This is a genomic window from Sporosarcina sp. GTC18466 (assembly GCF_055389225.1).
In genome coordinates this window covers 3015559-3073229 of sequence record NZ_AP044037.1, presented here as the reverse complement: position 1 = coordinate 3073229, position 57671 = coordinate 3015559, and the positions used below count along the sequence as shown (strand labels likewise).

Here is a 57671-nt window from a genome sequence, read left to right as displayed (position 1 = left end):
TCACGCCGATCCCTTTCTCCTCGAACCATTTCTTCGCTTTCCGGCATGAGCCGCATTTCGGATAGCCATATAGTGTAATCATCACTGATGCACCCCGTTTTTCTTTTCAGTATAGCAGAAAATCGTCCAGGCAAGAAGTCCTGCCTGGACGTGATGATCAGACTACGTATTTTTCCGCTTCGATCAACTTGACGGACGCTTCGCGTTTTTTCGCGATGATATTGTACGGGTTCGAGCGTGTCAGCTTACGAAGCGCGGACAGCATCATGCGCTGGTTATCGCCTTCAACGGACGCAAGAAGGGTTTCCTTCGCATCCTTCTCGATCGCTTCGAATGCTTCCTGGCAGAAGATTTCTGTGTAGAGGATCTTCTGCTTTTCTTTCTCTTCGCCGTTCTTCGCGACCGCTTTTTCCGTACGGAGCAATGCGGATTCCATTGCGAAGATGTTGTTTGCGATGTTCGCAATGTTCACGAGGACTTCCTGCTCTTGCTCGAGCTTCGTTCCGAAACGCTGCGCCGCCATGCCAGCAGCGAGAAGGCCGATCTTCTTCGCGTTTTTCACGAGCATCTTCTCTTGCGCAAGCGCCTTATCTTCGACTTCCTCCGGCATCATCATGAGCAATTCCTCTTGCAGGCCTTGCGCCTGCTCAAGAAGCGGCAATTCGCCTTTCAGCGCCTTCTTCATGAATGTGCCTGGCACGATCATGCGGTTGATTTCGTTTGTGCCTTCGAAGATCCGGTTGATACGGGAATCACGGTAGATGCGCTCCACTTCATATTCCTGCATGAAGCCGTATCCGCCGTGCAATTGGACCGCTTCATCCACGATATAATCCAGGACTTCCGAGCCGACGACTTTGTTGATGGAGCATTCGATCGCATATTCCGCGATGGACGCCGCAACCGCTTTTCCGTCTTTCTGCTCTTCCGGCGTCATCTGGCTATTGCGCTCTTCGAAATAGCCGACTGTGCGGTAAATCAAGCTTTCTGTCGCATACAATTTCGAAGCCATCGTCGCGATTTTTTCCTTTGTCAAATTAAAGGATGAGATCGGCGTGTTGAACTGCTTCCGCTGGTTCGTATAGCTGATTGCCAGTTCAAGTGCACGCTTCGAGCCGCCGATCGTGCCGACGCCCAGCTTATAGCGTCCGATGTTCAGGATGTTGAAAGCGATGATATGGCCGCGGCCGATTTCGCCCAGCAGGTTCTCGACCGGAACTTCCGCGTCTTCGAGGATCAATGTCCGAGTCGAAGACGATTTGATGCCCATCTTCTTCTCTTCCGCTCCGACCGAAACGCCCGGGAAGTCGCGCTCCACGATGAATGCGGAGAACTTGTCGCCGTCGATTTTTGCATATACCACGAATACATCAGCAAATCCTGCGTTCGTGATCCACTGCTTCTCCCCGTTCAAAATATAGTGAGTGCCAGCTTCATTCAATTTTGCCGTCGTCTTCGCGCCAAGCGCATCCGAACCGGAACCCGGCTCAGTGAGCGCATACGCGGAGATCTTGTCGCCCGATACGGAGTTCGGCAAGTACTTTTTCTTCTGCTCTTCATTGCCGAACAGGACGATTGGAAGCGTTCCGATGCCGACGTGCGCGCCGTGCGTGATCGAGAAGCCGCCAGCGACGGACATCTTCTCAGCAATCAATGCGGACGAGATCTTATCAAGGCCGAGGCCGTCGTATTCCTCCGGCACATCTGCTCCGAGAAGGCCGAGGTCGCCTGCCGATTTCAAAAGGCGGACCGAGTTTTCGAATTCATGGTTCTCCAGTTTGTCGATGACCGGGAGCACTTCGTTTTTCACGTAGTCCTCTGTCGTTTTCGCGATCATTTTCTGCTCGTCTGTGAAATCCTCCGGCGTGAATACGCGCTCCGGCTCGATATCTTCGATCAGAAAGGCGCCGCCGCGGATCAAATCATTCGTTTTCGTTTCTGTCATTTCATGTTCCTCCTTTTATCTCAAAAGAATTACAGTAATTCGAATACGCCTGCTGCGCCCATGCCGCCGCCGATGCACATAGTAACGACGCCGAACTGCTTGTTCTGTCTGCGCAGCTCGTTCATGAGGCGGAGTGTCAATACGGAACCTGTCGCGCCGAGCGGGTGGCCGAGCGCAATCGCGCCGCCGTTGACATTCACTTTATCCATGTCAAGGCCGAGGTGGCGGATGACCTGGATCGACTGGGAGGCGAATGCTTCGTTGAGCTCCCACAGATCGATATCGTCAATCGACAGACCTGCCAGTTTCAGCGCTTTCGGCACCGCTTCGATCGGCCCGATCCCCATCACTTCAGGGGGCACGCCGCCGACCGCGAACGACCGGAATTTCATGAGCGGCTTCAGCCCTTGCGCTTCCGCCTTCTCCCTGTCCATCAGCAGGACGGATGCCGCGCCGTCCGATGTCTGCGAGGCGTTCCCTGCCGTCACGCTTCCTTTCACATTGAACGCCGGGCGCAGTTTCGCGAGCACTTCCATGGAGGTGCCTTTCCGGACGCCTTCATCCATTTCGAATAAAAACGACTTCTCCTGCAGCTTGCCGCTGTCATCGACATAGCGCTTCGTCACTTCGACAGGCACGATTTCGTCGACAAATTTCCCTTCCGCGATCGCTTTTGCCGCCCGTTCGTGTGACTGCACGGCGAATGCATCCTGGTCTTCCCGGCTGACGCCGTACTTCTCTGCGACCTGCTCCGCGGTATGCCCCATTCCCATATAGTACTGGGGTGCCGTTTCCGCGAGTTTGTAGTTCGGCCGGATCGTATTGCCCATCATCGGCACCATACTCATCGACTCGACGCCGCCCGCAAGGATCGCGTCCGAGTGGCCTAACATGATCCGCTCCGCTCCGTATGCGATCGACTGCAAGCCCGATGAACAGAAACGGTTCACCGTGATCGCCGGCGTCGTATCCGGAAGTCCCGCAAGCGCGCCGATATTGCGCGCCACGTTCATCCCCTGCTCCGCTTCGGGCATTGCACAGCCCATGATCAAATCGTCGATCGGACCGTCATACCCGTCCGCCCGGCGTAATGTCTCTTGTATTGTCAAAGCTGCCATGTCATCAGGACGGACCGTACTCAGCGAGCCTTTGCCCGCTTTCCCGACCGGTGTCCTGCTGCCTGCAACTATCACTGCTTCATGCATTCGACTTCCTCCTTTTTGCTGAACGTCCCTCTTACGGACCCGTTTTCCTGCCAATCAATTCCGAAGCGGCTTCCCTTTGATGAGCATATGCTGCATCCGCTGCTGCGATTTCGGATTCGCCACCAGGCTGAGGAACGCTTCCCTCTCGAGATCCAGCATGTAATCCTCATCGACGAGCGTTCCGTACGGCACCTTGCCGCCGGACAGGACATACGCCAGTTTCTTCGCGATCAGGAGATCATGTTCGCTCGCATAGCCCGACAAATGCAAAGCTTCCGCGCCGAGCAGCATCGTCGCATAGCCCGAGTCGCCCGTGACCGGGATCTTCTCCTTCTTCGGCGGCGTGTAGCCCCCTTCGTAAAGCGCAAGAGCCGCCTGCTTCGCATCATACAGCTGGTGATCTGCATTCACGCTGATCCCGTCCGCGAAATCAAGGAAATTGTTCTCACGCGCCTCTTCCGCAGAAGTGGACACTTTCGCCATCGCAATCGTTTCAAACACTTTATTCGCTATATATTGGTAATCCACATGGACATCATTCGGAAGCCCTTTCAAATGCTTCGAATACAGGTTGACGTTGCCGCCGCCGCCCGGAATGAGGCCGACACCGACTTCGACGAGTCCCATATACGTCTCCATCGTCGCCTGGATATGCGCAGCCGGAAGACACACTTCCGCCCCGCCGCCAAGCGTCATCTGGAACGGTGCCGCGACGACCGGTTTGCGGCTGTATTTGATGCGCATCATCGCCTTCTGGAACTGGCGTACGGTGAAATCAAGTTCAAAGATATTATCGTCCTGCGCCTCCATCAGGATCATCCCGAGGTTCGCGCCGACGCAGAAATTCTTGCCCTGGTTGCCGATGACAAGCCCTTTGTAATTCTTCTCCACTTCGTCGATCGCAAAGTTGATCATCTGGATGATGTCCAGGCCGATCGCATTCGACTGGGAGTGGAATTCAAGAAGCGCGATGCCGTCCCCGAGGTCGATCAGGCTGGCGCCGGAATTCTTTTTGATGACGCCGTGTTTTTTCTTATATCGTTTCAGGTCGATGACTTTTTCATTGACCGGCACTGCCGTGTAGCCGTCTCCGTCATAGAAATAAAGGTCGCCGTCTTCCTCTTTATAGAACGTCTCATGGCCTTTCTCAAGGAACGATGTGACGAATTCCGGAATCTCCATCCCTTCCTCTTTCATGCGGTCGACGGATTTCTGCACGCCGATTGCGTCCCATACTTCGAACGGCCCTTGCCTCCAGCCGAAGCCCCACTTCATCGCATTGTCGATCGCGACGATATCGTCTGCAATCTCGCCCTCGAGCTGAGCGGAGTAGAGCAAAGTAGGCGCCAGGATATGCCAGAGGATCTCCCCTGTCCGGTCTTTCGCGTAGACGAGCGACTTGACCTTGTTCGCCAGCCCCTTCTGCTGCTTCGCCATCTCGATTGAAGGCGTTTTCAATTTCTTCTGCGGACCGTACTCAAACGTTTCCGGGTCGAGCTCCAGGATGTCCTTGCCTTGCTTCAAGTAGAAGCCCTGCTTCGCTTTCGCGCCGATCCAGCCGTTGTCGATCATCTTTTTCATGAACGGCGGCAATTCGAACACTTTCTGTTCTTCGCCTTCCGTCTGGTCGTAGACGTTCTTTGCAACATGCATGAACGTATCAAGGCCGACAACATCGAGCGTCCGGAACGTCGCCGACTTCGGACGGCCGATAAGCGTGCCTGTTACGGAGTCCACTTCACCGATTGAAAAGCCGCGCTTCTCCATTTCCCGGAGCGTCACGAGCAATCCATATGTACCGATCCGGTTTGCAATGAAGTTTGGTGTGTCTTTCGCAAGCACGACGCCTTTCCCGAGCCGGTCCTCAGCGAATGCCACCATATAGTCCAGCACTTCTGGATCTGTCGCTGTTGTCGGTATGATCTCGAGCAGCTTCAGATAGCGCGGCGGATTGAAGAAATGCGTGCCGAGGAAATGCTTCCTGAAATCATCGGACCGCCCTTCCGCCATCGCTTCGATGCTGATGCCGGATGTGTTAGAGCTGATGATCGTGCCCGGTGTGCGGACCGCGTCGATCTTTTCATAGAGCCCTTTCTTCACGTCGAGATTCTCGACGACGACTTCGATGATCCAGTCCACATCTTTCAATTTCTCCAGGTCATCTTCGAAATTCCCCGCTTCGATCAGTGACAGACTCTTCTTTGTCGTAAGCGGCGCCGGTTTCTGCTTCTCGAGTTTCTTCAGCGCGCTAAGGGCAAACTTATTCCGGATGTCCGGAACTTCAAGCGTCAGGCCTTTCGCCTCTTCCTCTTCCGTCAGTTTGTTCGGAACGATGTCGAGCAGCAGCACAGGAATGCCGATGTTCGCAAGATGTGCCGCGATGCCGGAACCCATGACGCCCGAACCAAGTACAGCTGCTTTTTTAATTTGATAAGCCACGTGCGGAGCCTCCCTTTATCTTGAATGAATACTCATTCATTTTGTGAGCAAAAAAAATGGCTCAACCTCTATGTCTTTCATTTTAGAACAAAAGATTCGTTTTCGCAATATTTAAATCGTATTTTCATAGAAAAGACTGCAATAGCAGGCTTCAGAGCATTTTAGTACCTCCCTTGCATGAATGGATGTACACTGATTTACAGGATAACAGAAAGGATGATCAGACGTGAAACCGATCACAACACCTGAACAGTTCAATGACATTATTTCAAAAGATGAGAAGGCGATGATCAAGTTCGAGGCGGACTGGTGCCCGGACTGCAAGCGGATGGACATGTTTATCGACCCGATAGTCGAAGAATACGATATGTATACATGGTATGAAGTTGACCGCGACGTCTTGCCGGAAATCGCCGAAAAATATGATGTTATGGGCATTCCGAGCCTGCTCATTTTCCAGAACGGCGAAAAGAAAGCGCATCTTCACAGCGCAAATGCGAAGTCTCCTGACCAAGTGACCGACTTCCTTGAAAGCGTCGGCAAGTAAGCAGCCAGGACGCAAATAGCACCAGCAAGCACAAATTCACATGGCGATGTTCCGTTTACGGAGAGGGAACATCGCTATTTTTCTATGGTTTTTCATCTTTTTGCCGTATACTTAAGGAAATAGAAAACATCCTGAGGTGCAAACATAATGGAACAGACTACAGAACTGGAAAGATTAAAAGCACGGGTGGCGGAATGCGAAAAAATCATCAAGGAAATGTCGGTGCCGATCATTTCCTCCATCGTCGAGAACACGATCCTTGTCCCGATTGTCGGCTACGCAGGGGCTGAGCGCTTTGAGCTCATTCGCTCAAAAGTCCTTGAACATATCGACAAGAATCGCACAATCGACAGTGCAATCTTTGACTATACCGGCGTCGACCTGACGGAGGCGGATGAACAGGATCTCAAAGTGCTTGCCATGGAAGTGGCTCAGCTGAACAATACGCTCCGCCTCATGGACGTACGCCCGATCTCCGTCGGATTCCACCCGAACCATGTGCGGGAGATCGTTTCTTCCGGCATTCAAATGGAATTCGAATCATATATCAATTTCAAGATGGCCCTCCAAGTGCTGCTGAAAGAAAAGAATCACTCCCTGAACTGACAAGAGGATCTTGCAAAAGGGGTTGAGACGGATGAAAGAGATCCAGTTCTCCGGCAAATCGCAATATGACACGGATATCGACGAACGCTACCGGCCGTCCGCCTGCGGCCCAGTCACCGCTTTCACCCTGCTTAGGCATCACGGCCTGCATGGAGACCTTACGATCAATGACATATACAAGCGGCTCGGCGGCACCCCGATCGGCCTGTTCACGTGGCGATACATCCGCAACATGCGTAAGCTTCTCGGGCCGGGGTGGCTCGTTGCACGCTGCACGGTCAATGATGTGAAACAGGAGATCGATGCCGGCAGGCCGGCCGCCGCCAAGTTCGACAAATGGTTCACCCTTCGCTGGCGGGGCTCGTATGCATTCGACTACCACTGGGTGCCCGTCGTCGGCTACGAAGAAACTGACGGCGACATCTTGCTGCTGATCCATGACAACGGGGGACGCGGACGAGGCAGCCGGCTTCGAGCTGTCTCCTACAAGCAGAACCGTCATATCCTCACTTTTGTCAAACTGAAAGCCGTCCCCTCTTCTTGAGGCGGACGGCTTTTTTGATGGGCGTAACCCCTTTAGGGCCCGCGCCAGTTTAATCGCCTGCCTGGTTGGGTCGATTAAAAATGGATCGCCTTTTGATTTACGTAGTCACCAAGGCGAAATCTGAAACAGCGAATCCATCTGCCGGACGATCATTTTATAGCCGCCTGACGCAAGCCGGCCGCGCAGCGCTTCATCGAAATCAGGCACGGCCAGTTCGCTGAGCGGGTCTTTCAATTCGAGTTCGCAATGGATTTCCGCCAGTTGCCGGGAGAGCAGGAGCATGTCACGGTCCGCCATGATTTTCTTCCGATTGCCGGGAGTCAGCTCGTCCAGCGACGCGAGGACCGCTTCCGCAGAGCCGTATTGCTGGATCAGCTTCATCGCCGTCTTCGGTCCGATCCCTTTGACGCCCGGATAGCCGTCGCTCGGGTCCCCCGTGAACGCCTTCAGGTCGATGAACTGGTGCGGCGTGATGCCGTATTCTTCGGTGAACCGCTCTTCATCATAGATGTCGTACACGTTGTAGCCTTTTTTCATAAGCGCGATCCGGACGCCCGGCCCGAGCAGCTGCAGCAGGTCCTTGTCCCCCGAAACGACGGTCACATCCGCCTCCTCTTGCCACGAGCAGATGAGCGAGCCGATCAGGTCATCGGCTTCCATCCCTTTGATGCCGTAGTTCTTCCAGCCGATCTCCTCGGACAGCTCTCTTGCCATATCGAACTGCGGGACGAGTTCCGGGGCCGGGACAGGCCGGTTCGCCTTGTACCCGTCGTACAGATCATTGCGGAACGTCAGCATCCCCATATCCCAGCAGACAGCCATATGGGTCGGTTTGAAGATCGTAACCGCCGTCATCGCATGACGCACGAAGCCTTGCACGCCGTTTGTCGGAATCCCCTCATCGTTTCGAAAGTACTGCCCGGTCGCCGCGGTAGCGAAAAACGAACGGAACAGGAGCGCCATTCCATCTATCAATAAAATATGAGGTCTCTCTTCTTGGGCCATCTCTATCTTCTCCTTTGCCATCATAAACTAGTTACTCCCGATCGATTCACGGGTAAAGATACCTCAAAAGGAGGAGTCTATATGGAACTGCATATCGGTTCATTATATTGGCCTACGACTCTGGCAGTCGAGCGGGATGCCGCACCGCCTAAAGCGAGCCAGGATGAGTTTGATATAGTCATCGTAGGAGCGGGCATGTCGGGTGTCCTGACCGCCTATCTGCTCGCGTCGAAAGGATACCGCATCGCCATTGTCGATAAGCGGCAAGCCGCCAGCGGCAGTACGGAGGCCAATACGGGGCTGCTCCAGTATTCCAATGATATCATGCTTCATGAGTTAATAGAACAGATCGGAGCGGCGGACGCCGTCGACTTCTACACCGCCTGCTTGGACGCGATGGGCCGCCTGAAGGAGATCGCCCGGCTGCTTCCGGGGCATGCCGATTTCGTCAGCAGGCCGAGTATCTATTACGCAAGCACGGAAGACGACAAAGGAAGGCTCGAAAAGGAATATGAGGCACTTTCGAAATACGGCTTCCCCGCAGAGTTCTGGAATCATGACAAGCTTCTCGAGAAGACGGGAATCGACAAGCCGGCCGCCATCGTGACGCATGGGGACGCGGAAGTGAATCCTTATAAGTTCGCGAATGGCGTCCTTTCGCTGGCGCAGGAGCTAGGGGCGGTCCTCTATGAACATACCGAAGTGCTCGGCATGGAGGAGACAAAGGGCGGCATCGCCATGGAAACGTCTGCCGGAAAGCTTCGCGCAAAGCATGCGATCTTTACGACGGGCTACGAAGCGCCCCCTGAAGGCAGCCGGAACGCGGCAATCCTGAACCGGTCGTATGTCGCTGTCACAAAGCCTCTTGAAACAGATGCGCCATGGCATGAGAATGCGCTCATCTGGGAGACGGCTACGCCATATCTTTACATCCGCACGACTGCTGAAAACCGGGTCATCATCGGCGGGCTCGACGAACAGACGGATGACATGCCGAGTGAAGGGAAAGTGCGGGAATACGGCCAGAAACTTGTGGACGAGGCGAATGGGCTCATCCCGGGGCTCGCCGCCGAGCTCGACTATGCCTATTGCGCCGTTTTCGGGGAATCGAGTGACAACCTGCCATTCATCGGCCGGCACCCGAAGCTCAAAAACGCCTATTATCTGCTCGGCTACGGCGGGAACGGGACGGTCTACAGCATGATCGGCGCTTCCCTTTTGCCTGATCTGCTGGAGGGCACAGCGCCGGACGTAACCGCGCAGATTGTAACGCCAAACCGCAAAGCGCCCGAAAAAGGAGGACGGTCCGTCATCAGCTGACAGACCGCCCTTTTTCATTTCAATAAACGCTGCGCGAGGCTTTCGATCTCCGCCCCGTACACCCTGTCTTCCGCAATCGGGCTGATCTCCGTTTCAAGCCATTCATACCGCTCTCTCGTCTTTGGCGCCATCTGCTGCACGCCGCGATGCGAGCAGCCTGTCATGGCGCATAGCGCTTCGATCGCCAGCACGTTCGCCGTATTGCGGATGATCTGCCCCGCATGCCGCGAACCGATCGTCCCCATCGACACATGATCTTCCTGGTTGCCGGACGAAGGAATCGAGTCGACCGATGCCGGATGGGCAAGTGTCTTATTCTCCGATACGAGGCTCGCCGCTGAATACTGAAGGATCATCGCTCCCGACTGCAGGCCGGGCTGCGGACTCAAAAACGGCGGCAGCCCTTCGTTCAGATGCGGGTTCACGAGGCGCTCGATGCGCCGCTCCGATATATTGGCGAGCTCCGCCATCCCGATCTTCAGGAAATCCATGGCAAACGCAATCGGCTGCCCGTGGAAATTCCCTCCCGATACGACAAGCTCTCCGTCCTCGAAGACGAGCGGATTGTCCGTCGCCGCGTTCATCTCGATCTCCAGCTTCTCCTTCACATAGGACAGCACCTGCCAGCTCGCGCCGTGGACTTGCGGGATGCAGCGGATCGAATAGGCGTCCTGCACGCGCTTCTCCCCCTGCACGGTCGTCAAGCCGCTTCCATCCAGCCAATCCAGAATCCGCGCCGCGACATCGACCTGCTCTTTATAGCCGCGCGCTTCATGGATCGCCGGATGGAATGCGTCTGTAATGCCGCGGAGCGCCTCCATCGTCATCGCCGCAATCCACTCGCTCGCATACGCCAGCCTCTCCGCCTCAAGGTAATTGACGACGCCCTGCGCGGTCATCGCCTGCGTGCCGTTGATCAGCGCGAGGCCTTCCTTCGCCTCGAGCACGATCGGCTCCAGCCCATGCTGCTTCCAGACGTCCGCGGCCGGCACATGCACCCGCCCGTCCCACGCGTATCCTTCCCCGAGCAGGACGAGCGCTAGATGCGAAAGCGGCGCGAGATCTCCGGACGCGCCGAGCGATCCCTGCTGCGGGATGACAGGATGGATGCGGTGGTTGACCATGTACGCAAACCGCTCGAGCACCTCTGCGCGGATGCCCGAATAGCCTTTCAGCAATGCATTCAGCCGCAGCACGACCATCGCGCGTGACACCGTTTCCGCAAACGGCTCCCCGACTCCGCATGCATGCGACCGGATCAAATGCAGCTGCAACGCTTTCGTGTCCTTCTCGTCAATCGTCACATCACTGAACTTGCCGAATCCTGTATTGATCCCGTAAACCGTCTTGCCGCTTTCCACAATCCGGTCGACCGCGTCACGGCTCGCGCAGACCCTGACAAGCGCATCTGCATCCAGCTCCACTCGTTCCCCTTCAAATAAAATCTTCTCCATCTGACGCAGCGTCAGCGAATGTCCACTTAGCACTACCATTCTCATCGCCCTCTCTCGTTGTTCGTTCCCTTCTTTCATCGTACACGATTGCTGCGGCAGTTTCGCCTGTTTTCCGAAAATTTGTTCTATGTTAGCACGCTATCTTTTCATCGCGCTGAATAGGCAAAATCGGCACAAACGTCCAACCGCCGGCCGGCAAGGCGCATACACTAGGTTGAATGACCCGAAAGGACTGAGATGATGAACCCGAATACGTTTGGAAATGAACAATGGTATCCGCGCTTGCCGGATGGATACAACCATCAAGAAGACCATATGTACAATCAAGGCATGGGAGGATGGATGCCGGGGGCGAATATGTCGAACCCATACGGCGGCTACATGCAAGGTGACATGTACGGTATGCCGCAGTACGGCTATCCAGAGGGACAGAATTGGAATATGGGCTACCAGGATCCGTACGGCGCATCCGGTTTCTCCGGAATGCAAGGCAGCATGGGATTCTTTCCAGGTTTCCCGGGAATGCCGGGGATGCCGGGCTTCCCGGGATCCGGGCCATCCTGGAACCAAGGGAACTGGCGGCCGGGCGGGGGCTGGCCTTCTTCGCCAGGCGGCTCAAGACCGCCGGGCGGACGTCCGCCAGGTGATCCGCCGGGCGGAGGGCAAGGCGGGCAGCAGGCGCCGACTTCCGCACCCCCTTCCTATACGCCGTCCTATCCCGATATGCAGATGCTCCGCGTCGACCCCGGCGGCATCCGGCGCTGCCTGTACCGCTTCACGTACATCTGGCTCTCCCGCCGGAACGGCTTCTGGTTCTACCCGGTATTTGTCGGCCGGACATCGATCGCCGGTTACCGCTGGCGTTCTTCCACGAGGCGCTGGGAATACTTCGGCATTGATCTGGACCGGATCGACGCTTTCACTTGCAGCTGATTTAAAAAAAGGAATCCCGCCCGCGTGGGATTCCTTTTTCCTCGTTACTAATAAATAGCAAAAAAGCCGCCCGACAAGTCATTCGTGCTGACTTTCGGGCGGCTTGCTGTCTGTTGATCCTTACAATCGCTTATCCGCCAAATCCGCTTTGTGGCCGGATGCTTTCTTGCCTGATGTCAATCCGGACAGCCGATCCGGCAGCGCAATGAGCGCCGGCAAGAAGACCGGAAGCAGGATGAAGCAGAGCACGATCAGTCCTGTGATGACCGCGGTCGCAAGCTCTGTCAGCAAGATGATCCCTGCCGGCATAAGCGTGGCGAACGTGCCTCCGAGGATGATGACCGCCGAGATGATGACGCCGCCGATATGCTTCGAGGCGGTGACAATCGCTTCCCGCGGATCAAGATCCGGGTATTCCTTGAAGCGCATCATCAGGAAGATGCTGTAGTCCACTCCAAGCGACACGATGATGATGAACGAGAAGAATGGGACAAAGGATGATAACCCGGCATAGCCGAGCCATCCGATGAAAATGCTGTTCACGACGAACATCGCCGCATAATACGCGCCTACAAGGGACGCCGTGATGAAGATCGGTGTCCAGAACGAGCGGATGACGAGGAACAATACGAGCAAGACGCCCGCGATGACGATCAACGTCGTCTTATTCAAGTCCCTGGACAAGATATCATTCATGTCCTTCGTCGTTGCGCTGGATCCGGTTGTCCCGTAATCGGAACCGTCCAGTACGGTGCTCTTCAAGCCTGCGCCGATCGCCTGGTTGATCTGGCCGACTGTCTTAAGGGCAGCCGCAGAATACGGATCGTCATTCAAGATGACCGTCATCTTCGTGATGGTGCGGTCATCCGACATGAACGCATCGAGAGCTCCCGTGAATTCATCATTCGACAGGGCTTCCTCCGGAATGAAGAAGCTTTCGTTCTGATTCAGCTGCGACAAGTATCCGTTCGTCTGGCCGATGCCATCTGAGATCTCATCGAGGCCGCTGTTCACTTCGGACAATTGGCTTCCGAATGCGCTGAAGCCGCCCAGCCCTTCCGCAAGTTGCATCTGGCCCGCTTTCATCTGGCCCAGGCCGTCGTTCACAACAGCCATGTTGGTCACGATCGTACCGATGCCGGACGATGCTTCTTTGAGGCCGCCTTGCAGCTGATCAAGACCGCCCGCCATTTGTTTCAGGCCGCCGCTGATTTCCGCGAGGCTTTGGTTGGCGGTGCCGAATCCTTTTGTCACTGTATTGTATTGCTCATTCAGCGCAGCCATGCCTTCCGGCGTGATTTCGCTCAAAGAGGAAGAAATCCCCGCTAGCGTCTGGCTGAGCTTCACATAGTTCTCATCTGCTTTCAATTCTTCATAGCTGCTGCCCAGCTCTTCCACCATCGGCTGCATCATGGCAAGCGTCTGTTTCACGCCTAGGAGAGCCTGGGTAGCGCCTTGATAGTGCGTGCCCATCTCCTGATAGCCCGCCTGCATCTTCTGGTAGTTCTCCGCCAGCTGCGTGACGCCGCCGCTCATTTTCGTGAGATTCGTTTCAATCGCAGCAATGCCGCCTGCAATCGTCTCGGCATTGGCGGAACCGCCGCTCAGCCCTGCCTGGATCTGCTTCAGGCCGCCGGATAGTGCCGTCATGCCGTTCTGAAGCTCCGCCGTGCCGCTTACCATATCGCCCACTTTTGAGAAGTCAGCCGAGCCGAGTTTCTCCTGCGCTTCTTTCATTCCGTCCGAGATGGCGTTGACGCCTGTCTGCGCTCCTGACAATCCGTCGGTTACCGTGCCCATCTGGCCTGAGACATAGAAATCTTCGATGCGCTCTCCTAAAGGCTGCGTGACTGAGGAGACTTGTTTGACTCCTTTCAGCGCCTTGAGCCTTTCGGTAATACTGTCGATCACCGCGAGAGAATCATTGTTATCAAGCGCCTTGTCATGCTCGATGACGACTGTCGCCGGCATCGACTGCCCTTTGCCGAAATGCTCTCCCACAAGATTGATGGCTTCAGATGAAGGATAACTGTCGCCCAGTTCCCCGACTGTATCAAAGTTCAGTTTCTCTTCATGGAAGATGACCATCGGACCGACGACAAGCAGGACGATCAACGTGATGATGATCGGATGCTTGATCCCTAGAGACGAAGCTTTGCCCCAGAATTTATTTTCCTTATGGCCGCCCGCGTTTTTCGATGGCCAGAACAGCTTCTTGCCAAGCACTTTCATGATAAATGGCGTCAATGTCAAAATCTCCAGCAATAGGATCGTCACACCGATGACGACGACGACGCCCGACTGGTAGATCGGGGATTCGGAGAAGACGAGCGCGAGAAACGCGATGAATACGGTCAAGATGCTGTACGCAATCGTTTTCCCCGCTGTTTTGTACGTGTTGATAATCGATTCATCCGTTGAGAAGCCTTTTGCCAGCTCTTCCTTGAACCGGTTGAACAGCAGGATATTGTAATCCGTGCCGAGACCGAAGAGGATCAGGACGAGAAGCATCTGCGTCAGGCTCGTCACCGGGAATCCTGCCTTGTCGATCAGCTGCGCGGCAATCCCCATCGAAACGAGATAGGAGAACGCAACAGCGAGCAATGAGATGAACGGCGTCACTACTGATTTGAATGCAATGATCAGGACGACGAGGATGAAGATGACAGTGAGCGCGGCGCTTTTTTCCACGCCCGCCTGCGTCGCCTTTAGATAGTCGTTGTTGATGAAATCCTCACCGCTCAGGAAATACTCGACCGGCACGCCGTCGAGCTTCTTCTCAAACAGCGGCTTAATATCATCGATCTCCCTGTCTTTCTTATCCAGCTTATAGCTGACCATAAGCGTCGTGCCGTCTTCAGAGATCAAGTTGTCTTTCGCATCCGGCATATTGAATGGATCGATCATGCTCGTGATGCCAAGCTCTGCGCTGCTGTCATCGAGCGACTGCACCGCTTTGCCGATCTCTTTCATGTCACTGTCTGAAATCTTGTCTTTATCGTAAAAGACAATGAGGTTGTCGGTGCCGACTGTCGTGTCCATCTTCTTTAGAATCTCACCTGCTAGGACGGACGGACTGTCTGCACTCGTCCCTTCTTGCCCTTGTTCACGCAGGATCGCATTTACGTCCGGCTGGATAACCGTCAGCACGACCGTCGCAATGAGCCAAAGTGCAAAAATGGCCCAGCGCCCTTTTATAATAGCTTTCATTCCATTTCCTCCCGCGTTTCTGTCTATTTCTTTTTACTGTTTTCGGAGAAGTACACGATATCCGGATACCCGTAATCATCCATGCCGTCAGCTTCGATCTGCTGCTGAACGGCTGAGACCAATAGACTCATTCCGTGCTCCGCAATCTTCTGTTCTTCAGGCGTCAATCGCTCCAGCACCGCCATCAGCGACTGATTTTTCAACTGTGAGATGCTCTCGTCGATCTCCTCAGCCAGCCTTGACGACAAGGTAATATCGACGAGGCGCTTATCTTTCGCATTCGGCGACTTCTTCAAGATGCCTTTTGACACCAGCCGCTCCACAATATCCGAGACCGTACTTTGCGTCATCTTCAGATTTTGTGACAGCAATTTGACACTTACTGTCTGAAGGGCAAACACTTCGCCAATCACCCGGATCTGCGGGATTGTCACGCCATGTTCCTCCGCCTGCCGCTGCAGGCTTTTCATCGTATACCGATGCAAATAGTCGATTGACTCGCCTAACATCACAGCTCTATCCACTCTTCTTTTCACATCCTCTAAAATTCATCGCATGCGATACATCTGATGCGATATATATCGTAATCCCCTGCACGGCGTTTGTCAATGGCGAAACTCGCACAACGTTCATATGATATGCGCCCGCTCACATAGAGTAGATTAGGACAACCGAAAAGCGATTTAGCAGAGAAGGGACGGCGCAATTAATTCATGGAAAAAGCATTACTGCTCATTATCTTACTGCGGATCTTCTCAGGCAGCGTGGACATCACCGCCGCCTTATTCATGTACAAGTTCAATGACCTCGAGAAAGCCTTCTACATCAACACGATGCTGGCGCTCGTCGGTCCATGCGTGCTGATCATCACGACAGCGATTGCCTTGCTGGGACTCGCCGAGAAGATCTCCCTGCCCCGGATGATCTGCCTGTTTGCAGGGATCACACTGCTGTTGATCAGCCTTAAAATGGAGTGAGAGAGCACAAATCAAAAAGAAGCACGCCTCCCCTTACTGGAGAGAGCGTGCTTCTTTTGTCATTCATTCGGCTGGTCGGCCGAATCCTTCGTGTATGAGTACTGCGAAGGGTCGACCGGCGTATAGCCTTTCGGCGTATGGAAGCGGAGCAAGTCGCCATTGACGACTTTATCAGAAAGCCCCAGCTTATAATTCACTTCTTTTTTCATCGATTCCGCGAGTTCCAGCTTGGATTCATCTAGTGGCTCGCCGGTTTGATTGTCATAGTACGTATCATTGATCGAATCGATTGCCGGGCTGATGAAATCGCCATTCCGGAACGGGACGACTTCGCTATGCTCGTCCGAGAACAGGTCAGACCCGAACTGGACAAAGTCCTTCGTATCGATGCCAAGAAGGTGGAGAAGCGTCGGCAGCAGGTCGGTCTGGCCGCCATACGTATGGTGGACGCCGCCTTTCATGCCCGGAACGTGTATGAACAAGGGCACGCGCTGCAAGTTCGCACTTTCATACGGCGTGATCTCCTTGCCCATGATCTGTGACATCGCCTTCTTATGATTTTCGGAAATGCCGTAATGGTCGCCATACAGCACGATCATCGAATTGTCATACAGACCCATCTCCTTCAGCCGCTTGAAGACGGTCTCGATTGCTTCGTCAGTATATCGCGCCGTCTGGAAGTAATCATCGACGCTGACATCGCCTGTGTCGGCTTTCCCGATGGACGCGAGGTCTTCGTTCAGGTCATACGGATAGTGGTTCGCCACGGTGATGAACTTCGTGTAGAACGGCTGCGGCAAAGACTGCAGCATGCTCTCCGACTGCTCATAGAATGGCTTGTCCAGCAGACCGTATTCGGCCATATCGATCGGCGCGCTCGTATCATAATAGCTCGCATCGAAGAAATGATCAAAGCCGAATCCCTTGTAGATCGTGTTGCGGTTCCAGAAGCTGCCGTTATTGCCGTGGAACACGGCAGATGTATAGCCGTGATCCGCCAGAATGCTCGGAGCGGCCTGGTACGTATTCTGCGCTTTCGTAATGAACGCCGAACCTTGCGGCAGACCGAAGAGCGAGTTTTCCAGCATGAATTCCGCGTCCGACGTCTTGCCCTGGCCTGTCTGGTGGAAGAAGTTATCGAAATACGCCGTGTTCTTATCTTTCGTCAATGAATTCAAGAACGGCGTCACCTCTTCCCCGTTCAGCTTGTAATCGATCAGGAAGTTCTGGAACGACTCGAGATGCAGATAGATGACGTTCATGCCTTTGGCAGCGCCAAAATAGGCAGGATTCGGATCCGCGTACGTCGATTGCGTATAGTTGATCACTTCCGTAATGTCGCTGCTGTCCGCAAGTGCCCGCTGCGAGGAAGCGGCCATCGTTTCCACCGAATCGTAGATCGAGTAATTGTACATGCCGAGATATTTGACGATGTAGTTCCGGTCAAATCCGCGCGTCAAAAGCTGCGGACGGCTCGCTTCCGCAAGACCGAGGTTGACGATCGAGAGAATCAGTGCGCCAGCGATGATCGCAGACACTTTCTTCCTTCCCGTCCGGGTCGCTTGTTTCTCCACCTTGCTGGAAAAACGGAGGTACAGGAGAACGGCGACATCCATAAAGAACAGGACATCAAGCGGCTCGAGCAATGACTTGACACTGCCGCCGAGATCACCGAAGTTCTGCGTCTGGAACAGCGTCGGCAACGTGATGAAATCACTGAAGAACCGGTAGTAGACGATGTTTGCGTAGAGCAGGAACGACATGAGCGAGTAAATGACGACAAGCGCCGTGTATCTTCTTTTGCCTTTGAACAAAAATGAAATTCCTAGGAACAGCAAGGCTGAACCGAGCGGATTGAGCACTAGCAAGAACTGCTGAAGCAGTCCCTCTGCCCCGAGTTCAAATTGCGTCGTTTGTGCGATATATGTTTTCATCCATAACATCAAAACAGCGATTGCATAGATTCCTAAAAAGTTGTGCAACAAGAAGTCTTTCATATTCGATGGTTTTCTCATGTAAACACCAACCTTTTATCTGAAATTATTGTACAAATGTATATTTATTTCTACAGCTAAAACATAGTACTCCTCTATGGCGATTTCGTCAAGTCAAAAACTTCCATAGTGCAATGGAGCATTCTGCCATGTGGCGCCGCCTCTTTCGCCAGTACAGGACGAATCATGGAAGGTCGGGGTTCCGCGGGGGAACTAGTTATATGGAGAAAAAACGGGGAAAGGATACTGTAGGCGAAGAAACGTTTCGGATGGGTGAAGTTCTATTCCTATACTGTCCCTCATACCCTCGTCTAGCAGGAACAAAGAAAGGGTGGTCCATTATTCGAAAAGCACTTCTCGTGATGCTGATGTTGCTCATCAGTGTTGCAGTTGCCTCGCCGGCAACCGTGAGCGCTGCGTCATCCGAAATGTACGTCCATGCGAAATCAGATATCATTTTGCGGCAAGAACCGCGGCAAAACGCCGTTCGCCTGGGGACGATTCCAAACCATTCCAAGATTACGGTGTTATCGACGAAAGACGGCTGGGCATACGTACAAGCCGGGAAAAACAAGGGATATGTCTATGCGTCCGCGCTGTCCAAGAAGAATCCAAAAGCGGCAGCCAAAGTGGTCACCGGCGGCCTTGCGCCGAAAGACGGCTTGGTCCTGACATACGAACCTTCTTTCCTGGAACCGAAAAGAGAAACATTCATCGTGGAAAAAGATGAGGAATACACATACCTGTACAATAAAAAGAGCGAGCTCTACCCGCATTTTTCGAACTTCACCTATATCGAGGACGGCAAGCAGCTGCTGATGGGCGTTTCCAATTCCGACTTCATCTTCGTCAATGTGCCGTATCCTTTGAAACAGGGAACGCATACGATCGACTCGTCGCTGATGTTCGAGGAACAGAAAGTGCTTGTCGAAAGCACAACGAAACGTGTAACTGTGAAAGCGGGCACGTTTGACAATGCGGTCATTCTGAAATACCCGAATGGCGCACGCGAATACTTTGTCAAAGGGATCGGCATTGTAAAAAGTACAAATTCAAAGGGGAAAGTGATCACGGAGCTGGTGAAGGTGGAGGGGGCGAAGCAGTAAGGATTACGAGTAAGTTGAGCCTGCCCATTAGGAAGAAGAGTCCCGCTATGGAACGGGACTCTTCTTCATTTTCGATTTTCTTAGCCTGGTACTGGAGAGATTCCTACTACTAACTAGCCGTTTTCATTCCGCGTTCCAGCTGACGGGTCAGCCGGTAATAGCCCCTGCAAAATTCCGCGCCATTTCCTCTTGATCAAGATCAATAACGAACTATCCTTCGCGTGCTCATGCCTTCGAACCCCTCAGCTCTTCAATCCGTTCCTCAGTGAGTGAAAATGGAGGTGCCAGGAATGTCATGAATGCACCGATCAAATAGGAAAACACGCTCAGGCCATCGTTCGGATGGGCAGGCGTGAACCGCAACACCGCCATGATGATGATCCCGGCGATGACAATGATGGCAAGCGCCTTGGGAATCGTGGCGAGCTGCCTTTTCTTCTTCGGATTCACGAACACGGCAGCGATCCGCTCCCGCCATAGATGACTGCACAGGAATAACAGGACGGTGCCAGCCAGAACTATCCAAAACGCAGCTGTGCCATGCGCCAACCTGATCAAAGGCATTACTGCGAAAAACGACAGGCCCGTCAGCATCCAATACAGTTGAAGTGAATTGTACCGCTTAGGTTCCTGTTTGCTGTAACGCTTCCATAGAAAGAGAAGACGCAGGAAGACCAAAACTGCAGCTGCTGCATAGAGGGGCAGCCAGAAGAGAAAATGCCCTTCCGGCACAGCGCTGGCGGCCACTGCTAAGAAAAGATGCAAAATCAGTATAAACACCATGAGATTATTCGCTTGCTCCGGTTTGATATGTTGTTGCGAAGTCATCGGTTTCCCTCCTCCTTTGCAGACAAGTACTACTATATGTATTCGTTGCACCGGGCGTTTTTTCCTTCTACAAACGAAAGAAAAGCTTCCCTTTTATGGAAGACTGCCGCTTGCCGCCATGTTTCACTCTCTTCGCCTGGTGGAAATCTTAGAGTAGACAAAGGAGGTCATCCACGTGGATATCTATACGATCGGCCACTATTCACATACCGAAGAGGAATTCATCGAACTGCTCCGCATGGCCGGCGTCGAGCAGCTTGTCGACGTGCGCGCATTCCCGGGCAGCCGGAAATTCCCCTGGTTTGCTAAAGAGGCGATGGAAAAGTGGCTGCCGGAAGCGGGCATCGCGTATAGCCATCTTCCGAAACTCGGAGGCAGGCGGCCGGCGTCAAGCCTCGTTTCCCCCGCGCTCAACGACGGCTGGCAGAATAACTCGTTCCACAACTATGCCGATTACACCTTGTCGCATTGCTTTCAGGAAGGCATCGAAGAATTGACGGCGCTTGCTGAGGACAAGCGCACTGCGTACTGTTGCTCCGAGCGCCATCCCGCCCGCTGCCACCGCCTGCTCATCAGCAACTGGCTCGCCGTTCGCGAATGGGACGTCACCCATATCATCCCCGTGAAAGACGGCGGCGAACTCGTGCCGCACGAACTCGGCAAATGGGGCGCCATGCCGATCATCGAGGAGGACGGGACGGTCGTGTACCCGGAGCTGTGAAAAAGGTCATGGCAGCGGCTTTTCCGGCCGCCCCGGGCAATACGGGCAGTCCGGGTCGCTGCATGCCGATTCCTTCCAGGCGTTGCAGGCGGGACAAAAATACGCGTCGAAATTTTCGTAGTACACCAAACTTGCCTTGCAGACAGAGCAAGATTGCTCGTTATCGAGATGGCCGTATATTTCATGGCCATTTATCATCACCTTGTCGCCTTCAATTTTGAGATCCATTGATGCACGCCCTTTTCATTCTGTTTCCACTACAATGAATTGTAACACAAATGAAGGAGGCAAGCCTTAGCATATTCCGTCACAATTGCCCAAGGATGAAATCACGCACCCACAGCATATGCGCGTCCTTCGGATATCTCTTGGACAAGTCTCCCGCCAGCCGCACCGGGTCGCCGAAAAAATATCGCTCGTACTGGGTCTGCCTCGTTCCGAACGGGCTCATCGTCAGATCCCATGCCAGGCGGAACAGGCGCACCCGGTCCTCCGCGGATCTCGCAGTCCCTTGCAGGTACAAATCAAGGTCCCCCCGGATGCTCGAATGAAATGCTTTTTCCGTCGGCAGCACAATCATCCCGCTCGCGCCGATCAGCTGGATGATTTCGGCAAACCGGGGATAGATCTTCGGAAAGAGATTCCCCGCTGCTAGCAATGGATACAGCTCCGGGCGCATCACCCCCCACTCGTCCACCTCGGCATGATTCTCCGATTTCTCTAGCAACGCCTTCATCGTTTCGAGCCCGATGATGAGTTCGGTCATTTTCTCCTCGATATGCGGATAGGCACCAATCGAAAGCGTGTCGATCAGCAGCCCCGCAATCCCCAGCACGAACTCCGTCTTGACGATCTGCCGCGTCACCACCTGATGTTTCGCAAAATGCTGGAACGATGTGCGGGACGGGAACTGCTCGGCCACCTCCGCATTGTTGTAATAAAACACCCGCTCCCACGGCACCAGTACATTGTCAAAGACGATGACCGAATCCATCTCCTCAAACCGCGAGCTTAACGGATGATCAAAAGACGAGCCGCCGATGAAAGAATCCCGGCAGATGAATCTGAGCCCTTTCGTATTGGAAGGGATCGAAAACGCGAACGCCTGGTCTTCATTGAAAAGGAATTTCCCCACGCTGAATACAAGCACCTCATCCGTCAGGCCACCTTGCGTCGCGAGCAGGCGCGCGCCTTTGACGACAATGCCCTCGTCCTTGACCGCTACGACTTTTGCGGCGATCGGCTCATCGCTTGTTTCCCAGTATGTCTGGGCGCGGTTGACCTGCGGCGTGACAAATGTATGGGTGAACGACAGATCCTTCTCCCTCGCCTCTTCAAAAAACGCAGTCAGATGATCCGGAAAGCAGTTCGGCTTCCCTTTCAAAAAGCCGGCCGATGACGCGAAACTCATCAGCACCGTATTCAAGTAATCCGGACTTCTCCCCATCACCCCGCCAGAATATCTCGCCCACCGTTCGGTCATTTTCCTTCTCCTGATCAGGTCATCCTTTGTTTTCGGCTCAAAAAAGGAAAGGCCGACCGCATCCCCGGACAACGGTGACGCAAATGTCATTTCGTCTTTCAGCTTCGGGTCAAGCTGCATGTCGTACAGCGCCGCTTTGGACCCGAGAACACCTTGAAACGCCGGATGCCTGGAGAGCGGGCCTTGCACCTTTTCCCCGTCATACCAGATTTCATTGCCCAGCCGGTCAATCCGATCAATGAACCCTTTTCCGTCAGTTACCCCCACATGCATCTCCCGTCTATCCGTAGTCAGTCTTTCAATTTATGCCAATGCGGCGCGACGATATGCCTGCCCCCTGTTCGCTAAAAGAATTTATCCGCAAGTGAAATCTTTATCGACCTGCGCCCGTTATACTGAGTGAAAGAGCAAAACGACTTCGATCTGTTGCCTTCCAGCGGATTTCATAGTACATTCCAAGTAATTGACCGGGCGTCCGGGATATTGTTCTCAGACCATTTAGAAATTCATGCGTTGCAGTTGCTCAAAAACAGGGAAAAGCAAATTGAGGACATGGACGACTTGGAAAAGTGGCTGTTGTTTTTTAAAGGAGATCAAAAAGCAAAGGAGAAGATTGCCATGGAAAGTTCTGCTTTCAAAGAAGCCTTTGATGAAATCCGCAGGCTCAGCATGGACCCGGACACTGTCGATCTCGCTATTAGCCGGGAAATTGCATTACGGGATCATATCACCCGGCTAGAAGAAGCTGAGATGCGGGGTAAAGACCAGACGAAAAGGGAATTTGTCTTGAAGATGTACGATGAATCGCTTCCTTTGGAATTAATCTGCAAGCTGTCTGACCTGCCTATAGAAGAAGTGAAGACTATCATTACCACCGCAAGATGAACGGACATGTTACACCAAATCTATAATCAGGCGATCTGCCTAGAAAAAGCATTAGAAACTTAAAAAGGGCAATCCTAGGAGTTATGAGCTCCTAGGCCTGCCCTTCATGCTTACTCAGTCCTGCCCACAAGCGGCACTTCAATCGGCTGAAGCGTGATTTCCTCAATCAGCTCCATCTCTCTTGCCATTCCGTCTTTTGACAGTGCCTTCCCTTGCTTATACGCGGAAGCGACGGGCGTGATAAAGATCGAAGTGGCTTCCGGATCAAAGGCCGGCGCCGTAATTCTCCACGACATCCCAAGCGATTGGTCTCCGTATCCGCCATTCTGCAGCACGTCATATTCATGGCCGAGATTATCTTTCACACTAAAGTTCATGCTAATCGTCTCAAGGTCGTCCCATTTCTCCCTGAGTTCAGCAGCCACCGTATTGGAAAGATAGATGGTATTTGACACAGGGGTTGTCGTCATCTTGCTGACATCGACCGTCATCCCCTGATCCGTGACCGTCAAATCAGCCAATTCGACTGTCTTCGCTTCGAGCGCTTCCAGGTCAAAGGCGAATGTCCAGTCACCCTCGATCGGATTGGCCAGGTCTTCCACCACTTTCAGTTCACTTCCCTCCCACTTTACGTGGATGGCGCCTTCCGGCTTGCTTCCCGTCATCAGATACACCATCTCCACACCGGCATACTTGTGGTCGCTCACCTTCTCTATCATATAGTGGCCGGGCATATAATTTCGGTCTCCATATTCGTCAATCGTCAGGAAGGCATCCAGTATAGGATTTTCGCCAAGATCCCGCTCACTTTCCATCGTGAAGTAGATCGCCACACTCTCCCCATCATACACGGCATCCGTCACGGTCACCTTGACGTCCTGGTCCTCTGACGTCATGCCGATCGCGGTAGAGGATTCACCAAAGTCTTCCACCACCTGGCCTCCCTCCTGGAAAAGCGCAAATACAGTACCGACAATCGGCAATTGCGCCGCGAGAGCCGGAAAGGAAGCGCCAAACGTGACAACGGACAGGCTGAGGACCGCTGCTGCCACGAATGAATTACGCAGCATATGATGGGTTCTCCGTTTCTTCAGCCGCAGCCCTTTCACCGCGTCTTTTTCCGCTTCCGTGACAGGCACCCTGTCAACCCCCGGGTCCATCTTCATCTCGCTGAATCGTTTATAGATCTCTTTCATGCAAAACTGCCTCCTATCTGCGTCTGTTGGATTTTCTTCTTTCCGCGGTACAGCCGGTTATCGACGGCCGCTTTTGTCAGCCCCAGCTCGCCTGCAATCTCCTCGTTCTTCATATCGAGGAAGTACTTCATGATGAAAATATCCCGGTCAAGTTCCGTCAACGTGCTGAGCAGCAGCAGCGCTTCCCGCGTCGACTCCTGGCTCAACGCCGCCATTTCCGCCGACTGTTCCGGTTCCAGATGCACGTCCGTAATAGCAGAAGGCTCATGCAGCCGCATCTGCTTCCGCTGCTTGTCGACCGCCTTGAATTTTGCAATCGTGCAGATCCATCTGCGGAAATCCTCCAGGTCTCCGTCAAATTGTGAAGCGTTGTCCCACGCGCCTAGAAACGTATCGTTGATGCACTCCTGGATGAGCGCCGGATCATGGTAGGAACCGAGCGTGCGATACACCACTGCTTTGACGCTGCCGATGTATTCATCCACCGCATACTCGAACGCCGCCTCATTCCCTTTCTTGAACCGTTTGATGAAATTCCTGTTTGTGATTTTCATGGCCCGCTCCTTTTTATTCTGTAAAAGCTTTTACACCTATGTAATCGTTCGTGGTGGTGGAATGTTCTCATTGTTTTCTTAAAATCTTTAATTAGAATACAAACGAAAAAAGCAATGCGAGAAGGCGTCACATTGCTTTCGTATTCACTAGTAATGCAGACTGCCAGCATCTCCAATCAACAATCCGTATCCTCACCTGCACGCCACATATCAATGGTCGTCTGGATGAACTGCTCCAATCCGGTCTCTTCCATCTTGATCGTCTTTTTCACGCGATTACAGCCCTTGCCATAGGTATAGCCTGTTAACAGGGTTTCCGCGTTCTCGACTTTATCGATTGTTCCTACATACAGGCTCACGTAATGTTTCTGTGCATTCAGCGCAAAGACATAGTGGTCGTCCTTCCCGTAATTCAGCATCTTGTAGCGAATCACCTCTTCCAGTTCGGGTGCATACACCAAGATCATTTGCCGAATCGCAAGCAGCTTCTCTTTCCGCCAATCCTCTTCCAGCATCTCGATATAGTCCTCATAGTTTTTCGCGTCATATTGCATGGTATATTGTCACTCCGATCTTATAGAAGCATTTTCAGTTCCTACAAACGTGTTGAAAAGGAAGAAATGAATTTTGTCAGCTTAAAAATAATGGGATTTAGGAGTTCTAATTACGACCGTGTCAGCCTTCGAAATGCTCAATTGGTGTTGTTTGAAATTTAAGTTCCCCTCTACTTTACTATTCTAACCATCAAAATAGCAGTAAGCTATTCATGATTTCGGCTCTCGTTGGGGCTTGTATCACTTGTTACGAGGTCGGCTGCTTTCCAAGAATAATATTCCAGTACAAAATGAGTGTAACTATATAAAAGACCGGGAAAAGAATCATATTTCTAGCGAACAGGGGGACATTCATATGAAGAATCATGTGATTGGCGTATATGATACGGAACAACAAGCAGTGACGGTTGTAAATGAATTACAAAAGAAAGGCTATAAAATAGAGGACATTTCGGTTATTGGAAAACATATAAAAAACATATCGGACATCACGAAGGAAGTCAAACCTTCCACGATAGATGGCGCAGTGGCTGGCGCTGCGACCGGCGGAGCCATCGGTCTGGCGGGCATAATTGCAGGCTTGTCCACTGTCTTACTACCTGGCTTTGGCGCTGTGCTCGCTGCCGGCCCGATCCTCGCCATGGTCGGAGGCGCCGTGATTGGGGCCAGCACCCATGCCGGCGGGTTAAAGCATGCGCTAATGGAAAGCGGTGTACCTGATGAGGAAGCAGAACGGTATGCGACTGAGGTGGAGGATGGGAGAATTCTTGTGCTTGCCCATTATAACGAGTGAAAGGGATTTACAAGATACTGTGCAAGAAACACTTTTCATAAAACCTTACTCTAAGATATAATAAAGCCGTACAAACAAAAGGAATGCCGTCCAATCGTGGAGGGCATTCCTTGTCTTCTTGTCATCTATATAGCCTCTTACATCTCCATTGCATACCCAAAATAATAGAAGCTGTCGTTGGTCTCCATAACCTGCACCAGGTATCTCGCTTCTTCATCATCTTCAAATCGGACCGTCGCGATATATTCACCCGGCTCGTCAATCGTAATATACGTGAAATTGTATTCGGTTTTTGTAATCGGCACATGATCAGAGAGTTTCAATCCATCCTTTTTGGCAAGCGCTATACTTTTCACTGGTTTGTATTTTGTATTCAATGCTGTACGCCGCCGCGTCTTTTCGGATCACTTCCAGAATCGCTTGGGATGCACGGAGCAGCCCGGCGACCGCTTTTAGTTCCCTACTTGCGAATCCCATTTTCTTCACTCCTATCCCCATAAAAAAAGGTGAATCCATACATGTTACCTGTACGATTCACCGTTTTTCTGTTTACTTACTTACGCTGCTGGATTGACTTCCAGTTCAACTTTGATTTTGATATCTTTTCCGACAAGCACGCCGCCGGTTTCAAGTGCCGCGTTCCAGGTCAAGCCGAATTCTTCGCGATTGATTTTCGCTTCCGCTTCAAATCCATAGACGTCCACGCCCCAGGGGTTTTTGCCTTTGCCGCCATACTCCACGTCAAACGTGACCGGCTTTGTGATTCCTTTGATCGTCATATCGCCAGCCACTTTGTAGTCATCCCCGTCCTTCGTGATTGACGTTGACTGGAACGTGATCGAAGGGTATGTGTCCACATCGAAGAAGTCTGCTGATTTCAAATGCGTATCGCGATCTTCGCTGCTTGAGTCAATGCTTGCCACGTCAATCGTAAAGCCGATGGAAGCTGTTGTGAGATCGCTCAAATCAGCAGCCTCCACATCCGCCGTATACGACTTGAATTGCCCTCTCACTTTCGACACCATCATATGTTTCACTTCAAATCCTACTGCTGAGTGCGATTGGTCGACTGTCCATTTACTCACTTTGCATTCCTCCTGTTTTTATCTTGAATTCGAGATATATACGTAATTTTTTTGCCCTATCAAGCAATAGGGCAATCGGAGAATCAATATATCTTGAATTCAAGATATATTGAATTCGAGATAAATGTACCATATCTTTGTTTGGCGTGTCAATGCGTTTATCTGTTTACGTGCAGAGAGATTGCAAGGGCGTCGACTTTCCAGTGTTTCGATTGGCGTTAATTCGCAGGATAAAACCAAAAAAATTATCAAAATACATTTACAAGACAATCATTTCATGCGTATACTGAAAATATGGCAAAACAGTGAACGAAACGGAGGAATCGCGATGCAAACTCAATTCCTGCAATTTATGAAACGACTAGCAACAGTCGAACTTGTTCTGGGCTTCATCATCTTTTCGTTAGGCGTAGTTGAAAGCGGTTTCACGATATCCAGCATGACAACGATGGTCGGATTCGGCTTTATCTGCGGCGGGATGGTGACGTTCGGTATCGGTCTATTCGGCAGCTTGCTGCTCTTCGATCCGAAAACCGAATGTCTGGGTTCAAAATAGAAGACCGTCGTGACTCTCCTCTCGTAAAAACACTCAGACTTGAAAATTGTCATTGCATGAATTTTAGACGCCTGTGCAAAATTGCACAGGCTCTTTTTCTACCTCCACACCTCCCCCCCATAATACGGAAACTTCACCGCCTCCCGCTTCAGTTCACGAAGCGACTGGGAGATGCCCGTCTCTGCGCAGTAGAGCGATGCGTCCATCTTTTCACTGATGTCAATGATGCGCTGGGCGAGCCGGCCGTACAATTTATGGTGCTTCGCCCGCACAGCATCTTCACCCTCCGCCAGGTAGATCGCATGCCTCCCTTCTCCCAGCGGCACCGTGAACAGCTTGATTGTGCACATATGCAGAACGTTACCATCCCGCATCTTCTTGATTTCCATGAAATCCAGGTCCTCCGGAATCCGGCTTACAGGCTCGTCCAGTTGCACGATCCCTTGCTGCACTGCGTAGTACACCCAATGCGCGACGAGCGATTCGTCGTAATAAATGGCGTCATGAAGCAGTTCTTTTACGGTTTGTTCCACTTGCGAGCACCTCCCCGGTATATTTGTTATACGCCGTGACGACTGTACCGACAGGACCGTTCCTGTTTTTCGAGATGATGAGCTCAAGCGACCAGTCTTCCTCATCCTTCGTGTAGTACGCATCGCGGTACAGGAAAATGATGACGTCGGCGTCTTCCTCGATCGAGCCGGATTCCCGCAAGTCGGACATGAGCGGACGCTTATCGTTCCGTTGCTCGACAGCGCGGCTCAGCTGCGCAAGCGTGATGACCGGGCAATTGAATTCGCGCGCCATCGCTTTCAGGTCCTTCGTGATTTGCGACACTTGCAGATGCTTATTCATGCTCATGTCCTCAAAGTGGATGAGCGTCAAATAGTCGATGAAGACGACCGGCTTCATGCCGGGGTATTCATGGACCATCTTCCGCACTTTCATCCGCATGTCCGCAACAGTCTGTTTGCTGCGGTCGAAAAATTGCATATTCGTTTCCGACAGCTTCCCGACTGTTCGCGGCCAAGCCGTCTTCTGGGTGTCATCCAGCAGTGAATACGGATCGCGCATCCGCGTCCTTGAAAATCTCCCGGTCGAAGCAAGCAGCCGGTCCCGCAAACTGGCGGCCGACATTTCCAGCGAAAAGATGATCGGCAGGCGATCTTTCCAGCCGGCATGCTTCGCAATATGGAGCATGATGTCCGACTTCCCCATGCTAGGCCGCCCCGCAATGATGGTCAGTTCCCCGTCCTGGAACCCGTCTGTCATGGCGTCCAACCCACTGATGCCTGTCATGGCGCCTTCCGTGATATCCTTTTGGATGAACGGATCCTCATAGACGCCGGCGAGAAGGTCCGTCAAGGAAGAATGGTCGCTTGCTCGGTTATCCACAAGTGCATCCAACTCTCCCATGATCCGGTCGATCGGCCAATTTTCCTGCGCCGCGACGTGCAGCACATTCTGCTTCTCCCTCTCCCGCCATCCTTCCAGCATGACACCGACATGGTCATCGAATTTGTCAATCTGCGCGTACCTCGTCAAGTCGTGAATATAATTCGCGCCACCGAGATCTTTTGGATTGCACATCGTCAGCAGCGTGACGAAATCGACCGACTGCCCTTTCGCATATAGCTCCTTCATCGATTGGAAAATCATCTTGTGGACCGCGTTCAAGAAATGCGAAACAGCCAGCTGCGAATCGGCAATCAAATAATTCTCTTTCAACATCGAACCGAGCACCGCTTTTTCTGCAATCACCACGCTTCCCCCTTTGTCAGATCCAGCACGAACTCCGTCACTTCCCTCTTCCGCAGGAAAGGATTTTTTCTTTCTTTCTTTTCTTTCTTACTTTCTTTAATAGGTGTTAGCTCACTGTTAGGACTCTGTTGGCGCCCTGTTAGCCGATCTGTTAGCCCGCTGCCGGATTGCTGATAGAACTCCCAGTTGGTAAGGGTGATGAGCCGGCTCCGCGATGTGGACTCATCTGTTAGAAATCCGAGTTTCTCAAAACGCTTCAACGCCGTCCGGACGTTCTGAACCGATATAGATTCCCCGCTTTCCTTCGCCAGGCTCGGAAGCGACGTCAGAATCTGCCCCGGCTGCAGCGTATACTTCTCCCCCTTCCACTCCCACTCCCGCTCCTCGTAACTTGCCATCATCAATAACGTCACGAGGATCACCTGCTGCTCCGGCCTCGAATTCTTCCAAATCGGCTTGTCCAACAGCGTCCGGTGCAGCTTCAACCATCCTTTGTCCATGTTCATTCCAAATCCCCCCGTATGGTTAGTCCTTTCATATCTTATATAGAGTTCTGTGAGGGAAAAGGATACATGGTCGGAAAATTTATTTTTGGGAAATGAAAAAAGCACAATCTCCGAGGCGGAAAATTGTGCGTAATTCAGGGATAGAGTTGGCTTATCCGATCGTTTACATTACTTGAAAACAGGAATTGGCGATAGGTGCCTGTGCATGAAACATCCATGTCAATTCAACCAATTCTAATAAATATACAAAGAAAAAACCAACTAAGACATTCCGAAGTTATATATAGACAATTGTAGTAAATTAACTAAACTCAACCACGCACAGGCACCTGTTTTAATGCGGAACCTATACCGCTGTTCTATACCCCTTCCAGGGGCACATAAATGAGCACCCACTACTGTTTTTTGGTGGGTGCTTTTAATATTAATTTAATTATGCTTCTAAAGATTCTCTTGTGAATTTAGGAGCGTATTCCGCTGCTAATTTAATACATTCCTCCATAGAAACACTGGAAGCTATATTCTTCCACGCGATATCGAAAGCTGTTCCATGATCTACAGATGTACGTAAGAATGGAAGACCATTAGTTATTGAAATAGTGCGATGGAAGTCAGTCATCTTCGCAGCGATATGTCCTTGGTCATGATACAAGGAAAGAACAGCGTCATACTTGCCATTCAATGCCTGGAAGAAAACTGAGTCTGCTGGAACTGGACCATATACATCAATGCCAGATGCTCTGGCTGCTTCTATTCCTGGAGTAATTTCATCTATTTCCTCTCTGCCAAACAAGCCACCTTCCCCACTATGCGGGTTCAAACCTGCTACTGCTAATTTCCGCTCTTCCACTCCTAAACGCTGGAGAGCTTTATCACAGCGAATCAGGTAATCATGTACACGCTCTTTTGTCATCTGGGATATCGCTTCTTTAACAGAAACATGGCGGGTTAAGAAGAAAATACGCATTCCTCGAACTTGGAACATAGTCAGTGGATCCGGTGCATTTCCCAAGTCCTCGAGTATTTCTGTGTGACCGATATAAGGTACTTCCGCTGCTTTCAATGATTCCTTGTTGATTGGAGTAGTTGCAATAGCTGCTACTTCACTGTTCATCGCAAGATTCACTGCACGTTCAATATACTCGAATGCCGCCTGCCCACACTGTGCTTGAACTTCCCCGGCCTTCCAATAATCGGTATCAATATTTTCCATATCAAGTATATCAATTGTCCCGAACTCAAAGGTTCCTTCTGCAGGAGACTTGACAGTATTTACGCCTAGTTTTACTCCTGTCACTTCAATCGCTTTACGAATGATCGATGCGTCCCCTATCACTAATGGTTTACACATATCATAAAGCTCATTTTTGGCTAGTGATTTCACTGTTATTTCCGGTCCAATGCCGGCTGCATCTCCCATAGGGATTGCAATAATGGTACGTTCTACAGTCATTTGTATTCCACTTCCTTCAGGTTTATTTTCATTAAATATTTGACACATGTATAGATAGACTTCTTGTCCCCAACCATACCGCCTTTGGTTACTACCGGTATCCCATCCATTATCCCGCCGATAAAACGACCATAGGCAGCCAGCGGTATCACTTCATCTTCGAGACCGATTGCTTCAGCTTCAGTCACTGCACAAATAGCCGCTGTGACATCACCACCACTGCAAAACATTCCCTCGATCGGAACATCACTCTGTTTCACAATGCATTTTGAAATATGGGCTAGCCCTTCTGTAATACGTTTAGCTATTTGGTCCTCTGTTGTTCCTTCCTGTCTTGCAATACTGCTAAGATTCAATGTACTGGAGCTCGGTGTATGTGTTGTGACAATAATAATGTCCTGCTTTGTGATTTGATCCAATGCTTCTTTCGATGCACGTTCAATTTCCTGATTCCTGGAACCAGACAAGGAAGCAAGCGCTCCCGCATCAACATATATCGGGCACGAATCGGTCTTATCAATAAGGTAGCGAATCTGCTGGCCGCTTAATGAGGTCACACTGCCAACTGTGACAATCCACTTCCCCTCATGGTAATGCTGTTGGGCGATCACACGTCCATAAGCTGCAGACAAGGGACCCGGGTCTACCGGGATAAGAACTCTTCCTTTAACAGAAGCCATTGCGTCAGCAATGTTGTCGATTTCTTCGTTGGTTACTGCATCTACTACAATGTTTCGATATCCTGCATTGAAGTATCCCAAAAGTTCTTTTTCAATGGCTGCTTTCCCCTTTAAAACAATACCCAATCCAATATGTGCAACGCTATATCGGCTTTGTTTAGTCAGTAATGTCGGTATATGGGATTCAGTAATTGGATTCATTGGATCTTTCGCTATGTCTGTCTCTTGGACGGGAACCCCATCGATCAGCAAATATCCTCCTGAAAGAATCCTTCCAGAATCCGGGTATGAGGGAACAACAATGGCAGCACTATCTTTTCCACTCGCATCGAGCAATGTATCAGTTTCAACCCCTATATTTCCACGTCCCGTACTGTCAATTCTTTTTCCAATGACACTGGCTCCCCATGCAGACACTTGTTCATATGCACGAAGGACACGATTTTGTGCTTCTTCGGGAGGACAGTAGCGACTATCGGTATCCATACTAATAGAAGTAAAACCGCCTTTTACGGGAACGGTTCCTCCCAACACAATCGTCGCACTCTTGAATCCGTTTTTAGCAAGACGGACCCCGGTTGCATTCGCACCAGTTAGATCGTCAGCAATTATCCCAATCCTCATTTATTCACAACCTTTACAAATTGGAGTTCAATCGGCAATCATTTTCTATTTAGCGGCATTTAGCTTTGCTTTTTTTCGATAATTAGTATAGATTGGGATGATCAATGCTATAATCGCTAGTGATAGAAGGGTTGCGCTGATTGGTCGTGTGAAGAAAATGCTGAAATCCCCATTCGACATTTGCAATCCTCTTCTAAATTCAACTTCAGCGATTGGACCAAGGACGACCCCTAGGATAATGGCTGCAAGCGGAAATTTGTATTTGTCCAGGTAATAACCTAGTAATCCAAATACCAACATTACCCAAATATCAAAAATCGAGTTCCTTACTGCATACGTCCCGATTATGCAAAAGGTAACAATGGCTGGTCCCAAGGCATAGTAAGGAACCTTGATAATGTTTGCAAATACACTGATGAAAGGTTTTGCAAGAATCAGGATTAACACATTCACTAATAGCAAAGATACAAAAATGGTGTAAACCAGACTCGGTTCATTTTTCATCAACATTGGACCTGGTTGCATGCCATGCATAATGAAGGCTCCCAGCATAACAGCCGTTGTTGCGCTCCCCGGAATACCGAGAGATAAAAGAGGTACCATCGCACCCATCGCGGCTGCATTGTTCGCAGATTCGGGTGCAGCAATTCCTTCAGGGACTCCTGTACCGAATTCTTTCGGATTTTTGGACCATCGTGTCGCTTCACTGTAACTCAGCATTGCAGCAGTGGTCGCCCCTACTCCTGGAAGGATTCCAATTATTACTCCTAATAATGAGGAACGGGCAATGGTCATTCTGATTCGGCGAAAGATTTCTAAATCAAAAATCTTCGTTTTTACTTTGATCATTTTTCGCTTGATGGTATGGTCTTCCTTACACTTCCTGAGTATTTCCGATATAGCAAATAATCCTATAAGTACAGGAATCAAATCAATACCACTTAGTAAATTCATTGACCCGAATGTAAATCTCTCCGCTCCGGTAAGCGGGTCCATACCGAAAGTAGCAATGAACAATCCAAATGCCACTCCGATGAATCCTTTTATCAGGTCGCCCCCACTCAACGAAACAACGACAGTGAGACCCATAATTGCCAGGGCAAAGTATTCAGGTGAAGAAAATCTAAGTGCGAATGAAGCAAGGATCGGCGTGAGGAAAATCAGAAACAGTGCTCCTACTGTTCCTCCTGTCACTGAACTAAATATACCGATTCCCAGTGCCTGGCCCGCCTTACCTTTTTGAGCCATGGGATAACCATCCAGTACAGTAGCCACAGCTTCCGGTGTACCAGGCGTCCGGAAAAGAATCGCACTGATCAAACCTGAAAATACCGAGGATGCATAAATCGTGGTCAATAGGATGAATGCTGAAATGGTGTCCAGTCCATAGGATATCGGCAGTAAAATAATGACCAACATCGTCCCACTGATACCTGGTAATGCCCCTCCTAAAAAACCAATCAATGTTGCCGCAATCAGAATGAATAGATGAATAGGTTCAAAAATATTGCCAAAGCCGGTTAGTAACCCTTCAATCACGGTTTCTCACTCCTTAAGTACTTCCTTCAGTTAATAGATAAGGAAGCTGATGGATCGAAAAATCCCAATTCCCCTTGGAAAAGGAATATTCAATGCGTAGTTAAACAATAAGACAAAAATAACCATCGCTATAACCGTGACCAAGATCAGAATTCGTTTCTTCTTAAGTCCCAGCAGCCATGCTAAAAATAGGAACAACACAGGTGTCACAAAGAGAAAACCGACGATAGGAAGCAATATGATATAAATTGCAATAGCCAACAGAATGAACCAATGCCCTCCGCTGACTACATTCGAATTCTTCGGTTCATTCATCAATTCGTCTCCGCTTACTTCAGCTGTTTCTCCACCTACAGAAATCCCTATTTTATGTTCTCTTATTGAGGTGATGAGCAAGAGAATCCCCATTACCATCATGAAGCCAAGAATCATCATCGGCCATTCTGTGGGACCTACTGCGATCGAACTTCGAGGATTGGGAATTTTCAATGCATAAATCAAGAAAAATACAGAGAATAAAATAGTAAAGATTGCCGTTATGATATTTGCACGCATTCTGCATTTCCCCCTAAGAAAGGGAAGAAGAAATCTCCCTCCCCTCTTTTAATAAACCACTAATTACTGGATTTCAGACAAGACTTTTTTATAACTTTCAATATCCAATTTCAATTTCTCTGTGAACTCTTCTGATCCCATCCAACCATCCCGTAAATCAAGATATGCGTTTTTCGCATATTCCTTGTATTCTTCTGTCTCCATTGCTTTTTTTGCGGCAGCTTCCAGTTTTTCAACGATTTCTTTAGGCGCATCTGCATGAATCATAAGATAACGTTCTACCCCATCCGTCAAGTCCCATCCTTTTTCCACGGAAGTCGGTACATCTTTAAAGTCAGTTAAGCGGTCTTCAGCAAAGAACAATAATGGAACGAATTCCCCTTCTTCAATGTAAGAAACGGTCGGGCCCACTTCCTCTAAAATCACATCGATATGACCGCCTAAAAGATCGGAATGCATCTGCCCGGCACCTTCCATCGGGATGTAATTCATTTTCGTTCCTGTCGCTTTAATGAATCTACGGGCCGTAATTTCGTCAATCCCCATGGTACCTACAGCACCGATTCGGACCTTTCCGGGATTTGCATCTGCATATTCAACCAAATCTTCAATAGACTCGAAAGATCCTTTTTTCACTTGAAGTGCATAAATATCGCTTTGAAGACGTGCAATTGGAATCACCTGATCCAATCCGAATTTATTCGTACCCGCCGCAGTCGTTACTGCATAAGCAGAGTCTCCAACCAATGTGTAACCGTCAGCAGATTCCTTCATTGCATTTTGCATCGCAATGACCCCGGAACCTCCTTCCTTATTGATAATATTAAAGTTTCCACCGATATCCTCGGCTATCAATTTTGTGATTTTTCTGACAAATATATCTGTTCCACCACCAGGCCCATGACCTACGTAAACTTGAACATCACGTGCAGGGTAATTATTGACATCTTTAGTACTAGCCCCTGCATTTTCATCCGAGCAAGCACCTACAAGAAGAGCGGCACCGAGTAGAGTAGCGACTAATGTGTTTCTTTTAAATGTGAATAATGACATGAACATACACCCCTTTTTTAGTTCTTATGAATTCATTCGAACAGCCATTTTAATAGCTTCAACTGTTGCACCTTCGTTAGCAATCCCTTTTCCTGCTATATCAAAAGCAGTGCCATGTGCAGGCGTAGCTAGTGTAATCGGCAATCCTCCACTCATGGTGACCCCCCTGTGAAACCCAAGCATTTTCATACCTGTTTGGGCTTGATCATGGTACATCGCCAACAAGCAATCAAACGGATCTTTTTCAAGTCGTAGGAACAATGTATCTGCTGGATACGGACCTTCAACAATTACTCCCTCTTGTTTTGCCAGTTCGATTGCCGGATGGATATGATCAATTTCTTCATTTCCTAACATCCCACCTTCACCGGCATGTGGATTGAGTGCGGCTACAACAATTTTAGGGGCAATATATCCTGCAGCTTTTAATGTACGGTCAGCAAAAAGTATTCTATCCAGAACTTTTTCTTTCGTTATGTTATCGCTTACATTCTTCAGCGGGATGTGAGAAGTAACTCGTGTCACCCACAACTTGTCCATAACATTGATTTCGCTGAATCCACTCTCGCAATCTAACAGGCTGGCAAAGAAATGTAATTCATCCTGAAAGTGATGGCCGCCCCTATGCAGAGCTTCCTTGTTCAATGGAGCATAAATTACACCATCTATTAAATCCTTTTTAGATAGGTCTAGGGCAATTTTAAGCGTTTCACCTGTCACTCTCCCAGAAGTGATTGATATTTTTCCTAACTCGTACTCTTCTGGATTCAAGTTTTTCAAATCGATAATGTGAATGATCCCATACTGCCTATCAATATCTTCAACATCATCAACTTCCTTTACATCCAGATGGACTCCTGCTATTTTCAGACCTTGTTGAAAAATCCGTTTGTCTCCTATAATAATCCATGCAGATGAGTTTCTTATTTCCTCATGCTGGAATGCTTTTGCAATCAGTTCAGGACCGATTCCGGTCGCATCTCCTAATGTCACGCCAATCAGTGGTATTTTTTTTCTCATAATATCCTCCTAGTATTATAGAAACTATTAACGTAATTCAAACAGAACTTCTTACCGCTCAATTGATAAGCATTCCTCTATAAATCCCAATATCACATTCTATCGGTTGTAAGAAAAGTCAACTTGCTTTCATATTCATGCATTACCTCCTCATCCATTCCTTCATCGGTAATAACTCCGGCAATTTCCGTAATATCACAAACATTTACAAATGCCCTTTTGTTAAATTTACTACTATCTGCAAGCAACCAAGTTCTTTCGGCAGCTGACTTCATCAATTGCTTGATCAATGCCTTTTCAAACGTTGGGGCTGTTACGCCGTTGTTCAAATCAATTGCATGTGTTCCCATAAAGAAAATATCAGCATGGATTGCATTCAGCATATTTTGAGTGGTTGAACCATACATAGCCCCGATACCCTGTTGCAGTTCGCCTCCAGTCACAATGACTTTCAAGTTGCTGTCAATTAACTCATTTGCAATCTTTATATCGTTTGTGATAATTGTCAAACCACTACGAGACTTCAACAACTTGGCCAGTTCCATTGTGGTCGTTCCGGAATCCAAGATAATAATTGAGTTTCCCTCAATAAGAGAAAGAGCTTTTAATGCAATCTGCTTTTTTTGCTTATTATTGATCATCTTTTTGGATGAGTACGGGACCTCGCCCGTCAACGTGCTAGGAGAAACAGCTCCTCCGTGTGTCCGGATGACTTTCCCTTCATTTTCCAACTCAATGAGATCTCTTCTGATGGTCATGGAAGAAACATTCAACCTCTTTGAAATTTCTTCAATTTCAATTCTTTGTTTGGCTTTTAATTCAATTTCCAACCAATTTCTTCTTTCTAAAGGCAACATATGCTTCCCTCACTCACTATATGTTATTAATTAACACATCGCTTGTTATATTATGTTCTATTTTTTCAATTTGTGCAATACCTTTTTTTCGTTCTTCTGAAAAAATATTTTTTTTTGGTAGATTGACACATATAACGCTTTTGCTATTTTGCACCATGGGTATGCCCTAGAGAGCACTCTAAAACAAGGATTTGATCGACCAGAATCAGATTGACCACAGTTAAATCGATTGAAGGATAAATTTTGCTCTGAAGATGTGTTAGTTGTACAAGGTTGATCACAATTAGGTCTAAGTGCAAATTACCGATAAAGTGACATTATTAATTGTCACGCCAGAATGTAAACAAAAGGGTTGGAAATCGTAGATTTCCAACCCTTTTGACAAAAAGTCATTATAAGTGGCTAAAAACAACATTGATTTTACTTCCGGGCGGACGCGTTCCAGGTGGCTTATCCAATCGTTTACATTACTTGAAAACAGGAATAGTAGAAAGGCGTGATGAATAGAGTTCGAGAAAGGGAGGGTTCACTGAATTGACAAGCAAACGAGCAGGGTTAAAAACAACAATCGTTCTTACATACGTCCTCATGATTGTCACCAATGTCCTCGCAAACGTCTTACCCATTAACGGCCAAACGACAGGAGACGTGTCAGCGAAATACAGCAACTTATTCGCCCCGGCAGGCTTCACCTTTTCCATCTGGAGCCTCATCTACGTCTTACTCGCATTACATGTCTTATACCAACTCGGTCTCTTTCACAAAAAGCAAAAACCGTCTACCGCCCGTCTAGCAACACATGTCGGCATCTACTTTTCAATTTCTTCAATCCTGAATACCCTTTGGATCCTCACCTGGCATTATGAAAGACTATTCCTATCCGTCCTCATCATGATAGGACTTCTTCTTTGCCTCATCAAAATCAACAAATTGACCGCAGCGGCGTCCCTCTCTTTGAAAGAGAGTTTTTTGATCAAGCTTCCTTTCAGTATCTATTTTGGCTGGATAACAGTCGCAACCATTGCCAACATTACAGCTTTCCTCGTCTCCACTGGGTGGGACGGATTTGGGCTATCTGATGTGACGTGGACTATACTTATATTGATTATAGGAACGATCATCGGCGTAGCGACAATGCTTCGCTTGCAAAACCCTGCGTACGGGTTGGCGTTGGTATGGGCGTATTTCGGTATCTATTCGAAACATACTTCTGAAAGTGGATTTGACGGTCAATATCCTGCTGTTATATGGACGGTCATTATTTGCATGGTTGTCCTTGCTCTAACGATTATCCTTGTCGCTGTGGGAACTCGGCGACTGGCTAAACGCTGAGAATGTGGACCTGTTGGAACTTGCCAATTCTCCTTATGACATCCGCATGAAGAGCAGCCGTCCATTATTAAGGCGTCTAATGCTTCAGGTTGATAGCATTACAAGCGATTCATCGCTATTTTCAACTAGACATCGTATAATAAGTAAAGCAGAGAAGAATTCATTTTTCCTCTAGTTCAAAAAAGAGGTGTTCGTACTTGAAACAGTTTGAAACCACATTACCTGAGCAATATGAAACGTTAAAAAAACAGGCCAATTATACATCTAGCTGGCGAGATCGTTTAGACGCAGTGGAAATCCTATCGGCATATCAGCATGAAAAAGTCATTGATTTATTAAAAAATCGTGTGAAGCATGATACTGTATACAAGGTACAAGTAGCAGCCTTTGATGCACTTGTGGCATTTGGCGAGGATGTAGAAAAGCCGTCTCCAGCACGTTTTGATATTATTAAAAACACGGACAAGATTTTTCTACGGGTGAAAAAGAGCTTGCCGAAGGACCTTACAGTGGCAGACTTTGCGGATAAGCTGAAACGTATGCGTTTGGATGTCTATGATGCGTATGAAGGCGACAAAGGTGCACAATTTATGAACTGGTTAGAGGAACGTTGGGCAAAACTGTAATCAGTTGTTTGAAGAAAGTCATTCTCTCCGCATGTGGAGGGGGTGGCTTTTTCTTATCGGCGATTCTCGAACAGTCTCAAATGGCTGCACAAAAAAAGAAGCGCCATCTGAACTGACCTATCGATATGAGACACACATAAAACACCTATCGTATTAGGTTCTATCGTCTTTTGACAGTCCTTTCGTTCCCGGAGAAGGCTTGACATGGAGCCTCTGCGGGCATGAGTCCCGAACCACGGAACCAGCTTCAACGGAATGCTGGTTCTGCCGAACGAGGCTATCATGCCCGCTGCTCCATATAAAGCCATGGCTCCGATGTTAGGCTGCCTGACAACCGAATTGCGCGGGCGTCAGGTAGCCTAATTTTTCTTGGATCCGTTCTTGATTATAGTATAGGATATAGTCTTCGATCCGAGTAATGACTTCCTCCATTGACAAGGAATTGAATTTCACATATTGGAACTCCTCTGTCTTCAGGCAGGCATGGAAGGATTCAATGACCGCATTGTCCCAACAGTTCCCGCGGCGTGACATGCTGCCCACCAGATGCCTTTCCCTGATTAGATTTTGATAAGCATACGAGGTATAGACACTGCCTTGGTCAGAGTGGATGATCACACCCTGCGGATGATTCCGGGCTTCCAATGCATCTTTCAGTGTATCCATGACAAGCGGAGTCTGTTGATGGTCATATAGACGGTATGCAATCACTTCATTGTTATAGAGATCCAGAATGGTTGATAAATAGAGTACTGTGCTTCCATATTGTATATAGGTGATGTCCGTCACCCATTTCTTATTCGGTTTGGATGCCGTAAAATCGCGGGACAGCACATTGGGGGCTACAATCTCTTGTCCGCCCTCTGATTTCCACCTACGTTTAGGCTTCACGCGACACTGTAAGCGATGGATTTGCATAATGGCCTGAACCGTATTCCGATTCAACCGAATCTTATATTCCCGTTCCAACAACGCCTTGATTTTCCGATGCCCTAAACGGTACTTCGTCTTTTTGCATAATTCGATGATGGCCATTTCCGCTGGGCTTAGCTCCTTCTCCCATCCTTCCTTAACCCAGCGATAATAAGTGGAACGTGGCACGTCCAGAACGGCCAGAATGGCACTCACTGTGTATTTCTCCTTGTATTGTTCCACCAGCTGAAGAACTATCTTAGGTTCAACTCCTTTTTGATCGCCATATACTTTTTTAAGATCTGATTCTCCATTTCCAAATGAGCCAGCTTCCGGTTCATCTTGTCTTCCGGAGTTTGTCCGTCAGGTCCGTGTCCGTAGGTATATTGCTTGCCGATTGGTTGATCAAAGCGATGGATTTCGTTCTTTCGATACCAACGCATCCACGTCTCAATTTGTGATCTATTCTTAATTCCGTATTTCTCCATGATTTCCCGGTTTGTCAGTTCGCCTGCCAGTTTGTCCTTGACCACTGCCCATTTAATTTCCGCTGGGTAATTTGTTTTGCCCATACAAAAACACCTCCGATTGTTTTGTCCCTATTGTTTCCAATATGGCCAGTTCGAAGGTGTTTTATGTTGTCTTATAAAATTAGGTTAGTCCAATCTCCATTAAGAGAATTAGCGCTTCTTTTCTGTTTTACATTATTTATCTGTTTGTGTTTGCTTTTTCTTTAAATACTCCGCACGTATCTTTTCAAGATACTGCTTTTTATCAAAATTGGCAGGCTTGTTTTTTTCATGATATTTCGTCACAGCTGTTTTACTTTTTTGATCCAATTGATATTTTCCCACTTTTTTCACCTACTTTTCTTTTCTCGTCAAAGAGAACCTATATCATTCACCAGCTGATTCCGTTTCAGGATAATAAAGCTCCTTCCGCAAGCAAACATCCCTATGCGTCAGTGTTTCTCCCTCAAATCGCAGCCAAATTTCATCATCCGCCATGACACCGTGCGTCTTGCGGACAATGCCCCAGCGATTAAAGGCTTGCATGCCAAGGCTTTCAAGCAGCTCATCAGCATTGACGCGCGTGGGAGGGAAGGTCCGCCACTTCAGCCACTTCTCCAATTCCTCGGTCGTAATATGCCCCTCCATATTCGGTGAGAACTGCTTGTTGAAGTCAGTAATGTAATTGATGACATATGGCGATCCGCCATTTGCCGGTTTCAAATCTACTTTCGCAATGACCTTATCCATCCACATGACGTCGAATTTCATATAGTTAATCAATGTGATCACTTCCTTCGGAAAAGATGGTTAAATTCAACTTCAGTAATCACTAACATCATGTTAAGTATCATTAACAAAACAATTATTCTGAGGCATAACTTATTTAGCAATGGATAAAGGTTCCTTTTGTATGGAACTAATGTAGTTATTACGGAATATTAAAACCACTTATAATACAACGTGTCCAAGTTCCCAAACCGTCTCACTTTTGTCCAGACTTGCGTGGCGACCACTTCTTTTGGCCACAAACTCTTCCATATCTTGTTCGTTACCATTATCATCTTCTAAGAATCTCTCAGCATAATACTCAAAATTATTCCAAAGTCTGCTCAAATCCTCATGGAGATCCTCCACATCCAAATATTCGGGATCCCGCGTATCAACATACTCAATAGTCGAAGAGAGGGCTCGTAATACTTTTGTTGAATATCCGGCCGCTTTAATTTGTTCCCCTATATAATTACGGTTGGGCCCTTTTACCGCTTGAATTATTTCAGCTGCTACTTCTTTGGATTTTGTAGATTGTAGCTTTTCCCGCACTTTATTTTTGGCACCAGTCACTCTGTTGTAGTCTTCCACTTGAATCTTCGTCCACTGATGAAGCTGTTCTTTCGCCAGCTTTAAGGCTTTAGAGGTTCTTTTAGAAGGCACATCCTGCGTGCTAGTAGCAGAACCCGCGATGGCTGCATGCCAGATTGCTTCTACGTTCGCCAGGTCATCGTCCAACTCTTCAATAACTACCGGATGCCTGACAGTATCGATTTCCTGCCCATTCACATCCCGCAATACAGTCCTAGCAACCGCAATTGTTTGACCGGCTTCAGCCAACTTGAAACTGGACTCCGCGTGAATGTAATCTTTGCTTTCAAACTCGGAGTGCTGCTGAATGAACCTCCACATTCTTTCCTGTGCCTTCACATATTCAGCATCATGCGTTTTAGAGTCTACTGGAACGATTGTGCGATCCACTGTTGCATCGACCATCTTTTTGACCGCTTCTCCCCGTTCAGTCAACACTTGCCGTAAGTACTCTTCATATTCCGGCATGACCAGGTCATCGAATCTGGTGTCCTGTAAAATACCTTCCAGCTTGTTACGAAGTCTTTCTGTCATCTTCAATTCCGCTTCAATTACAGGGTTTGAAGGGAAAGTATATATATGAATATCATGTTCGTCGCTTGTCTGGCGGGGACGATCGATTCGTCCTATCCTTTGTTCCAAAACCATCGGATTATAAGGTAAATCAAGGTTCATCAATACTTTACAATCCTGAAGATTTTGTCCAACCGACACAGTTTCTGTTCCAATCACTATGTCGATTTCGTCTTCACTTCCTAGAAACTCAATGACATTTTTTGAAACCGGAGAGAATCGGACCAAGATATCCTCTTTGGAGAGAGGTTCTTTCTCCCTACCTACATAGCAGTCTTCATTTTTTCCGGATACGTGACCAATTTTGCAACCTTGCAGCTCAGGTTCATGGATTAATCGAGAATAGTAATCGACTGTTGTGTCCCTGAACTGGCTAATTAGAAGAACTTTCTCTCCTTGTCGAATATTTTGGATGATTACATCACGAATGGCTTCATATTTTTCATCTTTACGTTTAAATGCACCTGAAAGATCGTCGTGAATCATAGCAAGCACGGCAAGGTCTTCTTTTGCATCCTGCATCATCAAACGTATTGCTTTAATCGCATCGTTTTTACTAATCGATTCAATTCGTTCAGTCATTCTCCGAACATACCGGGCTCGTTTTTCCTTCGAGTTCATTTCAAAATCCGTCAAATCTTCATCGTCATAAATGTCGATCAAGTCGTCAAAAGTTTGAGTAATCTTGTAGGAATGGGCGATGAAAGTTCGAAAACGGGTTCTTATTTCTTTATCGTTTTGATTTACATACTGTAAGTCCTCTGTTAAGCTCTCAATTTTTTTATAAATTTTTTCCAGTGTTGTGCGGAAGGCTGTCCAACTGGAATCTGCACGTTTGAGAAATAATAGCTTCATTCGGTCTGAAGTGAAATCATCACTTTTTCCATCCACGTAGCGTAAAGGATTCATATAAGGAAGTCGGAGACTGGAGATTCGAATGAAATTATCTTCGAGGGCTGTTTTCTTTTTGGGTTCATAAACGATTTCGACGGTAGGAAATTGTCGTGTTGCAAACGTTACTCCCTCACCGCCATACGTTCTTCTAGTCCTTTGCAAAAATAAATCCTCCCAAAAAGCAGAAAACGCTTTGTCGTCCAGTTCAAATGCCTTTCCTGCACGCCTCGATGCAAATTGTAAATATTCTTTGTATGGTTTATAAGATGGCACTTTTTGTTGTTGAAGAAACAGTCTGCCGAGGTGATATACATCTGTTCTGCTATTATTCCACGGCGTCGCCGTTAGTAACAATCCTCTGATTGGATGATTGGCTTGCTCGAGGATATATTGAACATTCCGGTATGTCTTCCTGCTGCTGTTCTTGAATCCTTGATGCGCTTCATCGATTACGATCAATTCATAATTCGCCAAATCTCTCAGCTGCATGGCATGTAACCGTGCAAGCGTCTCCTTCGACATGTAGGTGATTTTTTCCTCATCGATGCCGATGATTCGGAGTTCGTCCTGCCATTGTTGCCGCAGCTTGGACGCTACGACTAATAAGGTACGTGGCATGCCCAGTTCACGGATTACACCAGCCGCGGTTCTCGTTTTCCCAAGTCCTACACCGTCGCAAAGCAACGCAGTTCCATATTGCGTCAGGCGATTTACGCATTCCGCCACGCCTATTCGTTGATGTGGGTAGAGATTGTCCCAGAACCCGGTCGTGCCGATTTGGAGAGGCGGCTTCGCGTACATCCTGGCAAATTCCACATACGTCGATAATGCCGACCGGTAATATTCCACCTTTTCCTTCGGTTTCGGCAAGATTTCATCAACTGCATCTATAAGTTCAGGTGAGAAGTCTTCCACTTCGTTTGAATACCAAATCGTATCAAACCACTTGCGTAAAGCACGATAATTATCCTGACTCATTGAGTTGAGTTCTGTATTGCCTGACAGACCAGCCTTCGAGAAGTTTGATGAGCCTACAATCGCTGATCCTTTCAACCCATAATCGTCTTCCTGAAACAAATAACTTTTAGCATGGAAGTAATTAGCTTCTCCTGTATAGACTTTGACTTTAAATCTCCCCTCACGGATCCAATGAGTCACCGCTTGTAAAATTTCAAGGTTCGCTTCATCGAATGATGCGATATCGTCTAGTATTGCTTCTTGTGGAGTAAGACCGGCATTCAACACTTGCATGGTAGCCGTATTGGTTTTTGAACCCATTAAGACACGGATAGAAGCAGATGGATTTTCCATGAAAAGTGAAAATACTTCTTGCACGAATTCGAAACCACTAACATAGAAATATCCGACTGCCATATCAAACGACGTGGCACGAGGCAATAGTTCTGAAATCGAGTCAATCATAGTTACGTCACGATTATCAATAACCCGTTCTTCATACAATTTCACAATCTCTTCCCTGACTACGTCGGCCATTCCAATCTCCCCTCTTTCCGCAATGTATCAAATTCCTCTACGACCCCTTGTCCAATCTTGCGCATCTCTTCACGATGTTTTGCTGATTCGAAGGTGGAAAGGATATAAATCAATTCATCTCTCGTCAGCCCATACAAATCCGCCACATACGCATCAATCTGATTCTGAAGTTTTTGACGTAACTCTGGATGGGTAATTCCTTCCCCATAACCACTCATGCCTGCCTCTTTTGCAAGTTCCTCATATTCTTCCGAAGTACAGATAAGATGCGCCGATCGTTTCAATAATTCATTGAAATAGGGGTTATCATCATGTAGTTTAATGATGGGTAATTGATATACAAAGAAAATACTTACTGTGGAACTCACTTTTCTGCGGATAATAAAATCCATTACAAAGCTATTCAACAACCCGACTATTACCAGTGATTGTTTTTCCGTATAAAGGTTATAATAACCGTTCGAACCAGTATCATATTCAAATTTAATTCCGTATGGCAATTTATTATTCAAAAATACACCAGAGGGAACAATTGAGGATATTAAAGTCCGTTTATCAGTCGACCTTGCAATTTCTCTGTATACAATTCGATACTCTTCCCCATGCCATCTAGGTAAAATAGAATTCGGATCAGCCCCCAAACGCACTACTCTTCCTTTTTCCTTTTCCAATAGACTTTCCATGGCAGCTCCATTTTCTATGTAATAAGGAATATCATTTGTTAATCTAAATTGATTAATGGATCTACCTCCATATAAGGGCATTCCTTGGTTGTCACTGTTAAAAAAGTGGCTGTCATTGGACATGTGTAATTCGGTTCTCCACCTTAACTGCCAAGGACCGCCTTCTTCGCTAAGAAGGGGCTTATCATAGTATAGTTTAGTTAAAATTTCAATTTCAATTTGGTCCCTTAACTCCAACAATCCCCAAGTATCAGGTGCTGCCTGTCTAGATAACTTGATTGGATAGTTTAATTTCTTCTCTTCAATGAACATATCATCCAAGTTAGTCCGATAGAAAAACGCTTTAAATTCATGATTAGGCTCGGGTTTTTTCTTTTGCAAGGTTATGAGAGCAATCTTGAATCTGCTATCAACAAGTTCGAAAATCTTCTTCCTGTTTTCGAATGATAACAGCTCTTGCAGTGTAGATTCATGAAGCAGAAGATGACGTAACCCTGTGGTTCCACGGTCAGTCGCAATATTTCCGGGAATCAATATTGATAAATAACCTTCTGGTTTAACGACTTGATAGAAACGTTCAAGCGAAACTTTATATAAATTGATATCTCCTCCCGTATATTTCCCATCGACTTGCCATCGTTGGTAGCTGTAGTAGCTGGCATCCAGGAAAAAACGGGAACCTGTCTCGTAAAGTTTTCGGGTAGCCTCCCAACGTTTTTCAAGAACCGGATATGCTTGATATAATTCCTTTTCCATTTTTAGTTTTTGTTGTTTGTTCGCTTTCCGATAACCCGGTTCATACCGTTCGAAAAACTCCTCAGCATTCGGCTTCCATATTTCCCAAGGTGGATTTCCTAGCGCTACATCGAATCCACCGTTTTTATTCCACGATCCATCTTCACAAAAGAACACTTCAGGAACATTCAATTCCAAGCTTTCTACGTGAAGCATCTCTGATGACTCGCCCATTTGTTCATAAGCAGCTGTCTTGAAGTGCAATTGTAATTTTTGACGAAGTTTCTCTGCCTTCTGCCTTGCCTTTTCATCACTATCCCGACTTCTTAGCTTTATCAATTTCTTGATCTCATTTTTGAATGGCCGGTATGCCTCCTCCCTTTTATCCAGCGGGACGGGGTGGATAAGGGCATTTTGATGGATCAATGTCTTGCCTATCAATTCAGGAAAACCTTCACCCATTTTCCAATGTCTTAACGCAGATAATGTAATCGTTTGGGAGCAGATGATCAGTGCTTTATAGTCGATATCCACGCCATATATGACATGTATGAGCAAGTGCTTTTCCCACGCGTTCCTTCCCTCATCTCCAGGTTGGAACATCGGATACTTACCGAGTAGTTCTTCTTTCAAACCGAGACGGGAGAGCGCTTGGTGTCGGTCTGTCAGCCAGTGGAAAGCACCTCTCAAGAAGGAGCCTCCTCCGCAGGTCATGTCAACTATCTTTAATGCAAGCAGATGATCCAACGCTTGTATCAGTTCCTCCTCATCATTCCCTGTTATCGCTAACCTGATTTCTTCAACTCTAGTTTCAAAGGCCGGCTTCAAAGCCTGCTTCACCATGTAGTCGACCAATTTTGCATCCGTATAATATGCACCTTTTTCCTTTTGTTCCTGTTTGTCGTCGCCATAGAAAACAACCGGCAGACCGTCCTGCAATTTAATTTGAACTGTACGCGACATGGACGCTTCATATTGTTGTTGCAATAGTTCCGGGGGTAAATCTTCATAACGGAAGCTATATTGATCGGTTGAAGTATCCGCCCACAGCTTGGCCATCAAGTCAGGGAATTCATTCGACAGTCTGCTTTCCACACGATTCGTTGCTTCACCCACACTGCCAGCGAACAAGTCCCCTCCATATGCGACTTCAAATTGCAGTCGAACTCGTTCATAGATGTCGATCAGCTTCTCTTTTCCGCCTTGCTTGAACGTCACATCAGAAGTCACCACCAACTCATCTTCCATGAACAAATCGTCCATCGTCATTTGCTTCGGAACCATCCGTTCTTTCTTCAATGCTTTTTGTAAGGCCTTGTCTTCGTAATCCGGCCGGTATATCTGCACAACCTCTCTAAGTGCGGATTCCAGCGTGCCCGCCCCGATACCGAGTGCTATTCCACTGACATCAAAGGTTTCTTCACCGTAATAGCCATCCAGAAACCGTCTCAATAGCTGGCGCAGTATAATCGTATCGACGACGCAGCCGAGTCCCGATTTATAGGACGGGCTTTCCACCAGTTCAGCCAGCTGATCTCTTTCAATCGCTTCTCGTGCCTCTTCCATGACTAATGAGGATAGCTCAGAGCGGATAGAGCTGCCAGTGATCGCTTCTGAAATCTTCTTCCTGTATAATTCGATTGTTTGCTGAAACCTTGTGGAAAGCTCCCGTTTAAACAGATCATTTAAACCAATAATGTCATAGCCAAAACCGAATTCATCTTCTTCGAGGCGTAAATTTTCTTTTACGAGTCTTTGATTGAATTGCTCGGCATACAACGACACTTTCCGTACCGATGAAATAGTGAGATCAAGTCGCTCATCTCGATTCCCGGCACCTACCCGATACAATACAATCCGATGTTCCCCGATGAATGCTGCAAGAGGGACAATAAACGATGCTCCAAGCTCCTCATTCAGGGCTGTCACCTGCTCGTGAAATTTCCGAACTTCTCGTACCGGTGTCTCTTCAGTCAATTCTTCAATCGCCTTAACCGCCAGAACGGCTTGATCCGCATTATTTAGTTGGTCATGCAAAAGCATTTTCCAAGCACTGTCTGGGTTTACTGGGTTTGCCCCAATAGGATATCCTAAGTAATTTGCCAGCCTCTCTACTTTATCCTCTGAATTCCCACTTAGTGAGTCCAACAATTGAAGGACTTTTTCTTTATCATTCATTATCATCATCCTACTTTCCGTATATTTTTTATAACAAGGAATATTTGTGATATGCTTACTATGTAGTAATACTTAATAAATTGAATCGGAATGAGATACAAAATTGTCAGCCTTATATTTATATCTATTTTACCATATTGGGATTTGTTCATTTGGATGCAGATAAGAAATATTATCTTGTGTATTCCATAATTAGTGTATTCATTTTAAAGAATCAGTCGTTAAACGTCTATGTGGATGTTTCACATAATATAAAAGAAGGACATCAATAACAGACTAATTTATGGTATTCAAGTGAAAAATATATTCGATGCTAGCAACGGTTTAAGATATCTTGGTGCTACACTTAGTTATAATTTGTAAAAATAGGTAAAAGAAAAAACCCTTGATTATCAAGGGTTTTTACACTCATTGAAACTCCATAAAATTAAACTATGGAGACGGCGGGAGTCGAACCCGCGTCCAAAGGCTCTGCTACTCAAGCGTCTACGCGTGTAGATTGACTACTTAGTTTCGCGCACACGTTTGCCGCCAATCAAGGCTATCCGTGAGCGCTATCCTGGTAGTCTCTTGCAACGGCCTCAGGAGGCGACCGTTACCGTATCCCACTAATAGGTGAGCCTAACAATGCCACATGGGCGATGGAACTGCTAGGCAGATTCAACAGCTTACGCTGCGAATGCTAGGTTGTTGTTTGTTTTGCCAGTTATTATTAACTGTCGTTTCTGACGGAGACGATCCCTCCGACGCGCAGCTCAAGCCCAGACCACCCCTGTCGAATCCGTAACGTCCCCGGTATAATAGGTTGACGCTACACGCCAACACAATCAACTGGAGAGTCAGGAATTGCTACGCCCGAAGCATAGCAGGTTTCTGAACTATCACTGTCCCTATCATACAATGTTTCCGCTGCAATTTCAATGGAAACACCTTCCGCCTAGTATTGCTGCTTGGCCTTGAATGCCCGTTCCATCTCGCGTTTTGCTTCCTTCTTCTTCAGGTCGTCGCGCTTGTCGTAGAGCTTTTTCCCTTTGCCGACGCCGATTAAGACTTTCGCAAAACCGTCTTTCAAATACATCTTGATGGGAACGATCGTGTACCCTTCCTGTTTCACTTGGCCGACGAGCGTGCCGATCTGCTTTTTGTGAAGCAGCAGCTTCCTTGAACGGAGCGGATCATGGTTGAATTGGTTCCCTTGCTCATACGGACTGATGTGCATGTTGGAGATCCATGCTTCGTTGTTGCGGATCAACACGAAGGCATCACGAAGCTGGACTTTGCCGTTGCGGATCGACTTGATCTCGGTCCCTTGCAGCACAATGCCAGCTTCAATGGTTTCCTCAATCGCATAATCATGGTTGGCTTTCTTATTGATTGCTAGAACTTTTCCTTGTCCCTTCGCCATCAGGCGTCCCCCCTTTTCTCAAATGCGCAGGGCGCCGCTTAGTTTGGCGCCCGGAGCTAGCCGTTCTTATAAGAACTCCACGGCATCCGCCTGCAGCGAATGCCGTCCGTTCCTTTATTTTCTCTTTCGAGGCGCCTGTTTCTTTTTCTTCTTCTTGGCGACGTCCTCGTAGAATTTCTTCTTCTGGCTCGGACCGCCTTTTTTCTTGCCTGGTGATGACTTATCACTGCGTTTTCCCCCGCCTCGTTTATCGCCATCACCCTTGCCTTCGCCCCGCTTGCCGCCTTCCGAACCCCCGCGCTTCTTCGCGTGGATGACTTTCGGCGTTTCTTTGCGCGTGCGATGGAACGATTGCTTCATGCCTGCGATCTCGAAGTCGATCGTCGACTCTTCCGGCTTCACGGCGACGACGCGGATCGTCACTTCATCCCCGATTCTGAACTGCTTGCCGGTATGGGAGCCGATCATCATCATCTGGCGGTCGTCGAAGTGGTAGTAGTCATCCGTCAGATAGCTGACATGGACAAGCCCTTCCACGGTGTTTTCCAGTTCGACGAACATGCCGAAGTTCGTGATGGACGAAATGACCCCTTCGAACTCCTCGCCGATCTTATCAAGCATATACTGCGCCTTCTTGAGTGCATCCGTATCACGTTCTGCGTCGACTGCGCGGCGTTCCCGCTCGGACGTGTGCTGTGCGATCTCCGGCAGCACTGCATTCCAGTGCTCGACCGTCTGCGCGGACACATCATTCTCCAGCAAATATGTCCGGATGAGCCGGTGGACGATCAAGTCCGGATAGCGTCGGATCGGCGACGTGAAGTGCGTATAGAAGTCAGCCGACAATCCGAAGTGGCCTAAGCTCTCCTCAAAGTATTTCGCCTGCTGCATCGAGCGCAACAGCATTGTCGAGATGACCGTCTCCTCCGGCAGTCCCTCGATCGATTCCACGATCTCCTGGAGTGCGCGCGGATGGATTTCATTCCCCGTCCCCTTCACGACGATGCCGAAATTCGTCAGGAACTCGAAGAACCGCTGCAACTTTTCGACTTTCGGGTTTTCGTGGATCCGGTACAGGAACGGCACTTGCAGCCAGTGGAAGTGCTCAGCGACCGTCTCGTTCGCCGCGAGCATGAATTCCTCGATCAGCTGCTCGGACGACCGGCGCGGGCGGATGACGATGTCTGTCGGCCAGCCGTTCTCGTCCACAATGACTTTCGATTCCTTGAAATCAAAATCGATCGCCCCGCGGTCCATCCGTTTCTTGCGGAGAATCAACGCGAGTTCTGCCGCATCATCCAGCATCGGAACGATATGCTCGTATTTTGAACGAAGTTCCTCGTCCTTCTCCTCGATGATCCCGTAGACATCCGAGTACGTCATCCGCTCCTTCGAATGGATGACACTTTCGAAGATCTCATGGTCAATCACTTTTCCGCTGCCGTCGATCGTCATACGGCACGAAAGCGTTAGACGGTCGACGCCCGGGTTGAGCGAGCAGATGCCGTTCGACAGCTTATGCGGCAGCATCGGGATGACCCGGTCCGTCAAGTAGACGCTCGTGCCCCGGTCATACGCTTCGTCGTCGAGCGGCGTGTTCTCCTGCACATAATAACTGACGTCCGCAATATGGACGCTGAGCACATACGTGCCGTCCGGATTCTTCGTGACGGATACTGCGTCATCGAGATCCTTCGCATCCGCGCCGTCAATCGTGATGATCGTCTCATCGCGCAAGTCGCGGCGCTTGAACAGATCCTTCTCCTGCACCGTGTCCGGGATCTTCTTGATCTGCTCCATCACGTCATCCGGGAATTCGATTTCAATTCCGTGCTTATAGATGATCGACAAAATGTCGACGCCCGGGTCGTTCTTATGCCCGAGGATCTGGACGACCATGCCTGTCGCCGATTTCAGCTCGCTCGGCCACTCCGTGATCTCGACGACGACTTTATGGCCGTCGACCGCGTTCAGCGAGTTGCCTTTCCCGATAAAGATATCCATCGGCAGCTTCTTATCATCTGGAATGACGAATCCGAAGCCTTTATTGTCCTGATACGTCCCGACGACCTTCGACGTCTTGCGCTCCGCAATGCGGATGATCGCACCTTCCCGGCGGTCGCCCTGCGAATTCGCGGAAATGCGGACGAGGACGATATCGCCGTTCATCGCACCGTTCACATCGGACGGCGGGATGAAGACGTCATCCATCCCTTCCGTCTCCGGCGTCACAAAACCGAACCCTTTCGCGTGCCCGATGAATTTCCCGCGCACGAGGTTCATGCGCTCCGGCACGCCGTAGCGATTGGTCCGCGAGCGGACGATCGCACCTTTCTGCTCCAGATGCACCAGCATCTTCACGAGCTCCTTGAATTCTGCAGCCCCTTCGATGCCGAGCGATTCCTGAATTTCCTGCACCGTAAGCGGCTTATATGACTCTTCCCTCATGAATGACAGAAGCCGTTCTTCTAATTGTTCATCAAACCATTCCACTGACATCCCTCCTTCTTTCAATCTGTTCATTTACCTTCATTTTCACACGTTCCAGTCCAGAGATTCAAGAAATTCAAACAGATCCTCATGAAGCTCCTCTTTTTCAGGTCCGAGCGTGATCACATGGCCCGAATTCTTGAACCATTTGAGCTGCTTCCTTTGTGATGAAACCTGGTCATAGATCACGTTCGCCGAGTCCGGATCGATCACTTCATCATTCTCCGACTGGACGACATATAGCGGCGCCTCGACCTCTTTCAGGCGGTCGCGGACGATATACACCAACTCGCGCAGCTCCCCGAGGCTCGGCATCGTACCGTCTTCCAGCGGCTGCATCTCCCGCTTAATCGTCCCCTCGTCTTTCCCTTCGAACTTCTTATACTCCCGGGCATACTTGAGGACGCCCTCATACATCAGATCCGTCGTCTTCATCGACATCGGCGCGCACATCGTAAAGATGCCCTTCACCGGAAACTCCATGCCGACCTTCAAAGAGAACACACCGCCAAGCGACAAGCCGCCGACCGCGATCTCCTCATACCCGGCCTCCTGCAGCTGGCGGTAGCCGCGCACGACATCCTCCCACCACTCATCCGGACCGGATTTCACCAGCTCCTCCGGCGGCACGCCATGGCCCCTATAATGCGGCGCCAGCGACGTATACCCTTTCTTCTCCAAAAAACGGCCGATCATCCGCACATCCGCAGACGTCCCCGTAAAGCCATGCAGCAACAAAACAGCCCGTTTCCCGGCCTCAAAGAAAAACGGCTTCGGCTGAGCAATCCTCACAACAATCATCCTTCCACGACAAGTTAACCTGTAACTCATTTGCTGATTTAGTAATTAAGCGATATTTAGGCTGGAGTGCAGGCGCCGACTCCTGGGGGATCAGCGGGACAGGTGAGACCCCGCAGAGAGCGAAGCGAACGAGGAGGCTCACCGCCCGCCCCCCGGAAAGCGCGCGCCGGAACGGAAGCCGGCGTTTGACGCCATCAGCCAATTATGTACAAAGTCCATCCTATTATAGCATTCCCATCACAGGAAAAAAGAAAACGCTCTGCCTACTGAAAGGCAGAGCGTGAGACATCCATTCGCAAATATACTCAGATCTTGACGATCGCAATCGCCAAAACAAAGAATAGAACGGAAAGCACGATGGTAACCCGCTGCAACACGAGATCCAATCCGCGGGCTTTCTGTTTCCCAAAAAGTTGTTCAGCACCACCGGAGATGGCTCCTGACAGGCCGGCACTCTTCCCGGATTGCAATAAGACGACAACGATCAACGCGATCGATACGATCAATAACAATGTCATAAACAAAGCATGCACGCTATATTCCACCTCCTGCAAAAGTCCGATAGACATTCCTATTCTATCAAACATCCCGCCCTTGTACAATATCATTCGGCGTTTTTCGTCTGATTTTGCAGAATTTAGGACAGGAAGTCAGAAAAAGACAGCCGCTTCACGCGGCTGCCTCACCTTCACTTCTTCAAATTATAGAACGTGTCTTTGCCGAGATACTGCGCCGTATCGTCCAGCTGGTCCTCGATACGCAATAGCTGGTTGTACTTCGCCACGCGGTCCGTGCGGGACGGAGCGCCCGTCTTGATCTGCCCTGCGTTCGTCGCGACTGCGATATCCGCAATCGTCGTATCTTCCGACTCCCCGCTGCGGTGCGAGATGACCGCCGTGTACCCTGCGCGCTTCGCCATTTCGATGGCGTCGAATGTCTCCGTCAATGTGCCGATCTGGTTCACTTTGATCAAGATCGAGTTGCCGACGCCTTCCTCGATGCCGCGTGCAAGCTTCTCGGTATTCGTCACGAACAGGTCGTCACCGACAAGCTGAACTTTCTTGCCCAGCTTTTCAGTGAGCAGCTTATGGCCTGCCCAGTCGTTTTCGTCCAGGCCGTCTTCAATCGAGACGATCGGATACTTGCTGCACAGCTCTTCATACCAGGCGACCATCTCTTCAGATGTGCGCTTGATCCCTTCGCCTGAAAGGTTGTAGACGCCCGCTTCCTTGTCGTAGAACTCGGAAGATGCGACGTCCATCGCAAGAAGGACTTCTTCGCCCGCCTTGTAGCCGGCCTTCTCGATCGCTTCGAGGATGGTAGTGAGCGCTTCTTCGTTCGACGACAGGTTCGGCGCAAAACCGCCTTCGTCGCCCACGCCTGTGTTCAGTCCTTTTTCTTTCAGAACCGTTTTCAGGCTATGGAAGATTTCAGCACCCATGCGCAGGCCGTGGCGGAATGATTCCGCGCCGACCGGCATAACCATGAATTCCTGGATGTCGACGTTGTTGTCCGCATGCTCGCCGCCGTTCAGGATGTTCATCATCGGCACCGGCAATTGCTTCGAGTTGAAGCCGCCAAGGTACTGATAGAGCGGGATATCAAGATAATCCGCTGCCGCGTGCGCCACTGCCATCGAGACGCCAAGGATCGCGTTCGCGCCAAGCTTGCCTTTATTGCTTGTGCCGTCAAGCTCGATCAGCGCCTTGTCGACGAGTACTTGATCGAGGACAGAGTACTGATCGACCAGCTCTTCAGCAATCACTTCTTCCACGTGGGAGACGGCTTTCAGTACGCCTTTGCCGCCGTACCGGTCTTTGTCGCCGTCGCGGAGCTCTACTGCTTCATATTCGCCTGTAGATGCGCCGGAAGGCACAATCGCGCGTCCAAAGGCGCCGCTTTCCGTGAACACTTCCACTTCCACTGTCGGGTTGCCGCGTGAATCGAGTACTTCTCTTGCTTGGATATGTGTAATGATAGGCATGATTGATATCCCCTTTATATTAGAATAATGAAGTTCCTGTCATTTCTTCCGGCTGCTCAATATCAAGCAATTTCAGCATGGTCGGCGCAAGATCCGCCAAAATGCCGCCTTCTCTCAGCGTGATGTCATGCTTCGTGACGATGACCGGCACCGGGTTCGTCGTGTGGGCCGTCATCGGCTTCCCTTCAAGCGTCACGACTTCGTCGGAGTTGCCGTGGTCCGCCGTCACGATCGCCGCCCCGCCTTTTGCGTGGATGGCGTCGATCAGCTGCCCGAGGCATGCATCGACGGTCTCGATCGCTTTCACGGTCGGTTCGAGCTTTCCGCTATGGCCCACCATATCGGGGTTCGCGAAGTTGAGGATGATGGCATCGACCTGATCGCCATTGATCTGCTCAAGAAGCGCTTCCGTCACTTCCACGGCGCTCATCTCGGGTTTCAAGTCGTACGTCGCGACTTTCGGCGACGCAATGAGGATCCGCTTCTCCCCTTCGAATTCCTCTTCCCTGCCGCCGCTCATGAAGAACGTGACATGCGGGTATTTCTCGGTTTCCGCAATCCGGAGCTGGCGGAGGCCGTTCGCTGCCAGCACTTCGCCGATCGTATTGACGAGATTGTCAGCATGGAAGACGATCTCCGCATGTACTTCCTCGCTGTACTCCGTGAACGTGACGAATTTCAGATTCGTATAGGCATTGACCGGGAAGCCGTCAAAGGCAGGGTCCGTGAATGCCCTCGACAGCTGGATCGCGCGGTCCGGCCTGAAATTGAAGAAGATGACCGCATCGCCGTCATTGACGGTGCGCGCCGGCTCCCCTTCCGTTTCAACGACAAACGGAACGACGAACTCGTCCGTGATCCCTTCTGCATACGATGCTTCGATTCCTGCTTTCGCGCTCTCAAAGACAGGCCCTTCTCCGTCCGCAATTGCGCGATACGCCTTTTCCACGCGGTCCCAGCGCTTATCCCGGTCCATCGAATAATAGCGGCCCGAAACGCTTGCGATTTCCCCGACTTCGAGGTTCTTCATGACTTCTTCGGTCTTCTCCACATAGCCGAGCGCCGTTTTCGGGCCGACATCCCGGCCGTCGAGGAATGCATGGACATATACTTTATCCAGGTCATGCATCTTCGCCAGGCGCAACAGCGCGAAAAGATGATCGTAATGGCTATGTACGCCGCCATCCGACAATAAGCCGAAAAGATGCAGCGCCGATCCGTTCGCCTTGGCATGGTGGATTGCGTCCATCAAGGCCGGCTTTTCGAAGAAATCGCCTTCCCGGATCGATTTGTTGATGCGCGTGAGGCTCTGGTAGACGATGCGGCCTGCGCCGATGTTCAGATGCCCGACTTCGGAATTCCCCATCTGGCCGTCCGGCAGGCCGACCGCCTCCCCGCTCGCAACAAGCGTCGAGTGCGGGAAGTTCTCCCACAGCAGGTCGTAATTCGGCTTATGGGCCTGGGCGACGGCGTTTCCGAACTTCTCATCCCGCAGCCCGAAGCCGTCCAGGATGATGAGTGCGACAGGTCCCTTAGTCATTTCCTGCAGCCCCCAGAAGTTCGAGGAATGAAGCAGCATCAAGGCTAGCGCCTCCGACAAGCGCACCGTCGATATCTTCCATCGACAGGAGTTCCTTGATGTTCGCCGGTTTCACGCTGCCGCCGTACTGGATGCGGATCGCTTCCGCCGCCGCCTCCCCGTACA

The 57671-nt window shown here is 49.4% G+C and carries 53 protein-coding genes and 1 other RNA gene (2 of these 54 only partly in view); 13 read left to right on the top strand and 41 right to left on the bottom strand.

Features of this window, described 5'->3' with window-relative positions; translation table 11 throughout:
• The 4 genes from ACZ5FK_RS15380 to ACZ5FK_RS15365 form a co-directional block, all read right to left on the bottom strand.
• Window positions 1-82, bottom strand: partial view of an arsenate reductase family protein gene (locus ACZ5FK_RS15380; protein WP_464805736.1) — the beginning only. Its footprint begins 278 nt before the window's first position; the window shows 82 of its 360 coding nt (coding positions 1-82); it begins with the start codon at window positions 80-82; the stop codon falls past the left edge of the window.
• Window positions 83-157: 75 nt separating this feature from the next.
• Window positions 158-1945: an acyl-CoA dehydrogenase family protein gene (locus tag ACZ5FK_RS15375; RefSeq protein ID WP_464805735.1), complete on the bottom strand. Its 1788-nt coding sequence runs from the start codon at window positions 1943-1945 to the stop codon at window positions 158-160.
• A gap of 29 nt (window positions 1946-1974) precedes the next feature.
• Entirely contained in the window at window positions 1975-3150 is a 1176-nt protein-coding gene (locus ACZ5FK_RS15370) for an acetyl-CoA C-acetyltransferase (RefSeq protein ID WP_464805734.1), read from the bottom strand.
• Between the two features lie 54 nt (window positions 3151-3204).
• Window positions 3205-5589, bottom strand: coding sequence for a 3-hydroxyacyl-CoA dehydrogenase/enoyl-CoA hydratase family protein (locus tag ACZ5FK_RS15365; protein ID WP_464805733.1), 2385 nt, complete (start codon window positions 5587-5589; stop codon window positions 3205-3207).
• A gap of 226 nt (window positions 5590-5815) precedes the next feature.
• Between ACZ5FK_RS15365 and ACZ5FK_RS15360 the strand changes: the two genes are divergently transcribed.
• From ACZ5FK_RS15360 to ACZ5FK_RS15350, 3 genes are all read left to right on the top strand, one after another.
• Window positions 5816-6136 (top strand): thioredoxin family protein, encoded by a 321-nt coding sequence (locus ACZ5FK_RS15360; protein WP_464805732.1) that lies wholly within the window; start codon window positions 5816-5818, stop codon window positions 6134-6136.
• 147 nt (window positions 6137-6283) lie between these two features.
• A complete protein-coding gene (locus ACZ5FK_RS15355) occupies window positions 6284-6742 on the top strand; it encodes an STAS domain-containing protein (protein ID WP_464805731.1) in 459 nt (152 codons plus the stop codon).
• Between the two features lie 31 nt (window positions 6743-6773).
• The gene (locus ACZ5FK_RS15350) at window positions 6774-7286 is read left to right on the top strand and encodes a C39 family peptidase (RefSeq protein ID WP_464805730.1); all 513 of its coding nucleotides are present in this window, start codon (window positions 6774-6776) and stop codon (window positions 7284-7286) included.
• Between the two features lie 105 nt (window positions 7287-7391).
• Here the strand turns inward: ACZ5FK_RS15350 and ACZ5FK_RS15345 are convergent, their stop codons facing one another.
• Entirely contained in the window at window positions 7392-8291 is a 900-nt protein-coding gene (locus ACZ5FK_RS15345; protein WP_464805729.1) for a 5'-3' exonuclease, read from the bottom strand.
• 81 nt (window positions 8292-8372) lie between these two features.
• On the opposite strand from ACZ5FK_RS15345, the gene ACZ5FK_RS15340 reads away from it, so the two are divergent.
• Window positions 8373-9611, top strand: a complete 1239-nt coding sequence (locus ACZ5FK_RS15340; RefSeq protein ID WP_464805728.1) for an NAD(P)/FAD-dependent oxidoreductase — start codon at window positions 8373-8375, stop codon at window positions 9609-9611.
• Between the two features lie 14 nt (window positions 9612-9625).
• Here ACZ5FK_RS15340 and hutH read toward each other — a convergent pair whose 3' ends face one another.
• On the bottom strand, window positions 9626-11104 hold the full coding sequence (hutH, locus tag ACZ5FK_RS15335) for a histidine ammonia-lyase (protein WP_464805727.1): 1479 nt from the start codon (window positions 11102-11104) through the stop codon (window positions 9626-9628).
• Window positions 11105-11305: 201 nt separating this feature from the next.
• Between hutH and ACZ5FK_RS15330 the strand changes: the two genes are divergently transcribed.
• On the top strand, window positions 11306-11998 hold the full coding sequence (locus ACZ5FK_RS15330) for a hypothetical protein (RefSeq protein ID WP_464805726.1): 693 nt from the start codon (window positions 11306-11308) through the stop codon (window positions 11996-11998).
• Between the two features lie 120 nt (window positions 11999-12118).
• Here ACZ5FK_RS15330 and ACZ5FK_RS15325 read toward each other — a convergent pair whose 3' ends face one another.
• Both ACZ5FK_RS15325 and ACZ5FK_RS15320 read right to left on the bottom strand, forming a co-directional pair.
• On the bottom strand, window positions 12119-15208 hold the full coding sequence (locus ACZ5FK_RS15325) for an MMPL family transporter (RefSeq protein ID WP_464805725.1): 3090 nt from the start codon (window positions 15206-15208) through the stop codon (window positions 12119-12121).
• Window positions 15209-15231: 23 nt separating this feature from the next.
• On the bottom strand, window positions 15232-15732 hold the full coding sequence (locus tag ACZ5FK_RS15320) for a MarR family winged helix-turn-helix transcriptional regulator (RefSeq protein ID WP_464805724.1): 501 nt from the start codon (window positions 15730-15732) through the stop codon (window positions 15232-15234).
• Window positions 15733-15921: 189 nt separating this feature from the next.
• Here ACZ5FK_RS15320 and ACZ5FK_RS15315 point away from each other — a divergent pair, with 189 nt between their 5' ends.
• Window positions 15922-16185, top strand: a complete 264-nt coding sequence (locus ACZ5FK_RS15315; RefSeq protein ID WP_464805723.1) for a YqhV family protein — start codon at window positions 15922-15924, stop codon at window positions 16183-16185.
• 59 nt (window positions 16186-16244) lie between these two features.
• Here ACZ5FK_RS15315 and ltaS read toward each other — a convergent pair whose 3' ends face one another.
• Complete coding sequence (gene ltaS / locus ACZ5FK_RS15310) at window positions 16245-18200, bottom strand: lipoteichoic acid synthase (protein WP_464805722.1); 1956 nt, start codon at window positions 18198-18200, stop codon at window positions 16245-16247.
• A 200-nt stretch (window positions 18201-18400) separates the two neighbouring features.
• Between ltaS and ACZ5FK_RS15305 the strand changes: the two genes are divergently transcribed.
• A complete protein-coding gene (locus ACZ5FK_RS15305; protein ID WP_464805721.1) occupies window positions 18401-19285 on the top strand; it encodes an SH3 domain-containing protein in 885 nt (294 codons plus the stop codon).
• Window positions 19286-19510: 225 nt separating this feature from the next.
• Here the strand turns inward: ACZ5FK_RS15305 and ACZ5FK_RS15300 are convergent, their stop codons facing one another.
• A complete protein-coding gene (locus tag ACZ5FK_RS15300; RefSeq protein ID WP_464805720.1) occupies window positions 19511-20113 on the bottom strand; it encodes a hypothetical protein in 603 nt (200 codons plus the stop codon).
• 175 nt (window positions 20114-20288) lie between these two features.
• On the opposite strand from ACZ5FK_RS15300, the gene ACZ5FK_RS15295 reads away from it, so the two are divergent.
• Window positions 20289-20834, top strand: coding sequence for a DUF488 domain-containing protein (locus ACZ5FK_RS15295; RefSeq protein WP_464805719.1), 546 nt, complete (start codon window positions 20289-20291; stop codon window positions 20832-20834).
• Between the two features lie 6 nt (window positions 20835-20840).
• On the opposite strand, the gene ACZ5FK_RS15290 is transcribed toward ACZ5FK_RS15295, so the two are convergent.
• Complete coding sequence (locus ACZ5FK_RS15290; protein WP_464805718.1) at window positions 20841-21062, bottom strand: hypothetical protein; 222 nt, start codon at window positions 21060-21062, stop codon at window positions 20841-20843.
• Window positions 21063-21141: 79 nt separating this feature from the next.
• Complete coding sequence (gene hpaB / locus ACZ5FK_RS15285) at window positions 21142-22584, bottom strand: 4-hydroxyphenylacetate 3-monooxygenase, oxygenase component (protein WP_464805717.1); 1443 nt, start codon at window positions 22582-22584, stop codon at window positions 21142-21144.
• Window positions 22585-22716: 132 nt separating this feature from the next.
• Here hpaB and ACZ5FK_RS15280 point away from each other — a divergent pair, with 132 nt between their 5' ends.
• The gene (locus ACZ5FK_RS15280) at window positions 22717-23202 is read left to right on the top strand and encodes an Rpn family recombination-promoting nuclease/putative transposase (protein WP_464805716.1); all 486 of its coding nucleotides are present in this window, start codon (window positions 22717-22719) and stop codon (window positions 23200-23202) included.
• A gap of 110 nt (window positions 23203-23312) precedes the next feature.
• Here the strand turns inward: ACZ5FK_RS15280 and ACZ5FK_RS15275 are convergent, their stop codons facing one another.
• From ACZ5FK_RS15275 to ACZ5FK_RS15265, 3 genes are all read right to left on the bottom strand, one after another.
• Window positions 23313-24398, bottom strand: a complete 1086-nt coding sequence (locus tag ACZ5FK_RS15275; RefSeq protein WP_464805715.1) for a DUF4179 domain-containing protein — start codon at window positions 24396-24398, stop codon at window positions 23313-23315.
• Window positions 24395-24952, bottom strand: coding sequence for a sigma-70 family RNA polymerase sigma factor (locus ACZ5FK_RS15270; RefSeq protein WP_464805714.1), 558 nt, complete (start codon window positions 24950-24952; stop codon window positions 24395-24397). The genes ACZ5FK_RS15275 and ACZ5FK_RS15270 overlap by 4 nt, the downstream gene beginning before the upstream one ends.
• A 176-nt stretch (window positions 24953-25128) precedes the next feature.
• Window positions 25129-25506, bottom strand: coding sequence for an iron chaperone (locus ACZ5FK_RS15265; protein WP_464805713.1), 378 nt, complete (start codon window positions 25504-25506; stop codon window positions 25129-25131).
• 355 nt (window positions 25507-25861) lie between these two features.
• Here ACZ5FK_RS15265 and ACZ5FK_RS15260 point away from each other — a divergent pair, with 355 nt between their 5' ends.
• A complete protein-coding gene (locus ACZ5FK_RS15260) occupies window positions 25862-26299 on the top strand; it encodes a general stress protein (protein WP_464805712.1) in 438 nt (145 codons plus the stop codon).
• Between the two features lie 137 nt (window positions 26300-26436).
• Here the strand turns inward: ACZ5FK_RS15260 and ACZ5FK_RS15255 are convergent, their stop codons facing one another.
• From ACZ5FK_RS15255 to ACZ5FK_RS15245, 3 genes are all read right to left on the bottom strand, one after another.
• The gene (locus ACZ5FK_RS15255; RefSeq protein WP_464805711.1) at window positions 26437-26622 is read right to left on the bottom strand and encodes a hypothetical protein; all 186 of its coding nucleotides are present in this window, start codon (window positions 26620-26622) and stop codon (window positions 26437-26439) included.
• Window positions 26609-26776: a hypothetical protein gene (locus ACZ5FK_RS15250; protein WP_464805710.1), complete on the bottom strand. Its 168-nt coding sequence runs from the start codon at window positions 26774-26776 to the stop codon at window positions 26609-26611. The genes ACZ5FK_RS15255 and ACZ5FK_RS15250 overlap by 14 nt, the downstream gene beginning before the upstream one ends.
• A gap of 80 nt (window positions 26777-26856) precedes the next feature.
• Window positions 26857-27384: a YceI family protein gene (locus ACZ5FK_RS15245; RefSeq protein WP_464805709.1), complete on the bottom strand. Its 528-nt coding sequence runs from the start codon at window positions 27382-27384 to the stop codon at window positions 26857-26859.
• A 328-nt stretch (window positions 27385-27712) separates the two neighbouring features.
• On the opposite strand from ACZ5FK_RS15245, the gene ACZ5FK_RS15240 reads away from it, so the two are divergent.
• Entirely contained in the window at window positions 27713-27940 is a 228-nt protein-coding gene (locus tag ACZ5FK_RS15240; RefSeq protein WP_464805708.1) for a hypothetical protein, read from the top strand.
• Window positions 27941-28038: 98 nt separating this feature from the next.
• Here ACZ5FK_RS15240 and ACZ5FK_RS15235 read toward each other — a convergent pair whose 3' ends face one another.
• The 10 genes from ACZ5FK_RS15235 to ACZ5FK_RS15190 form a co-directional block, all read right to left on the bottom strand.
• On the bottom strand, window positions 28039-28473 hold the full coding sequence (locus ACZ5FK_RS15235; RefSeq protein WP_464805707.1) for a hypothetical protein: 435 nt from the start codon (window positions 28471-28473) through the stop codon (window positions 28039-28041).
• The gene (locus ACZ5FK_RS15230; protein ID WP_464805706.1) at window positions 28442-29701 is read right to left on the bottom strand and encodes a replicative DNA helicase; all 1260 of its coding nucleotides are present in this window, start codon (window positions 29699-29701) and stop codon (window positions 28442-28444) included. Before ACZ5FK_RS15230 ends, ACZ5FK_RS15235 begins: the two co-directional genes overlap by 32 nt.
• Window positions 29698-30207, bottom strand: coding sequence for a hypothetical protein (locus ACZ5FK_RS15225; RefSeq protein WP_464805705.1), 510 nt, complete (start codon window positions 30205-30207; stop codon window positions 29698-29700). The genes ACZ5FK_RS15230 and ACZ5FK_RS15225 overlap by 4 nt, the downstream gene beginning before the upstream one ends.
• Window positions 30208-30640: 433 nt before the next feature.
• A complete protein-coding gene (gene pdxA, locus ACZ5FK_RS15220; RefSeq protein WP_464805704.1) occupies window positions 30641-31660 on the bottom strand; it encodes a 4-hydroxythreonine-4-phosphate dehydrogenase PdxA in 1020 nt (339 codons plus the stop codon).
• A complete protein-coding gene (locus tag ACZ5FK_RS15215) occupies window positions 31657-32964 on the bottom strand; it encodes a four-carbon acid sugar kinase family protein (protein ID WP_464805703.1) in 1308 nt (435 codons plus the stop codon). Before ACZ5FK_RS15215 ends, pdxA begins: the two co-directional genes overlap by 4 nt.
• A 45-nt stretch (window positions 32965-33009) precedes the next feature.
• Window positions 33010-34503: a tripartite tricarboxylate transporter permease gene (locus ACZ5FK_RS15210; RefSeq protein ID WP_464805702.1), complete on the bottom strand. Its 1494-nt coding sequence runs from the start codon at window positions 34501-34503 to the stop codon at window positions 33010-33012.
• A gap of 30 nt (window positions 34504-34533) precedes the next feature.
• A complete protein-coding gene (locus tag ACZ5FK_RS15205) occupies window positions 34534-35058 on the bottom strand; it encodes a tripartite tricarboxylate transporter TctB family protein (protein ID WP_464805701.1) in 525 nt (174 codons plus the stop codon).
• A gap of 63 nt (window positions 35059-35121) precedes the next feature.
• Window positions 35122-36111, bottom strand: a complete 990-nt coding sequence (locus ACZ5FK_RS15200; protein WP_464805700.1) for a tripartite tricarboxylate transporter substrate binding protein — start codon at window positions 36109-36111, stop codon at window positions 35122-35124.
• 24 nt (window positions 36112-36135) lie between these two features.
• Window positions 36136-37131, bottom strand: a complete 996-nt coding sequence (locus ACZ5FK_RS15195; RefSeq protein ID WP_464805699.1) for a PdxA family dehydrogenase — start codon at window positions 37129-37131, stop codon at window positions 36136-36138.
• 92 nt (window positions 37132-37223) lie between these two features.
• Window positions 37224-37961: a DeoR/GlpR family DNA-binding transcription regulator gene (locus ACZ5FK_RS15190; protein ID WP_464805698.1), complete on the bottom strand. Its 738-nt coding sequence runs from the start codon at window positions 37959-37961 to the stop codon at window positions 37224-37226.
• 561 nt (window positions 37962-38522) lie between these two features.
• Between ACZ5FK_RS15190 and ACZ5FK_RS15185 the strand changes: the two genes are divergently transcribed.
• Together ACZ5FK_RS15185 and ACZ5FK_RS15180 are read left to right on the top strand one after the other, a co-directional pair.
• Window positions 38523-39320 (top strand): TspO/MBR family protein, encoded by a 798-nt coding sequence (locus tag ACZ5FK_RS15185; RefSeq protein WP_464805697.1) that lies wholly within the window; start codon window positions 38523-38525, stop codon window positions 39318-39320.
• A 197-nt stretch (window positions 39321-39517) separates the two neighbouring features.
• Window positions 39518-39946 carry a HEAT repeat domain-containing protein gene (locus ACZ5FK_RS15180; protein WP_464805696.1) on the top strand — a complete coding sequence of 143 codons (429 nt, stop codon included), beginning with the start codon at window positions 39518-39520 and terminating at the stop codon, window positions 39944-39946.
• A 318-nt stretch (window positions 39947-40264) separates the two neighbouring features.
• Here ACZ5FK_RS15180 and ACZ5FK_RS15175 read toward each other — a convergent pair.
• The 13 genes from ACZ5FK_RS15175 to tpiA form a co-directional block, all read right to left on the bottom strand.
• Window positions 40265-41430, bottom strand: a protein-coding gene (locus ACZ5FK_RS15175) for an IS3 family transposase (RefSeq protein WP_464805695.1) whose coding sequence is annotated in 2 segments (ribosomal slippage) — window positions 40265-41154 and window positions 41154-41430 — 1167 coding nt in all. Because the reading frame shifts where the segments join, the coding sequence is not laid out codon by codon here.
• Window positions 41431-41562: 132 nt separating this feature from the next.
• The gene (locus ACZ5FK_RS15170) at window positions 41563-41712 is read right to left on the bottom strand and encodes a hypothetical protein (protein WP_464805694.1); all 150 of its coding nucleotides are present in this window, start codon (window positions 41710-41712) and stop codon (window positions 41563-41565) included.
• 42 nt (window positions 41713-41754) lie between these two features.
• Complete coding sequence (locus ACZ5FK_RS15165) at window positions 41755-42150, bottom strand: hypothetical protein (protein WP_464805693.1); 396 nt, start codon at window positions 42148-42150, stop codon at window positions 41755-41757.
• A 168-nt stretch (window positions 42151-42318) separates the two neighbouring features.
• Entirely contained in the window at window positions 42319-45690 is a 3372-nt protein-coding gene (locus ACZ5FK_RS15160) for a helicase-related protein (protein ID WP_464805692.1), read from the bottom strand.
• Window positions 45678-49286 carry an Eco57I restriction-modification methylase domain-containing protein gene (locus ACZ5FK_RS15155; protein ID WP_464805691.1) on the bottom strand — a complete coding sequence of 1203 codons (3609 nt, stop codon included), beginning with the start codon at window positions 49284-49286 and terminating at the stop codon, window positions 45678-45680. Before ACZ5FK_RS15155 ends, ACZ5FK_RS15160 begins: the two co-directional genes overlap by 13 nt.
• Before the next feature lie 432 nt (window positions 49287-49718).
• Window positions 49719-50080: a transfer-messenger RNA gene (ssrA, locus tag ACZ5FK_RS15150) on the bottom strand.
• A gap of 143 nt (window positions 50081-50223) precedes the next feature.
• Window positions 50224-50691, bottom strand: coding sequence for an SsrA-binding protein SmpB (gene smpB / locus ACZ5FK_RS15145; RefSeq protein WP_464805690.1), 468 nt, complete (start codon window positions 50689-50691; stop codon window positions 50224-50226).
• Between the two features lie 114 nt (window positions 50692-50805).
• Window positions 50806-53190, bottom strand: a complete 2385-nt coding sequence (gene rnr, locus ACZ5FK_RS15140) for a ribonuclease R (RefSeq protein ID WP_464805689.1) — start codon at window positions 53188-53190, stop codon at window positions 50806-50808.
• A 36-nt stretch (window positions 53191-53226) separates the two neighbouring features.
• On the bottom strand, window positions 53227-53973 hold the full coding sequence (locus ACZ5FK_RS15135; protein WP_464805688.1) for an alpha/beta hydrolase: 747 nt from the start codon (window positions 53971-53973) through the stop codon (window positions 53227-53229).
• Window positions 53974-54287: 314 nt separating this feature from the next.
• On the bottom strand, window positions 54288-54515 hold the full coding sequence (secG, locus tag ACZ5FK_RS15130; RefSeq protein ID WP_464805687.1) for a preprotein translocase subunit SecG: 228 nt from the start codon (window positions 54513-54515) through the stop codon (window positions 54288-54290).
• A gap of 155 nt (window positions 54516-54670) precedes the next feature.
• The gene (gene eno, locus ACZ5FK_RS15125) at window positions 54671-55966 is read right to left on the bottom strand and encodes a phosphopyruvate hydratase (protein ID WP_464805686.1); all 1296 of its coding nucleotides are present in this window, start codon (window positions 55964-55966) and stop codon (window positions 54671-54673) included.
• Window positions 55967-55985: 19 nt separating this feature from the next.
• Window positions 55986-57506 (bottom strand): 2,3-bisphosphoglycerate-independent phosphoglycerate mutase, encoded by a 1521-nt coding sequence (gpmI, locus tag ACZ5FK_RS15120; protein ID WP_464805685.1) that lies wholly within the window; start codon window positions 57504-57506, stop codon window positions 55986-55988.
• Window positions 57499-57671, bottom strand: the end of a protein-coding gene (gene tpiA, locus ACZ5FK_RS15115) for a triose-phosphate isomerase (RefSeq protein WP_464805684.1). It continues 589 nt past the right edge of the window; 173 of the gene's 762 nt are visible here — the last part of the coding sequence; the start codon falls outside the window, past its right edge; its stop codon occupies window positions 57499-57501. Before tpiA ends, gpmI begins: the two co-directional genes overlap by 8 nt.

Coding starts and splice junctions, on each gene's coding strand:
- ACZ5FK_RS15315 (WP_464805723.1), top strand. CDS start 15,922: ATGGAAAAAGCATTACTGCTCATTATCTTACTGCGGATCTTCTCAGGC.
- ACZ5FK_RS15270 (WP_464805714.1), bottom strand. CDS start 24,952: ATGAAAATCACAAACAGGAATTTCATCAAACGGTTCAAGAAAGGGAAT.
- eno (WP_464805686.1), bottom strand. CDS start 55,966: ATGCCTATCATTACACATATCCAAGCAAGAGAAGTACTCGATTCACGC.
- rnr (WP_464805689.1), bottom strand. CDS start 53,190: ATGTCAGTGGAATGGTTTGATGAACAATTAGAAGAACGGCTTCTGTCA.
- hutH (WP_464805727.1), bottom strand. CDS start 11,104: ATGGTAGTGCTAAGTGGACATTCGCTGACGCTGCGTCAGATGGAGAAG.
- ACZ5FK_RS15350 (WP_464805730.1), top strand. CDS start 6,774: ATGAAAGAGATCCAGTTCTCCGGCAAATCGCAATATGACACGGATATC.
- ACZ5FK_RS15160 (WP_464805692.1), bottom strand. CDS start 45,690: ATGGCCGACGTAGTCAGGGAAGAGATTGTGAAATTGTATGAAGAACGG.
- ACZ5FK_RS15200 (WP_464805700.1), bottom strand. CDS start 36,111: ATGTCATTATTCACATTTAAAAGAAACACATTAGTCGCTACTCTACTC.
- ACZ5FK_RS15225 (WP_464805705.1), bottom strand. CDS start 30,207: ATGAACATGGACAAAGGATGGTTGAAGCTGCACCGGACGCTGTTGGAC.
- ACZ5FK_RS15370 (WP_464805734.1), bottom strand. CDS start 3,150: ATGCATGAAGCAGTGATAGTTGCAGGCAGCAGGACACCGGTCGGGAAA.
- ACZ5FK_RS15340 (WP_464805728.1), top strand. CDS start 8,373: ATGGAACTGCATATCGGTTCATTATATTGGCCTACGACTCTGGCAGTC.
- ACZ5FK_RS15290 (WP_464805718.1), bottom strand. CDS start 21,062: ATGGATCTCAAAATTGAAGGCGACAAGGTGATGATAAATGGCCATGAA.
- ACZ5FK_RS15250 (WP_464805710.1), bottom strand. CDS start 26,776: ATGGGATTCGCAAGTAGGGAACTAAAAGCGGTCGCCGGGCTGCTCCGT.
- ACZ5FK_RS15240 (WP_464805708.1), top strand. CDS start 27,713: ATGCAAACTCAATTCCTGCAATTTATGAAACGACTAGCAACAGTCGAA.
- ACZ5FK_RS15345 (WP_464805729.1), bottom strand. CDS start 8,291: ATGGCCCAAGAAGAGAGACCTCATATTTTATTGATAGATGGAATGGCG.
- ACZ5FK_RS15275 (WP_464805715.1), bottom strand. CDS start 24,398: ATGAAAGAGATCTATAAACGATTCAGCGAGATGAAGATGGACCCGGGG.
- ACZ5FK_RS15155 (WP_464805691.1), bottom strand. CDS start 49,286: ATGAATGATAAAGAAAAAGTCCTTCAATTGTTGGACTCACTAAGTGGG.
- ACZ5FK_RS15205 (WP_464805701.1), bottom strand. CDS start 35,058: ATGCGTGCAAATATCATAACGGCAATCTTTACTATTTTATTCTCTGTA.
- ACZ5FK_RS15355 (WP_464805731.1), top strand. CDS start 6,284: ATGGAACAGACTACAGAACTGGAAAGATTAAAAGCACGGGTGGCGGAA.
- ACZ5FK_RS15260 (WP_464805712.1), top strand. CDS start 25,862: ATGAAGAATCATGTGATTGGCGTATATGATACGGAACAACAAGCAGTG.
- smpB (WP_464805690.1), bottom strand. CDS start 50,691: ATGGCGAAGGGACAAGGAAAAGTTCTAGCAATCAATAAGAAAGCCAAC.
- gpmI (WP_464805685.1), bottom strand. CDS start 57,506: ATGACTAAGGGACCTGTCGCACTCATCATCCTGGACGGCTTCGGGCTG.
- ACZ5FK_RS15305 (WP_464805721.1), top strand. CDS start 18,401: ATGGAGAAAAAACGGGGAAAGGATACTGTAGGCGAAGAAACGTTTCGG.
- pdxA (WP_464805704.1), bottom strand. CDS start 31,660: ATGACTGTAGAACGTACCATTATTGCAATCCCTATGGGAGATGCAGCC.
- ACZ5FK_RS15300 (WP_464805720.1), bottom strand. CDS start 20,113: ATGACTTCGCAACAACATATCAAACCGGAGCAAGCGAATAATCTCATG.
- ltaS (WP_464805722.1), bottom strand. CDS start 18,200: ATGAGAAAACCATCGAATATGAAAGACTTCTTGTTGCACAACTTTTTA.
- ACZ5FK_RS15215 (WP_464805703.1), bottom strand. CDS start 32,964: ATGAGGATTGGGATAATTGCTGACGATCTAACTGGTGCGAATGCAACC.
- ACZ5FK_RS15325 (WP_464805725.1), bottom strand. CDS start 15,208: ATGAAAGCTATTATAAAAGGGCGCTGGGCCATTTTTGCACTTTGGCTC.
- ACZ5FK_RS15195 (WP_464805699.1), bottom strand. CDS start 37,131: ATGAGAAAAAAAATACCACTGATTGGCGTGACATTAGGAGATGCGACC.
- ACZ5FK_RS15330 (WP_464805726.1), top strand. CDS start 11,306: ATGAACCCGAATACGTTTGGAAATGAACAATGGTATCCGCGCTTGCCG.
- ACZ5FK_RS15265 (WP_464805713.1), bottom strand. CDS start 25,506: ATGCAATATGACGCGAAAAACTATGAGGACTATATCGAGATGCTGGAA.
- ACZ5FK_RS15375 (WP_464805735.1), bottom strand. CDS start 1,945: ATGACAGAAACGAAAACGAATGATTTGATCCGCGGCGGCGCCTTTCTG.